The organism is Micromonospora sp. NPDC004336 (assembly GCF_053602615.1).
Genome location: NZ_JBSGDY010000027.1, coordinates 1 through 47985, shown reverse-complemented (window position 1 = coordinate 47985; position 47985 = coordinate 1). Strand labels below are relative to the sequence as shown.

46 protein-coding genes and 1 tRNA gene are annotated in these 47985 nt (G+C 74.6%); 14 read left to right on the top strand and 33 right to left on the bottom strand.

Annotated features, from left to right (window positions below):
• Nucleotides 1-30 precede the first annotated feature (30 nt).
• The 5 genes from ACWENR_RS09075 to ACWENR_RS09055 form a co-directional block, all read right to left on the bottom strand.
• Nucleotides 31-1383, bottom strand: a complete 1353-nt coding sequence (locus ACWENR_RS09075) for a carbohydrate-binding protein (RefSeq protein WP_452276486.1) — start codon at nt 1381-1383, stop codon at nt 31-33.
• Nucleotides 1384-1458: 75 nt separating this feature from the next.
• Complete coding sequence (locus tag ACWENR_RS09070; protein ID WP_452276485.1) at nt 1459-2778, bottom strand: cytochrome P450; 1320 nt, start codon at nt 2776-2778, stop codon at nt 1459-1461.
• Nucleotides 2775-3551 carry an alpha/beta fold hydrolase gene (locus tag ACWENR_RS09065; RefSeq protein WP_452276484.1) on the bottom strand — a complete coding sequence of 259 codons (777 nt, stop codon included), beginning with the start codon at nt 3549-3551 and terminating at the stop codon, nt 2775-2777. The genes ACWENR_RS09070 and ACWENR_RS09065 overlap by 4 nt, the downstream gene beginning before the upstream one ends.
• A gap of 234 nt (nt 3552-3785) precedes the next feature.
• The gene (locus ACWENR_RS09060; RefSeq protein ID WP_452276483.1) at nt 3786-5060 is read right to left on the bottom strand and encodes an MFS transporter; all 1275 of its coding nucleotides are present in this window, start codon (nt 5058-5060) and stop codon (nt 3786-3788) included.
• A 55-nt stretch (nt 5061-5115) separates the two neighbouring features.
• A complete protein-coding gene (locus ACWENR_RS09055) occupies nt 5116-5538 on the bottom strand; it encodes an acyl-CoA thioesterase (RefSeq protein ID WP_452276482.1) in 423 nt (140 codons plus the stop codon).
• Between the two features lie 108 nt (nt 5539-5646).
• Here ACWENR_RS09055 and ACWENR_RS09050 point away from each other — a divergent pair, with 108 nt between their 5' ends.
• Nucleotides 5647-6234: an adenylate kinase gene (locus tag ACWENR_RS09050; RefSeq protein ID WP_452276481.1), complete on the top strand. Its 588-nt coding sequence runs from the start codon at nt 5647-5649 to the stop codon at nt 6232-6234.
• Here ACWENR_RS09050 and ACWENR_RS09045 read toward each other — a convergent pair.
• From ACWENR_RS09045 to bla, 3 genes are all read right to left on the bottom strand, one after another.
• Nucleotides 6203-7831 carry an isovaleryl-CoA dehydrogenase gene (locus tag ACWENR_RS09045; protein WP_452276480.1) on the bottom strand — a complete coding sequence of 543 codons (1629 nt, stop codon included), beginning with the start codon at nt 7829-7831 and terminating at the stop codon, nt 6203-6205. The two genes, ACWENR_RS09050 and ACWENR_RS09045, sit on opposite strands and share 32 nt — an antisense overlap.
• The gene (locus ACWENR_RS09040) at nt 7828-8427 is read right to left on the bottom strand and encodes a TetR/AcrR family transcriptional regulator (protein ID WP_452276479.1); all 600 of its coding nucleotides are present in this window, start codon (nt 8425-8427) and stop codon (nt 7828-7830) included. The genes ACWENR_RS09045 and ACWENR_RS09040 overlap by 4 nt, the downstream gene beginning before the upstream one ends.
• 81 nt (nt 8428-8508) lie before the next feature.
• Nucleotides 8509-9459, bottom strand: a complete 951-nt coding sequence (gene bla / locus ACWENR_RS09035; protein WP_452276478.1) for a class A beta-lactamase — start codon at nt 9457-9459, stop codon at nt 8509-8511.
• 392 nt (nt 9460-9851) lie between these two features.
• Between bla and ACWENR_RS09030 the strand changes: the two genes are divergently transcribed.
• A complete protein-coding gene (locus tag ACWENR_RS09030; RefSeq protein ID WP_452276477.1) occupies nt 9852-10475 on the top strand; it encodes an STAS domain-containing protein in 624 nt (207 codons plus the stop codon).
• Between the two features lie 6 nt (nt 10476-10481).
• Here the strand turns inward: ACWENR_RS09030 and ACWENR_RS09025 are convergent, their stop codons facing one another.
• Both ACWENR_RS09025 and ACWENR_RS09020 read right to left on the bottom strand, forming a co-directional pair.
• Nucleotides 10482-11381, bottom strand: a complete 900-nt coding sequence (locus ACWENR_RS09025; RefSeq protein WP_452276476.1) for a hypothetical protein — start codon at nt 11379-11381, stop codon at nt 10482-10484.
• A gap of 162 nt (nt 11382-11543) precedes the next feature.
• Nucleotides 11544-11885, bottom strand: a complete 342-nt coding sequence (locus tag ACWENR_RS09020; RefSeq protein WP_452276475.1) for an MmcQ/YjbR family DNA-binding protein — start codon at nt 11883-11885, stop codon at nt 11544-11546.
• A 79-nt stretch (nt 11886-11964) separates the two neighbouring features.
• Between ACWENR_RS09020 and ACWENR_RS09015 the strand changes: the two genes are divergently transcribed.
• The 5 genes from ACWENR_RS09015 to ACWENR_RS08995 all read left to right on the top strand — a co-directional run bounded on the left by ACWENR_RS09015 (nt 11965) and on the right by ACWENR_RS08995 (nt 14718).
• Complete coding sequence (locus ACWENR_RS09015) at nt 11965-12705, top strand: YqjF family protein (RefSeq protein WP_452276474.1); 741 nt, start codon at nt 11965-11967, stop codon at nt 12703-12705.
• Nucleotides 12706-12807: 102 nt separating this feature from the next.
• Entirely contained in the window at nt 12808-13266 is a 459-nt protein-coding gene (locus tag ACWENR_RS09010; protein ID WP_452276473.1) for a DUF2975 domain-containing protein, read from the top strand.
• Entirely contained in the window at nt 13266-13472 is a 207-nt protein-coding gene (locus ACWENR_RS09005; protein ID WP_091094605.1) for a helix-turn-helix domain-containing protein, read from the top strand. Before ACWENR_RS09010 ends, ACWENR_RS09005 begins: the two co-directional genes overlap by 1 nt.
• 94 nt (nt 13473-13566) lie before the next feature.
• Nucleotides 13567-13731: a hypothetical protein gene (locus tag ACWENR_RS09000; RefSeq protein ID WP_452276472.1), complete on the top strand. Its 165-nt coding sequence runs from the start codon at nt 13567-13569 to the stop codon at nt 13729-13731.
• A 57-nt stretch (nt 13732-13788) separates the two neighbouring features.
• Complete coding sequence (locus tag ACWENR_RS08995) at nt 13789-14718, top strand: diacylglycerol/lipid kinase family protein (protein WP_452276471.1); 930 nt, start codon at nt 13789-13791, stop codon at nt 14716-14718.
• On the opposite strand, the gene ACWENR_RS08990 is transcribed toward ACWENR_RS08995, so the two are convergent.
• Nucleotides 14715-15134 (bottom strand): winged helix-turn-helix transcriptional regulator, encoded by a 420-nt coding sequence (locus ACWENR_RS08990; protein WP_452276470.1) that lies wholly within the window; start codon nt 15132-15134, stop codon nt 14715-14717. The two genes, ACWENR_RS08995 and ACWENR_RS08990, sit on opposite strands and share 4 nt — an antisense overlap.
• Before the next feature lie 76 nt (nt 15135-15210).
• Here ACWENR_RS08990 and ACWENR_RS08985 point away from each other — a divergent pair, with 76 nt between their 5' ends.
• On the top strand, nt 15211-16086 hold the full coding sequence (locus ACWENR_RS08985; RefSeq protein WP_452276469.1) for an SDR family NAD(P)-dependent oxidoreductase: 876 nt from the start codon (nt 15211-15213) through the stop codon (nt 16084-16086).
• 92 nt (nt 16087-16178) lie between these two features.
• Here the strand turns inward: ACWENR_RS08985 and ACWENR_RS08980 are convergent, their stop codons facing one another.
• The 3 genes from ACWENR_RS08980 to ACWENR_RS08970 all read right to left on the bottom strand — a co-directional run bounded on the left by ACWENR_RS08980 (nt 16179) and on the right by ACWENR_RS08970 (nt 17534).
• The gene (locus ACWENR_RS08980; protein ID WP_452276468.1) at nt 16179-16586 is read right to left on the bottom strand and encodes an SRPBCC family protein; all 408 of its coding nucleotides are present in this window, start codon (nt 16584-16586) and stop codon (nt 16179-16181) included.
• On the bottom strand, nt 16583-16894 hold the full coding sequence (locus ACWENR_RS08975; protein WP_452276467.1) for an ArsR/SmtB family transcription factor: 312 nt from the start codon (nt 16892-16894) through the stop codon (nt 16583-16585). Before ACWENR_RS08975 ends, ACWENR_RS08980 begins: the two co-directional genes overlap by 4 nt.
• A gap of 94 nt (nt 16895-16988) precedes the next feature.
• Nucleotides 16989-17534: a winged helix-turn-helix domain-containing protein gene (locus ACWENR_RS08970; protein ID WP_452276466.1), complete on the bottom strand. Its 546-nt coding sequence runs from the start codon at nt 17532-17534 to the stop codon at nt 16989-16991.
• A 209-nt stretch (nt 17535-17743) separates the two neighbouring features.
• Here ACWENR_RS08970 and ACWENR_RS08965 point away from each other — a divergent pair, with 209 nt between their 5' ends.
• Complete coding sequence (locus tag ACWENR_RS08965) at nt 17744-22117, top strand: S8 family serine peptidase (RefSeq protein WP_452276465.1); 4374 nt, start codon at nt 17744-17746, stop codon at nt 22115-22117.
• Nucleotides 22118-22209: 92 nt separating this feature from the next.
• On the opposite strand, the gene ACWENR_RS08960 is transcribed toward ACWENR_RS08965, so the two are convergent.
• From ACWENR_RS08960 to ACWENR_RS08920, 9 genes are all read right to left on the bottom strand, one after another.
• A complete protein-coding gene (locus tag ACWENR_RS08960; protein WP_452276464.1) occupies nt 22210-22545 on the bottom strand; it encodes a winged helix-turn-helix domain-containing protein in 336 nt (111 codons plus the stop codon).
• Nucleotides 22542-22772 (bottom strand): hypothetical protein, encoded by a 231-nt coding sequence (locus tag ACWENR_RS08955; RefSeq protein ID WP_452276463.1) that lies wholly within the window; start codon nt 22770-22772, stop codon nt 22542-22544. Before ACWENR_RS08955 ends, ACWENR_RS08960 begins: the two co-directional genes overlap by 4 nt.
• A gap of 220 nt (nt 22773-22992) precedes the next feature.
• Nucleotides 22993-23328: a YnfA family protein gene (locus ACWENR_RS08950; protein ID WP_452276462.1), complete on the bottom strand. Its 336-nt coding sequence runs from the start codon at nt 23326-23328 to the stop codon at nt 22993-22995.
• A 134-nt stretch (nt 23329-23462) separates the two neighbouring features.
• Complete coding sequence (locus ACWENR_RS08945; protein WP_452276461.1) at nt 23463-25433, bottom strand: cytochrome c oxidase assembly protein; 1971 nt, start codon at nt 25431-25433, stop codon at nt 23463-23465.
• 409 nt (nt 25434-25842) lie between these two features.
• The gene (locus ACWENR_RS08940; RefSeq protein ID WP_452276460.1) at nt 25843-26547 is read right to left on the bottom strand and encodes a copper resistance CopC family protein; all 705 of its coding nucleotides are present in this window, start codon (nt 26545-26547) and stop codon (nt 25843-25845) included.
• A 28-nt stretch (nt 26548-26575) separates the two neighbouring features.
• Entirely contained in the window at nt 26576-27805 is a 1230-nt protein-coding gene (locus ACWENR_RS08935; RefSeq protein WP_452276459.1) for a Dyp-type peroxidase, read from the bottom strand.
• Nucleotides 27802-28425, bottom strand: a complete 624-nt coding sequence (locus tag ACWENR_RS08930) for a copper chaperone PCu(A)C (RefSeq protein ID WP_452276458.1) — start codon at nt 28423-28425, stop codon at nt 27802-27804. Before ACWENR_RS08930 ends, ACWENR_RS08935 begins: the two co-directional genes overlap by 4 nt.
• Before the next feature lie 96 nt (nt 28426-28521).
• Nucleotides 28522-29298, bottom strand: a complete 777-nt coding sequence (locus ACWENR_RS08925; RefSeq protein WP_452276457.1) for a zf-HC2 domain-containing protein — start codon at nt 29296-29298, stop codon at nt 28522-28524.
• Between the two features lie 86 nt (nt 29299-29384).
• Entirely contained in the window at nt 29385-29954 is a 570-nt protein-coding gene (locus tag ACWENR_RS08920) for a sigma-70 family RNA polymerase sigma factor (RefSeq protein WP_452276456.1), read from the bottom strand.
• 383 nt (nt 29955-30337) lie between these two features.
• Between ACWENR_RS08920 and ACWENR_RS08915 the strand changes: the two genes are divergently transcribed.
• Complete coding sequence (locus ACWENR_RS08915) at nt 30338-31108, top strand: Stf0 family sulfotransferase (RefSeq protein ID WP_452276455.1); 771 nt, start codon at nt 30338-30340, stop codon at nt 31106-31108.
• A 148-nt stretch (nt 31109-31256) separates the two neighbouring features.
• Here ACWENR_RS08915 and ACWENR_RS08910 read toward each other — a convergent pair whose 3' ends face one another.
• The gene (locus tag ACWENR_RS08910; RefSeq protein WP_452276454.1) at nt 31257-32798 is read right to left on the bottom strand and encodes a TROVE domain-containing protein; all 1542 of its coding nucleotides are present in this window, start codon (nt 32796-32798) and stop codon (nt 31257-31259) included.
• A 691-nt stretch (nt 32799-33489) separates the two neighbouring features.
• Nucleotides 33490-33558 (bottom strand) — tRNA-OTHER (locus ACWENR_RS08905).
• A 46-nt stretch (nt 33559-33604) separates the two neighbouring features.
• Between ACWENR_RS08905 and ACWENR_RS08900 the strand changes: the two genes are divergently transcribed.
• Genes ACWENR_RS08900 through ACWENR_RS08890 form a run of 3 tightly spaced genes read left to right on the top strand, consistent with a single transcriptional unit; the run spans nt 33605 to nt 35086 of the window.
• Nucleotides 33605-33910 (top strand): TSUP family transporter, encoded by a 306-nt coding sequence (locus ACWENR_RS08900; RefSeq protein WP_452276487.1) that lies wholly within the window; start codon nt 33605-33607, stop codon nt 33908-33910.
• A gap of 41 nt (nt 33911-33951) precedes the next feature.
• Nucleotides 33952-34617 (top strand): SMI1/KNR4 family protein, encoded by a 666-nt coding sequence (locus ACWENR_RS08895; protein WP_452276453.1) that lies wholly within the window; start codon nt 33952-33954, stop codon nt 34615-34617.
• Between the two features lie 49 nt (nt 34618-34666).
• Complete coding sequence (locus tag ACWENR_RS08890; protein WP_452276452.1) at nt 34667-35086, top strand: MmcQ/YjbR family DNA-binding protein; 420 nt, start codon at nt 34667-34669, stop codon at nt 35084-35086.
• 143 nt (nt 35087-35229) lie between these two features.
• On the opposite strand, the gene ACWENR_RS08885 is transcribed toward ACWENR_RS08890, so the two are convergent.
• Nucleotides 35230-35565, bottom strand: coding sequence for a hypothetical protein (locus ACWENR_RS08885; protein ID WP_452276451.1), 336 nt, complete (start codon nt 35563-35565; stop codon nt 35230-35232).
• A gap of 391 nt (nt 35566-35956) precedes the next feature.
• On the opposite strand from ACWENR_RS08885, the gene ACWENR_RS08880 reads away from it, so the two are divergent.
• Nucleotides 35957-38392 (top strand): M14 family metallopeptidase, encoded by a 2436-nt coding sequence (locus ACWENR_RS08880; protein WP_452276450.1) that lies wholly within the window; start codon nt 35957-35959, stop codon nt 38390-38392.
• Between the two features lie 176 nt (nt 38393-38568).
• On the opposite strand, the gene dinB is transcribed toward ACWENR_RS08880, so the two are convergent.
• The 7 genes from dinB to ACWENR_RS08845 all read right to left on the bottom strand — a co-directional run bounded on the left by dinB (nt 38569) and on the right by ACWENR_RS08845 (nt 47744).
• Nucleotides 38569-39753, bottom strand: a complete 1185-nt coding sequence (gene dinB, locus ACWENR_RS08875; RefSeq protein WP_452276449.1) for a DNA polymerase IV — start codon at nt 39751-39753, stop codon at nt 38569-38571.
• A gap of 151 nt (nt 39754-39904) precedes the next feature.
• Nucleotides 39905-40429, bottom strand: coding sequence for a GNAT family N-acetyltransferase (locus tag ACWENR_RS08870; RefSeq protein WP_452276448.1), 525 nt, complete (start codon nt 40427-40429; stop codon nt 39905-39907).
• A gap of 254 nt (nt 40430-40683) precedes the next feature.
• A complete protein-coding gene (locus ACWENR_RS08865; RefSeq protein ID WP_452276447.1) occupies nt 40684-42258 on the bottom strand; it encodes a glutamate synthase-related protein in 1575 nt (524 codons plus the stop codon).
• A gap of 185 nt (nt 42259-42443) precedes the next feature.
• A complete protein-coding gene (locus ACWENR_RS08860; RefSeq protein ID WP_452276446.1) occupies nt 42444-43664 on the bottom strand; it encodes a PP2C family protein-serine/threonine phosphatase in 1221 nt (406 codons plus the stop codon).
• A gap of 66 nt (nt 43665-43730) precedes the next feature.
• Complete coding sequence (locus ACWENR_RS08855) at nt 43731-45881, bottom strand: amylo-alpha-1,6-glucosidase (protein WP_452276445.1); 2151 nt, start codon at nt 45879-45881, stop codon at nt 43731-43733.
• A 202-nt stretch (nt 45882-46083) separates the two neighbouring features.
• Nucleotides 46084-46494 (bottom strand): VOC family protein, encoded by a 411-nt coding sequence (locus ACWENR_RS08850; RefSeq protein ID WP_452276444.1) that lies wholly within the window; start codon nt 46492-46494, stop codon nt 46084-46086.
• A gap of 119 nt (nt 46495-46613) precedes the next feature.
• Complete coding sequence (locus ACWENR_RS08845; protein WP_452276443.1) at nt 46614-47744, bottom strand: peptidoglycan recognition protein family protein; 1131 nt, start codon at nt 47742-47744, stop codon at nt 46614-46616.
• Between the last annotated feature and the right edge of the window lie 241 nt (nt 47745-47985).

Sequence of the window (47985 nt, the reverse complement as noted above, 5' to 3'; positions counted from 1 at the left end):
GGGCGGGGACCCGGCATCCGCCCGGACGCCTCAGCGGCCCTGGAGGCCCCTGACGTTGTCGCCGAAGGTCCAGCCCTTGGATCCGTCCCAGTTGATCGACCAGGTCATCAGCCCCTTGAGGCGGCCGCCGTAGTTCTGCCACGCCTGGGCCACCGTGGCGGGTGCCATGTGGCCGCCCCCGGCGCCGGGCTGCGCCGGCAGGCCGGGGACCTGCTTGTCGTACGGGACGCGGATGGTGGTGCCCTGCACGACCAGCCCGGCGTCGAGGCAGTCGGTCTGCTTGGTGAAGCCCTGCACCGTGCCGGCCGGGTAGGAGTCGCCGGAGCAGCCGTACATGCTGCCGTTGTAGTACTGCATGTTCAGCCACCAGAGCCGGCCGTTGTCGGCGTACCGCTTGATGATCGGCAGGTACGCGCCCCAGATCGAGCCGTAGGTGACGCTGCCGCCGGTGACGTACGCGGTCTCCGGCGCCATGGTGAGGCCGAACGTCGGGGGCATCTGCGCGAGCACCCCGTCGATGATGCGGATCAGGTTCGCCTGCGACGGGGAGAGCTGGGAGATGTTCCCGCTGCCGGTGAGCCCGGTCTCGATGTCGATGTCGATGCCGTCGAAGTTGTACCGCTTGAGGATCGGCACGACGGTCGCGACGAACCGGTCGGCCACCGCGGCCGAGTTCAGGTCGATCCCGGCGGCGGCGCCGCCGATCGACATCAGGATGGTCAGCCCGGCCGCCTTGGCCCGGCACATCTCGGCGGGGGTCGGCACCCGGACCGTGCTGTCCATGCCGTCCTCCCACAGCACGGTGCCGTCGGCGCGGATCACCGGGAACGCCGCGTTGACCACGTTGTAGCCGTGGGCGGTGATCCGCGGGTCGGTGATCGGGATCCAGCCCAGCGGCGGATGGACCCCGTTGGCCGCGCCGTCCCAGTTCTCCCAGTAGCCCTGGAGCACCTTGCCGGCGGGCTTCGGCTTGCCGGCGCACGTCTCGGGGCCGGGCGGAGTGGACGTGGGCGTCGGGCTGGGGGAGGAGGTGGCGGTCGGCGTCGGGGTGGGGGAGGGGGACGCGGTGCCGGTGGGCGTGGGCGACGGTGTGCCGTCGCACGCGCCCAGGTCGGTCCAGAGCGAGGGTGTGGCGGCCGGGTTCCAGCCGGCGCCGGGCGGCGGGGTGTGCGTCACCAGCGCCTGGTAGGACCGGCCGGCGTAGCTGACCCGGCTGCCGGCGGGATAGGTGGTGCCCTCGGCCCAGGCCGGGGCCGTGCAGGCGGCCAGCGTGCTGCTCGGGCCGCTCGCCGTCGCCGCGACGCCGCCCACGGTCGGCAGTACGGCGGCGGCTACCAGCGTGACTCCGGCCAGCAGGGCGGGCATCGTCCGTCGAAGTCGCATGACATTCCTCCTCGTCGATGTGGACGGGAGGCTATCAGTAAACCTTGTTAAAAGTAACCGTCGGGGCGAGCCCGGTCACCGGCGGCGCCATCGGATCGGCAGGCGCTTCACGCCCCGCTGGAAGTTCGAGCGCAGGTATTCGGGCGGACCGGCGTACGCGATGTCGGCGGTGCGTTCGAGCAGCGCCTCGAACAGCGCCCGCACCTGGCACCGCGCCAGGTGCGCGCCGAGGCAGAAGTGCGGCCCGTGCCCGAAGACGAGGTGCGGGTTCGGGCGGCGGGCGAGGTCGAGCCGGTCGGGGTCGGCGAAGACGCGTTCGTCGCGGTTGGCCGACGCGAACGAGACGACCACCTTGTCCCCGGCCCGCACGGGCACGCCGCCGATCGTGGTGTCCGACGTGGCGGTGCGCCGGAACACCATCACCGGTGTCCACCAGCGCAGCAGCTCGTCGACGGCGGTGTCGAACAGGGCCGGCTCCCGCCGCAGCCGCTTGAGCTGCGCCGGGTGCTCCAGCAGGGCGATCATCGCGCCGGGCAGCCCGTTGCGGATCGTCTCGTTGCCGGCCACGGCGAACAGCCAGAACATGTTCTCGAACTCGTCCACCGAGAGCCGGTCGTCCCCGTGCCGCGCCAGCAGGACGGACATCACGTCGTGCCCCGGGCTGCTCCGCTTCGACCCGGCCAGCAGCTGGGCGTACGCGTACAGGTCGGCCATCCCGGCCCGGGTGCGCGGATCCGGCATCCGGCCGTCGGGGCCGGGCGCGGGCCGGTGCCGCAGCGCCTCGCGGGCCGCGTCGGTGCCGCCCCGCGCGTCGAACGCCGCCGACACCGCGTGGTCCGGATCCTGGAAGCCGATCACCCGGTTCGACCAGTCGTAGAGCAGCCAGCGGTCGGGCTCCGGCACCCCGAGCACGTCCGCGAGCGTGAGCAGCGGCAGGTCGGCGGCGAGATCGCGGGCGAAGTCGCAGCCGCCCTCGTCGGCGTCGCCGAGCGCGCGCTCGACGAGCGCCGTCGCGTTCGCGCGGATCGACGCCTCCAGCGCGGCGACCGCGCGCGGGGTGAACGAGCGGGCGACGGGTCGGCGTAGCCGGCCGTGCTCCGGCGGGTCTATGTTGAGCATCATCCGGCGCACGTAGTCCAGGTCCCCGGGCGTGGCCGGGTCACGGATCTGGGTGGCGCCGAGCCAGGACGAGAAGAGCCGCGGCTGCCGGAGCACGTCCGTCACCTCGGCGTGCCGGAGCACCAGCCAGAACCCCGGCCCGCCGGGCAGCCCGAGCAGCGGTGGCTCCTCGACCCACACCACCGGGCCGGCCGCCCGCAGCGCCGCGAGCAGGTCGTACGGTACGCCCTCGACGAAGGTGCGGGGATCGACGAGGGGCGCGGGATCGACGCTCACCGCCCGAGGAACTCCTCCAGCACCGTGACCAGCCGCACCGGCGTCTCGAACATCGCGTAGTGGCCCGCGTTGGCGAGCACCTCGAGCCGGGCGTTCGGATAGTGGCGTAGCCAGGTCTCGCGCATCGTGTCGGCGCCCAGGGCCGGATCGTGCTCGCCGACGACCGCCAGCGCCGGCACCGGGTTGCCCTTCACCTCGTCGGTGAAGTCGGTGCGCGCCCAGGCGGTGAGGTAGGCGCCGAACGCCTCCCGGGTGCAGTTGTCGAGGGAGAACCGCACCATCTCGTCCAGCCAGTGGCCGGACAGCCGGTTGCCGGTGGTGAGGTCGATGATGGCGCGCCGGTTGGCCGGGTTGTCGGCCGCGCCGTCGAACAGCGCCCAGCTTCGCAGGTCGAAGGGCACCCCGCCGGCCGGGACGGGGCTGATGCCGACGAGGCGCTCCACCCGGCCGGGCGCGTCGGCGAGCACCCGCTGCGCGGCGCTGCCGCCCATCGAGTGCCCGACCACCGAGAAGGTGTCCCAGCCGAGGGAGTCGGCGAGGTGCAGGGCGTCGCCGGCGACCTCGGCGATGGTGTGCTCGCCCGCGACCCCCGTCCGCGCGCCGTACCCGCGACAGTCCAGGAACGCCCAGGTGAAGCGGTCGGTGTCGATCAGATCCGGCAGCGGGCCCCAGCCCCGCGCCGACCCGAACCAGCCGTGCAGGGCCAGTACCCGGCGCGGCCCGTGGCCCACGCTGACCGGGCCGGCGTCGGTGCCGGGGTGGTTGTTCGTCATGACGGCGGCTCCTCGAATGCGGCGCCGAGTCCTCCGGTGGACGGCCCCGGAGCCGGCGAGGCGGACGCTGCGGTGTGCCCGCGACCGTAGTCGGCGAGCGGACCGAATGGAAGAGCGGCGAGGTGCGTCGCGGCGGCCTCCGTCGCGGCGGCCTCCGTCGCGCCGGCCTCCGTCGCGGCGGCCTCCGTCGCGGCGGCCTCCGTCGCGCCGGCCGTGTGCGCGGGCGGCGGTGGGTCAGGCGGTGGCCCGCTCGGGCTCCGGCTCGCGGACGACCGGCTCCGACCCGGCCCGTCTGATCGGCGTGACCGCCCCGCCGACCGCGACCAGCAGGCACCCGGCGCCGGCGACGAGCGTGACCGCGGTGACGCCGTACCGGCCGGCGGCCCAGGTCAGCACGGCGGCGCCGGCGGGCCCGAGGGAGTAGTGCGTGCTCCAGAAGGCCGACGTGACCCGCCCGAGCAGGTGGTCGGGCGTGATCTCCTGGCGCAGCGACATGGAGCAGATCCCCCCGACGCTGACCCCGCACAGGTAGACGGCGGTCAGCGCCGTGACGCCGGGCACGGTGCCGGCCACGCCGATGCCGGCGACGGCGAGACCGGACACCGCGACGGCGCCGATCCAGGTGGCGCCGAAGCCGCGCCGGCGGCGCAGCGGCGCCACCAGCAGCGCCCCGGCTACCGTGCCCACCGCCGCCAGGCCGAGCACCGTGCCGATCGTGCGGTCGGAGCCGCCGAGGTCGTGCTTGACGTGGTAGATGAGCACGTCGGTGAGGCCGTACGTCAGGAAGATGAAGATCGACAGCAGGACGGTCAGCGCGCGGAGCACGGGCTGCCGCCGCAGGAACCGCGCGCCGGCCAGCAGCTCGGCCAGCCGGCTCTCCCGTCCCACCCCGTCGGGCCGTTCGTCCCCGGCGGACCGTCGGAGCCGGACCAGCCAGAGGCCGGCGGCCGACAGGGCGAAGCTGGCCGCGTTGACGGCGACGGCCACCGTCGGACCGAACCGGGCGGAGGCGACCCCGGCGAGCAGCGGCCCCGCCACGGCCGCCGTGGCGTACGTCGCCTGCAGGCGGCCGTTGGCCTCGGTGATCCGGTCCCGGTCGACGAGGTTGCGCACCGCGGTCACCGCGGCGACCTGGAACACCATGCCGACGGCCTCGCAGATCGGCAGCACGACGAAGAGCAGCCAGACCTGCGGGCCGGCGAGCCAGGCCAGGGGAATGAGACCGTAGAGCACCAACCGGGCCACGTCGGCGGCGATCATCAGGCTCCGCCGGTCGTAGCGGTCGACCAGGACGCCGCCGAAGATCCCCGCGCCGACGGACGCGGCGCCGGCCACGGCCGTGAGCAGACCCATCTGGGCCACCGACCCGGTCGCGTGCAGCACGAGCAGCGGCACCGCGATGTAGGCGAACGAGTCGCCGACGGAGGAGAGCGACTGCGCGGCCCAGTACGCGCCGAAGTCGCGGTCGCGCCACAGCGGACGTCTCACCGGCCCGACGCGTGCACGCACACCGGCGAGGGTATCGGCCCGCCGCCCCGCCGGCCGCCCCCGGCGCGGCCGCCGCTCAGAGGCTCATCGGCTCGGGATCGGTCGCCAGCGCCCGGAACCGCCCCCGGGGGTCGGGCACCAGCCGCCGGGCGGACAGGTCGAGCACGCCGCCCACGCCGGTCAGCGTCGCGACCCGGACGCCGTCGGCGCGGACGTAGTCCTGCTCGATCTCGAAGGTCTTGCCCTCGCCCCAGCGGAACGCGCAGGACACGTCCACCTCGTCACCGCCGCGCAGCTCCCTGAGGTATCGCAGGGTGACCTCCAGGGCGACCGGCCCCACCCCGGCGGCCAGGAGCCGCGCCTGCGTGATGCCGGCCGCCCGCAGGCACTCCCACCGGGCGTGCTCGCCGTACTGCAGGTAGACGGCCTGGTTCAGGTGGCCCTGGGTGTCGAGCTCGTAGCCACGGACGGTGACGCGCACCCGGAACGGATCTGCCATGCGGCAAAGCCTACGGACGGGTACGACAGTAACGGGCGGGACGCCGCGCGGGCGCCGCCAGGGCCGGCGCGACGGGCCCCGCGGGCGCCACCGGCGTACGCTGCGGTGGTGAGCGCCCCGTCCCGCATCCTGGTCTACGGGGTGTACGGGGCCGGCAAGTCCACCCTGGCGGCGCGGCTCTCCGAGCGCCTGGGCCTGCCGTGGCACCCGGTCGACGACCTGCTCTGGGAGCCCGGCTGGGTGGAGGTGCCAATCGCGGTGCAGCGCAGCCGGATCGAGGCGCTCTGCCGGCGCGACCGCTGGATCCTCGACGGGGCGTACCACGGCTGGCGCGACGTGGTGCTCGCGCGCGCCGACCTGGTCGTCGGCCTGGACTATCCGCGCTGGCTCTCCTTCTGGCGGCTGCTGCGCCGCACCCTCCGCCGGCTGCTGACCGGGGAGGAGATCTGCAACGGCAACCGGGAGTCGCTGGGCAGCGTGCTGTCCCACGACTCGATCCTGGTCTGGCACGTCACGGCGTTCGGCCGGGCCCGGCGGCGGATGCGGGCCTGGCAGGCCGATCCGACCGGGCCGCCGGTCCTGCTGTTCCGCTCCCCGGCGGCCCTGGACCGCTGGCTGGCCGGCCTGCCCGTCCCGCCGGCCAGGCCGTCGGCGCCGGAGGCCCTCAGGCCACCTTCGGCACGGCGCGGTCGATGATCGCGGCGAAGTCCACGCCGGCCGGCAGGGTGCCGTACGCCTGGCCGTGGTCGCCGCCGAGCCGGGAGGCGCAGAAGGCGTCGGCGACGGCCGGGTGGCCGTGCCGCACCAGCAGCGAGCCCTGGAGGACCAGGGCGAGTCGCTCCACGACGCGACGGGCCCGCAGTTCGAGGTCGTCGCGGTCGGACAGTTCGGCCCGCACCTGCCGCACCGCGGCGTCGAGCCGCGCGTCGGCGCCGGCGGCGGCGCACACCTCGGCCTGGAACGCCTCCATGACCTGAGGTTCCCGGCCGATGGCGCGCAGCACGTCCAGCGCCGCGACGTTGCCGGAGCCCTCCCAGATCGAGTTCAGCGGCGACTCGCGGAACAGCCGGGGCAGCCCGGACTCCTCGACGTAGCCGTTACCGCCCAGGCATTCGAGGGCCTCGGCGGCGTGCGCCGGCCAACGCTTGCAGACCCAGTACTTGCCGACGGCGAGGGCGAGCCGTTTGAAGGCGGTCTCGCCGGCGTCGCCGCGCGCGGACCGGTCGGTCGCTCCGGCGAGCCGCGTCATGAGCACGGTGGCGGCCTCGGACTCGACGGCGAGGTCGGCGAGCACGTTGCGCATCAGCGGCTGGTCGACCAGGTAGCGGCCGAAGGCCCGCCGGTGGGTGGCGTGGTGGGCGGCGGTGAGCAGGCCCTGCCGCATCCCGGCGGCCGCCCCGACGACGCAGTCGAGGCGGGTCAGGTTGACCATGTCGATGATGGTGCGTACGCCCCGGCCCTCGTCCCCGACGCGCCAGGCGACGGCGTGCTCGTACTCGACCTCGGCGGAGGCGTTGGACCGGTTGCCGAGCTTGTCCTTGAGGCGCATCAGCCGCATCGGGTTGCGCGTGCCGTCCGGCAGGACGCGGGGGACGAGGAAGCAGGTGAGCCCGCCGGGCGCCTGGGCGAGGGTGAGGAACAGGTCGCACATCGGCGCCGACGTGAACCACTTGTGCCCGACGAGCCGGTAGGTGCCGTCCGGCTCGGGGTGGGCGGTGGTGGCGTTGGCGCGTACGTCCGAGCCGCCCTGCTTCTCCGTCATCGACATGCCGGCCAGCAGCCCCCGCTTCGCCAGCGGCGGGCGCAGCCCGAAGTCGTACGTGCGGGCGGTGAGCAGCGGCTCGTACCGGGCGGCCAGCTCCGGGGCGTGCCGCAGCGCGGGCACCGCCGCGTACGTCATCGAGATCGGGCAGCCGTGCCCGGCGTCGGGACGCCAGACGTAGAACTTGGCCGCCCGCGCCACGTGGGCGCCCGGCCGGTCGTCCGCCCACGGGGCGGCGTGCAGGCCGTGCGTGACCGCGGTGCGCATCAGTTCGTGCCAGGCGGGATGGAACTCCACCTCGTCGATCCGGTGGCCGTAGCGGTCGTGGGTGCGCAGGACGGGCGGGTGGTCGTTCGCCAGCCGCCCCTGCTCGGCCGCCTCCTCGGCGCCGCCGATCCGGCCGAGCTCGTGCAGCTCGGCGGCGGCCCAGCCGGCGCCCTCCCGCGCGAGACCGTCGAGCAGCGCCGGATCGTCGGCCGTGTCGTGGCCGACCATCGGAGGGACCTGGTTGAAGACCTCGTGCGTCGTCACGGCGACACTCCCAACGCGCGGTGGATGAAGGTGATCAGGCCGGGGACGGTGCCCGGGCCGGCGACGCCGGCCGCGAGCGGGCCGACCATGGCCTCGGCCAGGGCGCCGACCAGCGCGGCCGCGGTCAGCTCCGGGTCCTGCGCGGGCAGTTCGCCGCCCGCGACGCCCGCCGCGACGTAGCCGGCGATCAGTTCGGCGTACGCGCGGCGGAAGACCAGCCGCTCGGCGTCGACCGCGGGATCGACCGGCTCGGCCAGCAGGGCGTACGCCAGCCGCGGCGACTTCAGCGCGCGACCGCAGAACGTCTCGACGACGGCGGCGACCTGCTCGGCGGCGGTCGACTCCAGCGCGGCGGCCCGCGCCACCGCCTCCACCTCGCGTCGGGAGGCGGTGCGGAACACCTCGGCGAACAGGTCGGCCTTGGCGGGGAAGTGCCGGTAGACGGTGCCGGTCGCCACGCCGGCCCGCTCGGCCACGGCGGCGACGGAGCAGCCGGCGTAACCGGCCCCGGCCATGATCTCCAGCGCGGCGGCGATGATCCGCTCCCGCGACGCGTTCAGCCGAGCCCTGACCCGCTCGGTGCTCCGGTAGACCACGCAAGGATTGAACCATCATTCAAACCTTGGCCACAAGACGCGGCGACCGTCGGGGCCGTGCCCCGGGTGGCCCGGCGCGGGTCAGGTGAGCGTCGCCACCACGTGGGCGGCCGCCTCGGCGAGGAGCGCCTGGTCGTACCGGGCGTCCCGGGTGTCCTTGCTGGACATGATCGAGACGACGAGGGGGGCGGCCCGCGGGGGCCACACGACGGCGATGTCGTTGACGGTGCCGTAGTCGCCCGTCCCGGTCTTGTCCGCCACCGTCCAGTCCTTCGGCACGCCCGCCCGGATACGCCGGGCGCCCGCCCCGGTGGCGTTGCGTTCCAGCAGGCCGCGCAGGAAGGCGCGCTTGTCCGGCGGCAGGGCGTCGCCCAGCACGATCCTCTGGTAGTCGGTGCCGATGGCCCGGGGCGAGGTGGTGTCGCGCGGGTCGCCCGGGACGGCCGACACGATGTGCGGCTCGAAGCGGTCCATCCGCGTGACGGTGTCGCCGAGGCCGCGGACGTACGCCGTGAGCTCGGCGGGACCACCCAGGTCGCGGAGCAGCAGGTTGCCGGCCGTGCCGTCGCTGAAGCGGACCGCGGCGTCGCAGACCTGCCGGATCGTCATCCCCGTGGCCACGTGCCGGCGGGTGATGGCGGAGCTCTTCATCAGGTCGCGCTCGGCGTACCTGACGACCGTGTCCAGGTGCGACAGCGGGTTGCGGTGCAGCACCGCCGCTGCCGCCAGCCCCTTGAACGTGGAGCAGAAGGCGAACCGCTCGTCGGCCCGGTGGGCGACGGTGGCGCCGGTGCCGGTCGCGAGGGCGTACACCCCGAGGCGGGCGCCGTACTTCCGCTCCAGCTCGGTCAGGCGGGGGTCGCGGCCGTCCGGCGCGGCGGTGGGGGAGGGGGACGCGGCGGACGAGGAGCTGGGGGTGGGGGCGGCGGCGGGCGTCCCGTCCTTGGCGCAGCCGGCCAGTGGCAGTGCCGCCGCCATTCCCAGCAGGGCGCGGCGGCTGACGGTCGGTGGCGTCGAGGCGTGACGGATCATGAGCACTCCAGTTTCGCGGGCGCGGGGAGCCGGGCGGGCCCGCGCGGTGTCCCGCAGTCGGCAGGGGCAGGAACGACGAGGTCGAGCGGTCGACCCGGGCGGCTCCGCAAGATCCCGTCCTGGGTTACACGCACGGTCACCCCACGGCGGTTGCCGGGCCCCGCCGTCGATCTCGTTCATCCCGGCAGGGCCAGGTTGTCACGCAACTGACACACGTTCGCACGGTCGCCGCCAACCCGGCCCGGCACGTTTGGCTGCCGGCGGGCTCGCCACGGCCGGCGCGGCGACGCGTGGGCAGGGGCAGCGAGCGGGCACCGAGCTCCGCCACCGCGACCGGCTCTTGGCGGTGGCCACGACGCCAGCGCGCTCCACCAGACAGGAAGGACACCAGGATGACCGTCGTCCCGGAGCAGCACCGGATGACACTGATCTGCGACACCTGCGGCGACACCGTCGCCGCGACCGCGGACGTCCTGACCGACGCCGACGTCGTCTGGGCCCTGGTCGCCGAGCACGGCTGGAGCGGCTCGCCGTTCGCGGCCGGCCCGCACCGCTGCCCCCACTGCGGTCTGCTGCCCGCCTCCGGGGGCGGGCCCGCGCCGTGCGGGGACCACGGCCCGGGCGGCATCCTCGGCATCGACCACCTCGGCGACGCCACCGTCGTCTCGGCCACCGGCGACATCGACCTCGACAGCGGCGACACGCTCCGGGCCGCCCTGCGGCACGCCGCCGACATGGGCGGACACGTCGTGGTCGACCTCAGCCGGGTGCACGTCATCGACTCCACCGGGCTGGGCGTGCTCGTGCGCGCCCATCGCGACGCCCGCGACCGCGGCGTCACGCTCTGCCTGGTCGCGCCGCCCGGGTTCGTCCGCACGGTGCTGCGCACCATGCGCCTGGACGCGGCCCTGCCCGTCCTCGACAGCCGCGACGAGGCCCTCGCCCGGCTGACCGGGGCCCGGCCGGCTCCGCCGGGTGTCGGCACCGGTGCTCCGGCTCCCGCCCGGCCGCGCTGACCGGGCCTACGCCCGTACGGTCGTCGCCCACCCGCCGGTCGCGTCGGCGGCCTGCCGCTCCCACGCCGGTGCGCCACCCCGGACGGGCCAGGCCCGCGTCCTGCCCTCCGTCGGCTGGGCGGCGCACGCCTCGGCGAACCGGCGGGCGAGCGCGTCCGCCGCCCGGAGCGGGTCGGCGCCGCTGCGGGCGGCTTGCGCGGTCACCCGATCCGCCAGCGCGACGTGGGCGGCGACCTCGCCGTCGCCCACGACCTCGGGATCCGCCAGGAGCGACAACGCCAGGACCGCCGGATCGACCTCCTCGGCGAGGGCCGCGACCAGACGGCAGTGGCCGTCCAGCAGCAGGTAGCCGTCGAACGCGCTCACCCACCACAGCAGGATCGGCGGCAGCACCCGCTCGCGGGCCTGCCTGCGGTACGCCTTGACGCGGGCGGCGTCGACGTCGGGCAGCCGCCGCAGGGGAAGCACGCCGTTCCAGCCCACGCCCAGCCAGTCGAGGTAGGCGGCCGGATGGTCCCGGACGAGGTCGCCGCGCAGGCAGTACGGCGGCAGCCGACGGGGGCCGAGGGCCCACCGCCCGTCGTGCAGCGGCCCGGTGTCGGCGTCGTACAGCCAGGACGCGAACCGGTGCGCCCAGCGGCCGTGCCACGGCGCGCCACCGCACGGGCCGGTCCGCCGCGCGTCGTCGGCGCGCAGGGGAGGCAGCGGCGAGACGTACTCCCCGGTCCGGTACACGTGCATGCCGTGGTTCCCGGGGTGTGCCCTGCCGAACAGGACCGGGCGGTGCCGCTGGCGCAGCAGCAGGCGTCGGCCCGACGCTACCTCCGGGCGCAGGTCGGGCGATCGCCGACCGGTGACACCCAGCCCGAGGGCACCGTCGAGCGTGTACAGGTTCGTCCGACGCACGGGTCGAGCCTAGGCGAGCGACGCACGGGTCGAGCCTGGGCGAGCCGACCGGGCGGCGGCGGAGCCGCGTCGGCGTCCGCCGGTACGGCGGCGGAACCGAGCCCGGCGTGCTCGGCGGAGAGAGGTTCCGAGAAGCTGGCGGTGAGGTCGGTCGCGCGGCTGTCAGTGGCCGAGGCGCTGCCGGGCGAGGAACTTGGGCACCACCATCCGCCAGGCCTCCGTCACCAGCTCGGTCATCTGGTCGTGGTCGAGCCGGGCGAGACGGCAGCACACCCAGTTGAACCGCAGGTCGGCGGCGCCGGGCAGGAAGAACAGGTCCGGCTCGGCGGCGACGAGGCCGTCCCGCTGCTCCTTCGGGTAGCCGAAGCCCATCGTCTGCTCGTCGCGGGAGAACGCCACGTAGACGATCGAGCCGACCCGGAACTTCACCCGGTCGCGGACGAGGTGCTCGCTGCTGCGCGGCAGCGTCCGGGCCAGCGCGCGGACGTCGTCGACGGTCACCACGGGTACGACCGTAGCGGCGGGCACCGACAGTTCGCCGGCGTGGTCGGCCGCCCGCCGTGCGCCGGGGCACGATGGACGCGTGCACATCGAGCCGGTGGACTGCGCACCCGAGCAGGCGTTCCCGCGAGCCGTGCTGCGGCAGCGCTGGGAGGACCTCACCTTCCTGCACTGGGCGGTCGCGCCCGAACGCGTCGCGCCGCTGCTGCCGGCCGGCACCCGGCCGGACACCCTCGACGGGCTGACCTACGTCGGCCTGATCGGCTTCCGCATGGTGGGGCTGGGCCTCGGCCGGGGGCCGGGAGTGCCGTACTTCGGCACCTTCTGGGAGACCAACGTCCGGCTCTACTCGGTCGACGCCAGCGGGCGGCGGGCCGTGGTGTTCCGCTCGCTCGACGCGTCCCGGCTGGTCCCGGTGCTGGTCGCGCGCGCGACCCTGCGGCTGCCGTACCTGTGGTCGGCGATGCGGCTGGAGCGCGACGGCGACCGGCGCACGTACCGGTGCCGGCGTCGCTGGCCCGGTCCCGCCGGGGCGACGAGCCGGATGGAGGTCAGGGTGGGCCGAGCGATCGCCGACCCCAGCCCGCTGGAGCACTTCGTCACCGCCCGCTGGGGCCTGCACACCCGGGCGTACGGTCGCACGCTGCACCTGCCGAACTGGCACCCCCGCTGGCCGCTGCACCGCGCCGAGCTGCTGCACCTGGACGACGAGCTGGTCGCGGCCGCCGGGCTGCCCGCGCCGACGGGGCCGCCGGCCAGCGTGCTGTATTCGCCCGGCGTGCCGGTCCGGTTCGGCCCGCCCGCCCGCAGCGACGTCCCGTAGTCCGCGCCCCGCCCGTGCCCGGACCGGCCGGGAAACGGCAAACCTATTGACTTTCGATAGGTAGCGAGTGATAGTCGATGTATGTTTGCTGAGCATCGAGCGGTGGCGCCGCTCAGAGTCTTCCTCGTGCTGCTGTTCGGGATCCTGGTCATGCTGCAGACCTTCTCGCTGCCCGGGCAGTTCGCGCACATGGCCGAGGAGTCGCCGGACCAGGCGTACCTGAGGTGGCCGATGACGGCGGTGGCGGTGTTCTGGGTGCTGTGCGTCCAGGTGGTCATCGTGGCGACCTGGAAGCTGCTCACGCTGGTCAGGAACGACCGCATCTTCAGCGACGCCTCGCTGCGCTGGGTGGACGCGATCGTGTGGGCGATCGTCGCCGCCTGGGTGGTGCTGCTGGGCGTGTTCCTCTTCGTGGGCTTCCGCGCGTCGGATCCCGGGCTGCCGCTCCTGCTGTTCCTGCTGCTGGTGGGCGTGGCGGCGCTGGGGCTGCTCATGGTGGTGATGCGCGCGCTGCTGCGGCAGGCCACGACGCTGCGCACCGACATGGAAGCGGTGATCTGATGCCCATCGTCGTGCGGATCGACGTCGAGCTGGCCAAGCGCAAGATGAGCGTCGGCGAGTTCGCCGAGCGGGTCGGGCTCACGCCGGCGAACGTGGCGGTGCTGAAGAACGGCCGGGCCAAGGCGGTGCGGTTCAGCACGCTGGAGGCCATGTGCCGGGTGCTCGACTGCCAGCCCGGCGACCTGCTCGAGTGGGTCGAGGAATGACCCGCCACGACGCTCCCCGCGCCGGGGACGTCGACCCCGTCGGCCCGCGCACCGGCCCGGCCGGCGGCGCGGCCGACCCGTGGAAGGAGACCCCATGAAGTATCTGCTCGCCCTCGTCGCCGTCCTCGCCGTCGCGGTCGGCGTCGCCGGGGTCGTGTACGGGGAGGCCGACGACTCGCCGGGCCTGCAGCTCCTGGGCGTCGTGCTCGTCGTCGCCGCGATCGCGTTCGGCGTGCGGATCGTCCGGCGCGGCAGGTAGCGCGGCGCGCTCCGACCGGGCGCGGTCGCGGGCCCGCCGGCGCTAGGGTCGGGCCCTATGCGGACGAAGCAGGAGCTGAGTGCTGCCATCCGGCGGGAGCGTCGCGCGGCGCTCGTCGTCAACGCCCACTCCCGCCGGGGCCGCCAGCTCTACGAGGAGACCCGGTCGCGGCTGGTGGCCGCCGGCTTCACCCTGCTCGCCACGTGCCCGGTCGACCGCCCCGCCGAGCTGGAGCGCAGCCTCGCCGCCGCCGTCGACCTCGGGCCGGACCTCCTGGTCGCCGCCGGCGGCGACGGCACGATCGGCACCGCCGCGCGCCTGCTCGCCCACCGCGACGTCGCGCTCGGCCTGCTGCCGCTGGGCACCACCAACAACTTCGCCCGCACGCTGGGGATCCCGCTCGACCTGGACGCGGCGGTCGCCGTCCTCACCGACGGCAAGGTGATCGACGTCGACCTCGGCCTCGTGGGCAGCATGCGGTTCACCAACCACGTCGGCATCGGCCTCTCCGCCGACGTGATGCTGAGCACGCCGCCCCGGCTCAAGCGGGTGGCCGGCCGGCTCGCGTACCCGGCGACGGCCCTGGCGCTGCTGGCCCGGCACCGGCCGCTGCGCGCCGCCGTGCGCGCGCAGGGGCGGGAGCACGAGTTCGTCACCCATCAGCTGTACGTCGCCAACGGCGGCTTCCACGCCGGCCGGGTGATCACCGCCGACGCGAACGCCGACGACCGGCTGCTGGTGGCGTACCCGGTGGGTGGCCCCACCCGGCGCGGGCTGCTGCGCGACACGGCCCGCAACGCGGCCACCGGCCATCGCCGCACCCTCGGCGACGAGCCGTTCCTCGCCGTACGGGAGCTGTGGCTGGAGACCGACCGGCCGGCGCCGGTGGAGGTCGACGGGGAGCCGTACGGCGAGACCCCGGTCCGGATCGGCCTGGACCCCAACGCGCTGCGCGTCATGGCCGCCGCCGACAGCCCGGACCGCTAGCCGCTGTGGGCCGAAGGATCGTTGCCGAGCCGGTTGGCCGCGATGGCGGGCTGGTTCGCCACGGCCCACCCGGCGAGGGTCGACAGCGGCTCCAGTAGCGACCTGCCGAGAGGCGTGAGGCTGTACTCCACGCTGGGCGGGTTGGTCGCGAACACCTCGCGGCGAACCAGCCCGTCGCCCTCCAGGCCGCGCAGCGTGCGGGTGAGCATGCGCTGGCTGATGGCTTCGATGCTCCGGTGGAGTTCGTTGAACCGGTGCGGTCGTCGGCCGAGCAGCACCACGACGAGCACCGTCCACTTGTCACCGATCCGACGCAGGACATCGGTCACCGGGCACCGTTCGTGCTCGTCGCCGGGGACCGGGTTCGGCAGCGCCGTGTCGAGCGGGGCGGGCACACCGCTGTTCGTTGCTGACATCAAAATGCCTTCTTCCGTGATCCCGGCCGACTACGAACGATAGGGGCTACCTACCAGAGGTAACCAGGGAGAACCGATGGTCAACCAGCACGACGACGTGGTCCTTGAGCGAGGAGCCCGGGCCGTGGTCGTCACCGGCGGCAGCGACGGCATGGGACGTGCGCTCGTCCTCGGTCGAGCTGCGCGCGGCGACCGCGTCCTCGCCGTCGGAAGCAACCCGAGCAAGGGCGAGCGACTGATCGCCGACGCCAGGAAGGCGGGTCTTCACGGCCGGATCGAGTTCCTGGCGGCCGATCTCAGCACGATCGCGGGTAACCGGGCGGTGATCGATCACGTCGCGGCCGGGTACGAGAGCGTCGACGGTCTGGTGCTGGTGGCGAATCGTCAGTCACCGAAGCGCGTGGAGACGACCGACGGATTCGAGTCGACCTTCGCCCTCTACTACCTCAGCCGGCATCTGCTCGGCCACGGGCTCATGCCGCTGCTGTCCGCCGGCTCGCGCCCGGTGATCGTCAACATCGCCGGTGTCGGAACCAGGTCGGGGCGGGTCCACTGGGACGACCTTCAACTGCGGCACCGCTACCGCACCGTCACCGCGCAGCTCCAGGCGGCGCGCGCGAACGACCTGCTGGGAGTGGCGATGGCAGAACAGTTCGGCGACCGGGTCCCCTACGTTCTCTATCATCCCGGTTTCACCCGCAGTGGCGACTCCGCGATGGAGCAGCTCAACCGCCTGACCCGCGCGGTCGTCAAGTCCCTCGCCGCAGTCGCCGCCCGACCCGTCGAGCGGGCGGTCGCACCGGTGCACGGCTTCCTCGACTCGCCTCCCGGGGCGCCCCTGACCGCGATGGACCGCGGTGACCCGGTGCCGCTGGATCTGGCGACCCTCGACCCGGCCGCAGCGCGACGCCTCGCCGACACGACGGCCCGGCTGCTCCGTAACCTGTCCTGATTCCGCACCGCCGACGCCCGGACCGGCGGCGACGGTGCGGCGAAGTCGGCCCGCGACGTCGGTCGTCGACCCGGCGCGCGGCGGGTCGGAGCTCAGCCGGCGGTCTGGGCGGCGGTGCGGGCGAGTTGCGGCAGCACCTTGTCGCGCCAGCCGGGGCCCATCCGGTCGAAGGCGTCGCGTTCGGACTTCCGGCCGAAGTCGAATCCGCTGTGCTCGAAGAACAGTCGGGTGCCGTGGCCCTCCGCCACCAGTCGCCAGGTCAGCGTCCACGTCTCGTTGAACGTGTAGACCAGCCGCTGCTCCGGGACCACCTCGAGCACCTCGCAGGGCACCGCGCCCCAGCCGGGCATCTGGAGGTGGAAGCGGTGGCCGACGCTGGCGGCGATGTCGCCGGGGACCCACCAGCGGGCGTGCAGTTCGGGGTCGGTGAGCGTGCGCCAGACCCTGCTCGGCGGGGCGTCGACGAACTGGTCGACGGTGATGGTGTCGGTGGCGGTCACCGGTCCTCCTCGGCGGCGTCGGCGAGCGAGCGCAGCCGCTCGCGCCAGAAACGTTCGAACGGGTGCAGCCAGTCGCCGACCTGGGCGAGCGGCTCCGGGGTCAGGTGGTAGTGCCGTTGCCGGCCCCTCGGCTCGTCGTGCACCAGCGCCGCGCGCCGCAGCACCTGCAGGTGCTCGGCGACGGCCGGCCGGCTCAGGTCGAACTGGTCGGCGAGGTCGCCGGCCGTCCGGGGCCCCTCGGCGAGCAGTCGCAGCAGCCTGCGCCGAACCGGGTTGGCCAGGGCGAGGAACACGTCGTCGTCGGGCACCCCTCGAAAATATGTCGGAGGTTGCCGACATGTCAAGGATTTCCGACGCGTCGGTGCCGGCGCGGGCGACGCGGGCTGCCCAAGTCAGGCAGCCTCACGAGCCGCCGACCCTCGGCTGTCGATGGTCGGTCAGCCGGAACCCGACACCCCGCACCGCGTCGATGGTCACGCCGGTGCCGAGCCCGGTGAGCTTGCGCCGCAGCCGCTTCACCAGGGACTGCACGTCGGATCTGCGCCGCAGCCCCTCGTCCCGCCAGACCGACCGGTGCAGCTCGGCGTAGCTCCAGACCCGGATCGGCTCGGCGGTCAGGCAGGCCAGCAGGTCGTGCTCGAGCCGGGTCAGGTTGACCTCCCGGCCCCGGCTGCGGGCGGTCGACCGGGCCGAGTCGATCAGCAGGGTGCCGTCGGTGGCCTCGGACGCGGCCACGGGCGCCGGGTCGGACGACGCCGGGGGGAGTCGCTGCGGGGCCGCGATCAGCCTGCGCAGCTCGTCGAGGTCGGAGACCAGGAGCAGCGGCGCGACGCCGTCGAGGCGTTCCGCGAGCCGGATCCGCTCGGCCGGCGACGGCGTCACCGCGATCACAAGCGGGAACGGCCCCTCCCCGGCGGCCGGGGCAACTATTAGCGACAGATTGCTCACGTCGCGTTCTTGATCGTCCTTTCATGTCGATCATAGTGTCCAGACGGGCAGCCGGCGTGACCCGCGCGGTGCCTTGGGGGGCACAGAGGGGTCGGTTCCGGCACATCCACACGGGATGCGAGTCCCTGCACCCTCCACCATGGCTCGTTCCACTCTGGGTCGTTCTGGAGGAGGCACCACCGATGTTCAGACGTCTACCCACCAGGCGTATGGCCAGATCCCTGGTCAGCGCCGGCGCGGCGATGGTCCTCGCCGCGACAGGCCTGGCCGCGACCGGCACAGGCGCACAGGCAGGGGCGCAAGCGACCTCCCCGGCCGACAAGATCCGGCCGGAGCTCACCCGGCAACTCCAGGGCAAGACCGAGGGCGACTTCTGGATCCGCTTCCGGGACAGGGCGGACCTGGGCCGGGCCAGCGCGATCAAGGACTGGGACGAGCGGGGCACGGCGGTCGCCGCGGCGCTGAAGAAGACCGCCGCCGACAGCCAGACCAAGATCCGGGCCGAACTCGACGGCGCGGGCGCGAAGTACCAGACCTTCTGGGCGACCAACGCGATCAAGGTGAGCGGCGGATCGCTGGCGATGGCGCAGAGCTTCGCCGCCCACGCCGAGGTCGAGGGCCTGTACGCCCCGGTCGCCTACGCGGTCCCCGAGGTCACCAAGGGCACCGACGAGAAGACGGTGAACGCCCTCGAGTGGGGCATCGCCAACATCAACGCCGACGACGTCTGGTCCCAGTACGGCGTCAAGGGCGCCGGCATCACGGTGGCGAACATCGACACCGGCGTCCAGTTCGACCACCCGGCGCTGGTGAACTCCTACCGCGGCAACAACGGCGACGGCACGTTCGACCACAACTACAACTGGTTCAACGCCGCCGGCACCTGCGCCGCCGCGCCCTGCGACAGCAACGGCCACGGCACGCACACGATGGGCACGATGGCCGGCTCGGCCGGTGCGAACCAGATCGGCGTCGCCCCCGAGGTGAAGTGGATCGCGGCGAACGGCTGCTGCCCGAACGACGCGGCGCTGGTCACCTCCGGGCAGTGGATGCTCGAGCCGACGGACCTCAGCGGCCAGAACCCGGACGCCAGCAAGCGGCCGAACATCATCAACAACTCGTGGGGAACCACGATCCCGTCCAACGACCCGTTCATGGAGGACGTGACCCTCGCCTGGACCGCGTCGGGCATCTTCGGGATCTGGTCGAACGGCAACAGCGGCTCGGCGTGCCAGACCAGCGGCTCCCCGGGCAGCCTGGTGAGCAACTACTCGGCCGGCGCCTACGACGTCAACAACAACATCGCCGCCTTCTCGTCCCGTGGCGCCGGCCAGAACGGCGAGATCAAGCCGAACATCGCGGCGCCCGGCGTGAACGTCCGGTCGAGCATCCCGGGCAGCGGCTACGCCAGCTACAACGGCACCTCGATGGCCGCCCCGCACCTCGCGGGCACGGTCGCGCTGCTGTGGTCGGCGGCGCCGGCGCTGGTGGGCGACATCAACGCCACCCGCGCGCTGCTGGACAACTCCGCGGTCGACAAGGCCGACGCCCAGTGCGGCGGCACCGCCGACGACAACAACGTCTTCGGCGAGGGCCGGCTGGACGCGCTCGCCCTGCTCAACGCCGCTCCGATCGGCGACAGCGGCACCCTGGCCGGCAAGGTGACGGACGCGGCCAGCGGCGCCCCGGTCCCCGGCGCCACGGTGACCCTGACCGGCGCGGCGGAGCGCGAGCTGATCACCGCCGCCGACGGCACGTACTCGTCCCTGCTGCCGGCGGGCGACTACCAGGTCGCGGTGACGGCCTTCGGCTACCAGGGCAGGACGGTCCCGGCGACCGTCGCCAAGGACGCGACCACGACGGTCGACGTCGCGCTGACGGCGGTGCCCAGCGTCACCGTCAGCGGTTCGGTGACCGACGGCTCGGGCCACGGCTGGCCGCTCTACGCCAAGGTGACCGTCGAGGGCGCGTCGGGCGTGTCCGACTACACCACGCCCGCCAACGGCCGCTTCAGCTTCACGCTCCCGGCCTCGGCCACCTACAAGTTGAAGGTGGAGCCGCAGTACCCGGGCTACCAGACCGTCACCAAGGAGGTCGTGGTCCGCGGCGGCAACGTCACCGCCAACGTCGCCGTACCCGTGCAGGCCAACGCCTGCACCACGGCGCCCGGATACACCTACGGCTCGGACGGCGAGTTCGAGACCTTCGACGGCGCCACCGTGCCGGCCGGCTGGTCCGTGGCGGACCACGCGGGCAGCGGCCAGGTCTGGAAGTTCACCGACGAGGGCGGCCGCGGCAACCTCACCGGCGGCGCCGGCAGGTTCGCGATCATCGACAGCGACGAGTACGGCTCCGGTGGGCGGCAGGACACCTCGCTCGTCAGCCCCGTCGTCGACCTGACCGACGTCGCGGCGCCGGTGATCCGGTTCAACCAGGACTACAACTGGCTGGGCAGCGACCGCGCCGACGTCGACCTCAGCCTCGACGGCGGCACCACGTGGACGAACGTGCTCCGGCAGGCGGCCGACGTCCGCGGGCCGCGGGTGACCGAGATCCCGATCCCGCAGGCCGCCGGGCAGGCGCAGGCCCGGGTCCGGTTCCGCTACTACGACGCCTCCTACGAGTGGTGGTGGCAGGTCGACAACGTGCTGATCGGCAGCCAGGTGATCTGCGAGCCCACCAACGGTGGCCTGGTGCTCGGCCACGTCCGCGACAAGAACACCGGCGGCTACGTCAACGGCGCCACCGTCACCAGCGGCGACCGGCCGGCGGAGAAGGCCACCACCGTGGCGACCCCGGACGACCCCGAGCTGGCGGACGGCTTCTACTGGATGTTCTCCTCGCTGACGGGCACGCACCCGTTCACCGCCAAGGCGGCCAACTACGTCGACCAGCGCAAGCAGGTCGACGTCCAGGTCGACTGGGCGACCGCCACGAACTTCCAGCTGGCGGCCGGCCGCCTGTCGATCAAGCCGGCGCAGGTGAGCGGCACGGTCCAGATGCCCACCGGCAAGGTCAGCAAGGCGTTCACGGTCACCAACACCGGCGGGGCCCCGGTCGCCGTCGAGTTCGGTGAGCGCGACGGCGGGTTCACGCTCCTGCGGGCCGACGGGTCCAGGATGAGCAGGCAGGAGGTGCTCGGGTCCACCGGCGCGCCGGAGCAGCGGCTCGACACGCCCACGTCGTTCGCCGCGACGGCCTCCGGCAAGTCCACGACGGCGGCGTCGGCCGCGGTCGGCCCGCAGGCCGAGCCCTGGACCGACATCGCCGACTACCCGGCGAACGTCATGGACAACCGGGTGGTGAACCTCGACGGCAAGGTGTATTCGATCGCCGGCGGCAACGGATCGGCTTCCTCGGCGAAGAACTACGCCTACGACCCGGTCGCGCAGAGCTGGGCCCCGATCGCCGACCTTCCCGGCGCGCGTACCGCCATGACGGTGGGCGTCGTCGACGGCAGGATCATCGCGACGGGCGGCTGGGCGGCGGCCGGACCCGACGGCACCACCTGGTCGTACGACCCGGCGGCCAACACCTGGACGGAGAAGGCCGACAACCCGGCGCCGCGCTCCGCCGCCGGCCAGGCGGTGGCCGGTGGCAAGCTGTACGCCGTCGGCGGCTGCACCACCTCGTCCTGCACTCCGATGTCGAACGACGTCGTCCGGTACGACCCGGGCAGCGACAGCTGGGAGACGCTGCCCGACTACCCGAAGGCGGTGGCGTTCCTGTCCTGCGGCGGGATCGACGGCGTCGTCTACTGCACCGGGGGCAACGACGGCTCCGCCGCGCAGAAGTCCAGCTACGCGTTCGACCCCGGCGCCAACGCCTGGACCGCCGTCGCCGACGCGCCCGCCGACAACTGGGCCAGCTCCTTCGCGGTCGCGGGCGGCAAGCTGCTCGTCGTCGGCGGCTCGCAGGGCGGGGCGATCACCAACGCCGGGTTCGCCTACGACCCGGCCACGGACTCCTGGTCCGGCCTGCCGAACGCCAACACGGCGCGGTACCGCGGCGGCGCGGCGTGCGGCTTCTACAAGATCGGCGGCTCGTCCGGCAGCTTCACGGCCACACCCGACAGCGAGGCGCTGCCCGGGCTCGAGGAGTGCGCCGAGGGAGCGGCCGACGTCAGCTGGATGACGATCGACAGGACGGCGGCCACGCTGGCGCCGGGCGAGCAGGTCACCGTCACCGTCGGGATGACGGCGAACGTCGACCAGCCGGGCACCTACTCCGGTTCGGTCGCCATCAAGGAGAACACGCCGTACACGGTGCCGCCGGTGGCGGTGACGATGAACGTGCGGCCGCCGAGCACGTGGGGCAAGCTGATGGGCACGGTCACGGGGACGAGCTGCCAGGGCGCCGGCGCGCCGCTGCCCGGCGCGGTCGTCCAGATCGACTCGTGGGCGATGTCGTGGACGTTCGCCACCGACGCCGAGGGCAAGTACGCCTACTGGATGGACCGACGGAACAACCCGATGACGATGATCGTCGCCAAGGACGGCTGGAAGCCCCAGACCCGTCAGACGAAGATCAACACCACCACCCCGACGGTGGAGGACTTCGCGCTGTCGCCCATCCGCTGCTGACCCTGCCTGACGCTCCGGCCCGCCTGGTCACCGACCGGGCGGGCCGGACCCGTTCCGTGGACCGACTCGACGCCCCGCCGTGCCCCGCGCGGTCAGGTCGGCGTGAGGCGGAAGCCGACCCCCCGGACGGCGTGGATCGTCGCCGAGGCGTTCAGCCGGGCGAGCTTGCCCCGCACCCGCCGGACCACCGAGTGCATGTCGGAGCCGCGACCGAGGTGCGCGTTCCCCCAGACCTCGAGGTGCAGCCGCTCGTAGGTCCAGACCTGCCCGGGCGCGCCGACCAGGCACAGCAGGAGGTCGTGCTCCAGCCGGGTCAGCGCGACCTCGCGGTCCCGCCACCGCAGCACCCGACGGTCGGAGTCGACGCTCAGGTCGAGCCGTGGCGGCGCGACGGCGACCGCCGTGGCCTCGGCGGGCGCCGTGGTCACGGCCTGGACGGGCGCCGTGGCCTCGGCCTCGGCGGCGCCCGGTCGGACGGGGTCGCCGCCGTGGGGGAGCGGGGCCGGTCGGTCACGTCGAGGAACTCCCGTGCCTGGTCGACGCTGGAGACGATCAGGAACGCCTCGCTGCCGCCGAGCAGCCGGGCGAGCTGTCTGCGTTCGGCCGGCGAGGAGGCGATTCCGATGACCAAGGACGCGGCCGGGATCCCCCTCACGCCCCACCCCTTCCGGCTCCCCACCCGTTCCCGGGACAGTCACGGCACGATGACGATCGATCGATGCCGTGACTCTAGTAGGGTGTCATCTCGCTCGGGTGAACAGTGGTTACAGTTCGGTATCCATGAATGGCTGTGCGGTGCGTGCCCGCGCCGGGGCGCGGAGCGCCGTGCGCCGCGAGGTGGCCCGGGGCCGCCGGGCCGGCGCGGATCGTGGGGGTCAGCCGGCACGCGGGGCGTACATGATGACCGCGACCCCGACCAGGCAGATGGCCGCGCCGACGACGTCGTAACGGTCGGGGCGGAAACCGTCGACGACCATGCCCCACAGCAGGGAACCGGCGACGAAGACCCCACCGTAGGCGGCGAGGATGCGGCCGAAGTTCGGGTCGGGCTGGAACGTCGCGACGAAGCCGTAGCACCCGAGCGCGACGACTCCGGCCGCGATCCACCACAGCCCCCGGTGCTCCCGCCAGCCCTGCCACACCAGCCAGGCGCCGCCGATCTCGGCGAGCGCGGCGAGCAGGAACAGCAGGATCGAGCGGACGACCGTCATGCCCTCCGACCGTAGCGGGGGCCTGGTCGGCGGCCCCCGGCGCCTCCCTCGCCGCGACGTCGCCCGACCCCCTGCGGGGCCACGGGCCGAGCGACCCGGCTCCGGCCCCGATCCCGGCCCCAAGCTCGCGCCGCCTAGCGGGCCGGTCCGGACTCCGCGTCGCCGTCGCTCCGGCCGGCCTGCCGGGCGGCGGCGAGGAAGGCGTTGTACCGGGCGAGGTCGTCCTCCTCGCCCGTGGCCTCGGCCCGGTCGGCGGCCCGGTCGAGGCGGCCCTGCTCCCGCCGGTCGGCGCGGATCCACTGGCGGACCAGCAGGATCATGACGACCGTGGCGGGTATCTCGCCGAAGGCCCACGCGATGCCGGCGCCCAACCTCTGGTCGTCCAGCAGCGAGGACGCCCAGCCGGGGTGGACGGCGACGTACCAGTCCGGGGCGATGACGGTGGTGGTCTGCATCAGCACGAGGCCGAAGAAGCCGTGCGCCATCATCGCGGCCAGGTGGAGGAGCACCAGCAGGGGCGGAGCGAGCCTGCGCCGGCCGGGGTCGACCCCGATGAGCACCCAGAACATCAGGTACCCGGCGAGCACGTAGTGGGTCAGCATGGCCAGGTGGCCGACGTGGGACCGCATCAGCGTGCCCAGCAGATCGCTGAAGTACAGGCCGAAGAGGCTGCCCGCGTAGATCCCCAGCGCGACCACGGGATGGGTGAGCACCCGCGCGGGCCGGCTGTGCAGCGCGAGCAGCAGCCACTCCCGCGCGCCGCGCATCTGCGGGTCGGTGGGCCGGCGCAGCGCGCGCAGGGCGAGGGTGACCGGCGCGCCGCCGACGAGCAGGATCGGCACCAGCATCGACAGCACCATGTGCTGCACCATGTGGACGCTGAACAGCACGTGGGCGTAGCGGGCCACCCCCAGGTTGGTGATCGCGGCCAGCAGCAGCATGCCGGTCAGCCAACTGGCCGTCCGGGCGGCCGGCCAGCGGTGCCCCGCCCGGCGCAGCCGCCACACCCCGGTGAGGTAGCCGCCGACGCCCGCGACGGTCAGGGTCAGGAAGAACATGTCCGGCAACGGCTGCCCCACCAGCAGCCCCGGCGTCGGCGCGTCAGGCATCGGGAAGCCGAGCAACTCGGTGATCGGGTCGGCGTCGAGCGGGTCCTCCGCCGTCGGGGTGGGGCTGCGGGACAACGCCACCGCCAGCGCGACGGTGGCGGCGAAGACGACCAGCTCGCCGGCGGCCAGCCGCCCGAACGCGTCGCGTCGGCCCGCACGCAGCGCCGGCAGCGTCCGGGACCGGTGCACCGCGCCGAGGGCGCCGAGGACCACCAGCGCGCCGAGCTTGCCGAGGACCAGCCAGCCGTAGCGGGACTGCCACAGCTCCGCCGGGGTGCCCAGGCGCACGGCGGCGCTCGCCGCCCCGCTCACCGCGACGGCCGTGCAGCAGCCCAGGGCGAGGCGGCTGTACCGGCCCGCCGCGTCGGCGAGCTGCCGGCTGCGACGGACCATCAGCAGCGCCGCCAGCCCGCCGACCCACAGCGCGGCGGCCACCACGTGCAGGGCGAGGCTGGTCACCGCGATCTGGTGGTTGCCCGCCCCGGCGGCGTGCCCGGTGAACGCCGGCGGCAGCAGCGCGACAAGCGCGACCAGCGCCACCGCGGCGGCGAGGCCACGCGACACCCCCGCGCGGGCCAGCACCGCCGCCGCCAGCGCCAGCCCTGCCTGCAGCAGCAGCGCCTGCCCCTGCGAGATAGACGAGGCGAAGCTGACCACGGTCGCCGGGGTCAACTCGTCCACGGGCACGCCGAGCAGGTCCGAGACCGTCAGCACGATCAGCGCCGCCGCGGTCGCCGCCCAGGCGCCGGCCGCCGCGCTCGCGCGGCGCAGCAGCAGCCAGCCGTACGGGGACACGCTCCGACCGTCGCCGGGCAGCAGGAACGCCGCCGTCACCGCCATCCCCACCGCCAGGGTGGCCAGGCCGTCCGCGAGCAGCCGCAGCACGGGCAGCCCCCACGTCGTGACCGGCCCCGGGTCCGGCAGGCCGGGGATGGCGGTGGTGAGCGCCTCGCCGGCGCGCAGGCCGAGCAGGAGCACGGCGACCGCTGACGCCACGGCCGCCACCGGTACGAGCCACCCGGCCGGACCGCCCGCCCCGGGGCGGGATCCGGGACGGGCCGGCCCTGCCGTGCCGCCGGCCGTCGTCAACGCCTGAGGACCGGCGTCCGGGACGCGGGCGGGGCGAGCCGGGTGGGGGATGGTGTCAGGCACGTCGTTCCCTCTGATCAGGTGGGTGGGCGTGAAGCGCGCGGCCGCCGCTCCGGTGGCCTGGTCGGGCGGGCCCGCGGCCGGGCAGCGGTGGCGCGGCCGGGCAGTGGTGGCACGGCCGGGCAGCGGTGACACGGCCGGACGGGCATCGGGTGACGGCGGGGCGGGGCGTCGGCCGCGTGGGGCGCGGCGGTCGGCGCCGCCGCGAGCGTCTCCCGTCCGGTGGTCGACTCCGGCAGCTCGGTCGGGTGTGCGGTCAGGTGGCGGTGCGGCGCCGGCGCAGCAGGATCGCGGCCCCGCCGGCGACGACGGCGGCCAGGATCCCGGCGGCCGCCACCAGCGCGACGGCGCCCGGCCCGCCGCCCCGGGTCCCGCTCGCGGCGGCGGGACCGGCCGACGTGGCGGCCGGGGCGGGCGCCGACGAGGCGCTGTCCGGTGCGCCCGCCGCCGGTGCGGCGCTGTCCGGTGCGCCCGCCGCCGGTGCGGCGCTGTCCGGCGCGCCCGGCGCCGGTGCGGCGCTGGCCGGCGTGGCGCTGCGCTGCGCGTCCGCCGCCGGGCCGGCGTCCCCGGCGGGGTCCGCGACGGTGAACCGGTACGAGCCCTGCACGGGGTGGCCGTCGGCGGAGACGACCCGGTAGGCGACGGTGTAGGCGCCGTTGGCCAGCGGCCGGTCGATCGTCACCGTGCCGGTCGTGCCGGTGACGACCGGCTCGCCGGTGGGGACCCTCTCCCGGGCGGCGTCGGTGAGCGCGATGGTGGTGAAGGCCGGGTCGAGCCGCTGCATGAACGTGAGCGTGACCTGCGTCGGCGCCGCCGTCAGCCGGGACTCCGCGGCGGGGCTGGCGGAACGCAGCGTGTTGTGCGCGGCGGCGGGCGCGGCCGGCACGAGCAGCAGCGCGACGACGGCCAGCGCGGCGGCCACGAGACCCGCGGCGGTCGGGCGGCGGAACCGGGTGTGCATGGTCGGTGCCTCTCCTGGTTGGTGACGCTCAGCCGAGCAGTTGTTGGCCGATCCAGCCGCCGTCGGGGCAGCCGGGCGGAATGGCGAAGACGGCCGAGCCGATCGGCGTGGTCCACTCGTTGAGCAGGTCCCGCTCGGCGAGGCGCCGCTGGATCGGCAGGAACTGCCGGGCGACGTCGGCCTGGTAGGAGGCGAAGATCAGCCCGCTGTCGGCGCCGCCGTCGGCGGTGGGTACCCCGTCGTAGTTGTAGGGGCGGCGCAGGATCTTCAGCCGGTCCTCGCCGACGCGGGCGCGCGTCAGGTGGGAGAAGTCCGGGATGACGGCGAGCCCGTCGGGGCCGGTGGCGGCGAAGTCGGGCTCGTCGTGCTCGGCGACGCCGGTCAGCGGGGCGCCCGTGTCGAGGCGGCGGCCGACGGCGAGTTCGCGGTCGGTGCGGCCGAGCAGGTCCCAGCTCTCCAGGTTCATGCTGATGCGCCGGAGCACCAGGGTGGTGCCGTCGCGTAGCCACGCCGGCCCGTCGGGAACCCAGACGGCGGTCTCCAGCGGTCCGCCCGGCCTCGGGTTGGCGGTGCCGTCGAGTTGGCCGAAGAGGTTGCGCTGGGTGTACCCGGGCTCGACGCCGGCGCCACGCCGGAATCCCTGCTGCACCCACCGCACCGTGGCGAACGGCCGGCTGTCCTTGACCAGGACCCGCTGGGCGTGGGCGACGGTGACCGGGTCGTCGGCGCAGATCTGCAGCAGCAGGTCGCCGCCCGACCAGCGGGGCTGGAGCCGGTCGACGCGGAACGCCGGCAGGGGAGCCACCGAGGCCGGGCGCCGGTCGTCGAGGCCGGCGGCGGCGTAGAGGCCGGGGCCGAAGCCGAACGTGACGGTCAACCGGGCCGGCAGCAGCCCCAGTTCCGGTTCGGTGTCGGCCAACGCGGGCCGGCCCTGGGTGAGGCGGGCCGCGTCGTCGCTGAGCAGCCGCAGCATCCGGCCCAGCGCCGCCCGGTCGGTGCCGGCCCGCAACGTGAGCGCCACGAACGACGCGTGCGCCTGCGGCTCGGTGGCGACACCGGCCTGCCGGGGGCCGTGGAACGGCTCGACCGCGCCGCCGATCTCGGCCACCGGCGCGACGGGGCGTACGCCCGGGGCGCCGGAACGGGCGGCGGTGACGGCGGCGGCGCCGGCCAGGGATCCGCCCGCGGCCAGGGCGCCGCCGGTGAGCAGGCCGCGCCGGCTCACCGGGCGGCGGGCGGTGGTGGGCGGCGCGGTCATGACGCCGGGCTCGCGGTGGTCCCCGGCGTACCCCTCGTGCCCGGCGTGCCGCTCGCGCCCGGGGCGGGCGCGTCGTGGCCGGGGGCGTAGCTCTCCTGCGCGCCGGTGAACGGCTTGGCCACCGCGGTGAAGGTCTGGGTCCGCCCATCGGCGAAGGTCAGCGCGATGCGCACCTGGTCACCCGCGCGGACCGGCTGCGTCAGGCCCATCAGCATCAGATGGTCGCCGCCGGGCTCCAGCGCGTACGTGCTCCTCGCCCGGACCACGAGGCCGCCCTGCTTGGCCCGCATGACCGGCTGGCCGTCCCGCACCGCCGTCTCGTGCAACTCCACGGGCGAGACGTCGGTGGCCGCCCCGCTGATCGTGACGTCCGCGTCGCCGTCGTTGACGAGGGTGCCGAACGCCGCGGTCATCCCCGTGTCGGCGGCCTTGACCCACGCGTCGCGTACGCCGAGCACGCCCGCCGCCGGGGCGTCCGCCGTGGCCGACGACGCCGGGCCCGGCGTGCCGGCCGACGGCTCCCGCGAAGATCCGCAGCCCGCGCCGCCGAGCAGCAGGGTGGCGGTGGCGAGGAGCGCGGCCGTCCGCCGACGCGATCCGGCGGGCATGGTGGAGGGCATCGGGCGAGGTCCCTTCGAGCGGTGACGCGACGTCCGGTTGGTCGGCCGACCGGCCGGGAAAGTTCCCGTCGACAGCCGATTTCTGTCCGGAAATGATCAGGCGGCCCGACGGTCGGACACGTGGGCGGAACCGGGGTACGGCGGCAGGACGCGCAGCCCCGGCCGCCCGGGCTGCTCCTCCGCCGGCAGGCGCCAGCGCGGCTCGCCCGGGCGGCCACGCTGTGCCGGGCCGTCAGGGCGCAGCCCGGGGCGCGACAGCGCGACGACGATGGCGTAGCCCACGAGCAGGAAGCCGTGACTGACCAGGCGGGCGGTGTCCACCCGGCCGGTGGCCAGGTCGTTGACCGACAGCAGCACCAACGTGCCGACGAACGCGCTCAACATCGGCACCAGCCCGGTCGGGCGGGTACGCCGGGCGGCGACGAACAGGAAGCCCGCGCCGACCGCGACGTTCCAGGCGGCCGACTCGTGCCACAGGTGCCCCGCAGCGAGGGCGTCGCCGGCCGGATGCACGTGCGGGGCGGCGACGCCGCGCCCGATCTGCGTGAGACCCAGCACGAGCTGCAGCGCCCCGATCAGCCCCAACGCCGCCCGCAGGCTCAGCGCCGCCCGGCCCCGCAGGCTCGCCACGGCGCGCGCCCACCGGCGGGGCGGGGGCGCCTCGGACAGCGCGTCGAGCACGGCGCCGGTGAGGTCGTCGCCGGGAACCAGGACCGACAGCCGGGCCCGCCGGGTCACCGCCGTCGCCCGGTCCCACCACGTCCGGCAGTCGCCGCATCCGGCGAGGTGCGCCTCGACCGCCACCCGCTCGGCGGGAGACTCCTCCCCGTCGAGCTGCGCCGACAGCACCTCACGCCACTGCTCACACCCCATGTACGGGTAGTCGGTCCGGCCCCGCCGCCGGTTCCCGGCGATTTTCGCCGGCCCTCGTCGGGCCCCTGCTCAGCGGGGCCGACGGGTCAGCCGGCCGCGCTGCCGCCGCGCCGCGGAACCGACCCGGGTCGGCCGTCCGCCGCGGCCACGAGGTCCTCGCGGGCGCGGGCCACGCGGGAGCGGATGGTGCCGATCGGGCAGCCGCACACCTCGGCCGCCTCGGCGTAGGACAGGCCGAGGAGCTGGGTGGCCACGAACGCCTCGCGCCGCTCCGCCGGCAGCGCCGCGACCAGCTGTTCCAGCACCACCTGCCGGTCGAAGGCGCTCCGCGCGGCGTCGGCGGCGTCGTGGCCGTCGGTCAGCGGCACGGTCCGGGGACGTGACGTGGCGGTGCGGAGGTGGTCGGCGGCGACCCGGCGGGCGATCGCGAGCAGCCACGTCCGCCCCGAGGACCGCCCGGCGAAGGACCGCACCGACCGCACGGCCCGCAGGAACGTCTCCTGGGCGAGGTCGTCCGCCTCGGCGGGGGAGACCAGCGCGGCCAGGAAGCGGCGGACCTGCTGCTGCGTCGCCCGGACGAAGCGGGCGGCGGCGTCCCGGTCGCCGCGGCCGGCGGCGAGCGCCCACGCGGTGATCTCCGCGTCGTCCTCGGTCACCTGGCACCTCCCGTCAGCCCGCCCGGGGACGGGCCCCCGGCGGTCACGACAAGTCGTAGTAGTAACCGGACCGTACCCTATCGCCGGGGGCGGCCCGCACCCCTCCGGCGGTACGGCCGGCAGACCGGATCGGATCAGCGCGCCGCAGGCTCCGCAACCCCGCACGCCGGCCGCACGCCGGCCGCAGGCCCCGCACCCACCGCTCGCCCCGCTCGCCCCGCACGCCCCGCTCGCCCGGTCGCGCCGGCCCGAGCCGGTCGCGGCCGGCACGGCGGCCACGGCCACGTCGGGGCCGGACGACGACGGGTCGTCGGGCGGCGGCGCGCCGCCGCCCGGCCGAAACCCAGTTGCCCATCACTTGCGGGCCGCGGTTACCTGAGGCTGTGCCCGGAGACAGAGTCGACTCGTACTTCGTCTGCGCCACGCCCCGCACCGGCAGTTCGCTGCTGCTCGGGTTGCTGGAGTCGACCGGCGTCGCCGGCCGGCCGCAGGCATACTTCCGCGCGCCCGACGAGCTGCTCTGGGCCGACCGGTGGCGGTTGCCGCGCACGGCCGACGGCGGCGTCGACCCCGCCGACTTCGTGCGGGCCGCGCTCGCCGCGGGGCGGACCGGCAACGGCGTGTTCGGCGCGAAGCTCATGTGGGGCGCGCAGGACGAGTTGACCGCCCGGCTCGCGGCGATCCACCCCGACCTCGCCGGCGACGACGTCGCGCTGCTGGGCCGGGAGTTCGGCCGTAGCCGCTTCGTCTTCCTCCGGCGCGACGACGTGCTGGCGCAGGCGGTGTCGTGGCTGCGTGCCGAGCAGACCGGGGCCTGGTTCGTCGGCGGCAACGGCGAGATCAGCGGCGCCGCCGCCACCGGACGGGCGCCCCGTTTCGACGCGGACGCGATCGGCCGTCTCGTCGAGACGATCACCGAGCACAACGCGGCCTGGGAGGCGTGGTTCGCCGCGCGGGGGATCCGGCCGCACGCCGTACGCTATGCGGAACTCGCCGCCGACATGGTCGCCACCACCCGCGGCATCCTCGACTTCCTCGGGCTGGACGTGCCGGCCGGGGCCGCCCACCGGATCGTGGCCCGGCACGCACGCCAGTCCGACGACCTCAACCGGCAGTGGATCAGGCGGTACCGAGCGGAGTCGGCCCGGGGCTGATCCGCCGCCGCGCCGACTCGACCGGCTGCGGCGCGGGCACCGGCCCGCACCCGGCCGTCCTCCCTCCGGCGCGGCCGGTGCCGCCGCACTCGCCGGTCACCCGCGCGCGCGGCGTCGACCTCCGGGAAGGTCGACGCCGCGGCGCGGATCAGAAGGGCCACCGCTCCCGGGACCCCGCCTCGATGAGCGGGATCATGGCGAACGCCGCGTCGGAGAGGCCACCGAACGTGTGCCGGTTCCCGGCCGTCGGCGCGTGCCCGGCCCGGTAGCCGGCGAGGTTCCAGGTGTACACCGGCACCCGCGCCGGCACCGCCGCCGTCACGTCCGCCGAGCCGTGCCAGTGGGCCTGCTCGTCGGTGAGGATGACCACCCGGTCGTGCCCGGCGTAGTGCTCGCGTACCGCCTTCTCCGTCTCGGTCCCCTGGCCGTAGAAGTAGCCGTCCTGCTTGAACCGGCGCACCGCCGCCAGCACCGACTCGCCGGCGACGGGCGGAAACACCGCGCTGGTGTGGGAGAAGGACACCACCGTCGCCTCCCGCGCGCGGGCCGCCAGCGCCAGGCCGAACACCGTGGCCGCGTCCCAGCAGCGCAGCGTGCCGTCCTTGCTGAACGCGTTGGTCATCGACCCCGACGTGTCGATCAGGATCAGGGTCCGCCCGTCCAGGGCGGGCACGTTCGTCAGGGCGTGCTGCAACGCCTTCTCCAGCGGGTACGCCCACCGCAGGCTCGGCGCGGCGTTGTACGCCGACAGGAAGCGCATCGGCAGCACCCGCGACCTGGCGACCTCACCCGGGTCGGACAGCTTGGCCGCCACGGTCTCCGCGACGGCGTCGCTGACGCCGGCCTCGTCGAAGTTGCGCAGGTTGCGCAGCAGCGCCAGGTAGCCCATCGACGGGATGATCGCCTCCCACGCCGGGGCGTCCATCGCCGTCTGCCGCCAGCCCGCGAGGGCCTCCCACGTCATTCCGGCCGCGTCCAGCACCGCCGGGTCGGTGATCTCCCGACGCCGCTCGACGGGCAACGCCATGAGTTCGGCCCGAGCGGCCAGCGTCGTCAGCGACGCCGGCAGCGGATTGTCCCGCTGGTGCCGGCGGTCCAGCGCGTGCCGGAACAGGTCACCCTGCCGCTCGTCCCTCGCCACCGGGTGGGTCAGGTCGACCACGTCGCCGAACCGGACCGCGTTGCGGTCGGAGTCGTACTTGAGCAGGCTCCGCTCGTGGTAGAGCCGCACCGCCGCGTCGGCGATGCCGCGCTTGACCGGCTTCGGCAGGGCACGGCCGTGGCGACCGAGCCAGTACGCGAGCGCCTCGCCCGGCTCGTCCGCGCGCTGCAACGCCGAGTTGACGATCGCGCGCGACCCGGGGATGCCGGCCGCGACCTGCGCCCGGGCGCCCTCCAGCGCGGCCACCACGGCCGCCGAACGCAGCATGGCTCCGGTACGCAGCCACGGCACGAAGCGGGCGAACCAGTCCGGGTCGGCGACCGCGACGGTGGCGACCAGCTCACGGAACCGGGCGTCCCGGTCTGCGGCGCCCTCGTAGAAGGTCTCCTCGCCGACCATGTTCGACACGCCGAGCAGGAACAGTTCCGTGCGGGTCTCGCGCGCGAAGCCCGGCGCGCCCTCGGCGGTGACGAGCCCGCCGTCGGCGCCCCGCCCGTTCCGGCGCAGCCTGAGGTTGAACTTGGCCATCACGCCCCCACGTTCCGTACGGGGAAGCGCCACCGCACGCACACCCGAGACCAGGGTCGGCGACGGGCTGTGTCCGCTGCTCTGTCCATTGAGCTACGGGCCCGAAGGCAGCCGGGGGGACTCGAACCCCCAACCGCGGATCCTGAAGTAGCCGTCGCCTGCGCACCGGGTGTGCGTGTGGTCGCGCCTCCCGAGATCAGAGCCGGCGACGGACGGAACCCTTCGCCGGGGCGTGAGCCCCTCCAGATGTAACCGTCACCTTCGCACCGGGAGGTGCGGGCCTGACGGTAGCGGTGGCTCCGGCGGGCGGGCAAGGCGGTTTCGGCGGCCGGGCAACGACCTGCGGGGCAAGGCGATGAGGTGCGGCGTAAGACGATGAGGTGCGGCGCAAGGCGATGAGGTGCGGCGCAAGACGATGAGGTGCGGCGCAAGGCGATGAGGTGCGGCGCAAGACGGCGAGGTTCGACGGCATGGCGTCGCGCCGCCGGCGGGGGGCAGGCCGCCCACCCGAGATCGAGGTCGGCGGCGGCGTGTGCGGGTTCGAACCGCACGGCCCCATGGGGGCCGCCACCAGAAGTAACCGTCGCCATCGCACCGGGTGGGCGGCGTGCACACCTCCCGAGACCAGGGGCGGCAACGGAGACCGGCCCTTGCGGGCCAAGGCGACCTGGGCCACTGGTCGACACCGTGTCACCGGCGGCGGGATTCGAACCCGCGTCTCCCCGTGGGAAGCGGAAGTAGCCGTTGCCTGCGCACCGGGAGGTGCCCCACCACGGTAGGGGACGCCGCGCGCGCCGGCCAACCACATTCGCCGGCCGGCACGCCGCGACGGGGCCCTGCCTCTACGGACCCCGCCTCTACAGGGCCCGCCTCTACGGCCCCGCCTCGACCGGCCCGCGAACGCGGGCGGGCCGTGCGGCGTCGCGGCTCAGCCCTCCGTCTTCGGCGACATCGACTGGCGGGGCGCGGCGATCCTGGTCCCGGCGACCGTCCTCGGTGGCTACGCCGGGGCGCGGCTGCTGCGCAGGCTCCCCGGCCGCCTGCTCAGGCTGGTGGTCGTCACGTTCGGGACGGTCTTCGGCCTGGTCCTGTTGTGGCGCAACCTGCTGTAGGTCGCGGTCCGCCGTCGGTGCCCGCCGGTATGGTGCCGGCCGTGACGCACACCGACTGGTCCGACGTACGCGAGCGGCTCGCCCGGCTCTCCGCCCATCCCGACGCCGGCAAGGTGTTCGGCGCCAGTGCGCACAGGTGGGCGCTGGAGCCGGCACTGTCCGCCGGGGAGCTGGCCGAGTTGGAGGGGGAACTGCGGGTCGAGTTGCCCGAGGAGTACCGCTCGTTCCTGCTCACCGCCGGCCGGGGCGGCGCCGGGCCGGCCTACGGCCTGTTCCCGCTGCGCAGGGTGGACGGGCGCTGGGCCTGGGAGGGCGACGGCGCCGACCTCACCGACCGGGACACGCTGCACCAGCCGTTCCCGCACACCGAGGCGTTCAACCCGGCCGACGAGCTGCCCGAGCCGCCCGACGAGGAGGACTACGACACCGTCGAGGCGTTCAACGAGGCCGAGGACGCCTACTGGCGACTGCACGACAGGATGGTCTACGTCCCCGACCACTCGATCGGGCTGCTCTACCTGTGCCACCTCGGCTGCGCGATGCGCGAGGCGCTGGTGGTCACCGGCCCGGCACGCGGCCAGATGTGGGCCGACGACACCGCCGACGGCACCGGCTTCCGGCCGCTGCACGACTCCGACGGCACGCCGCTGGGCTTCGCCCGTTGGTACCGACGCTGGCTCGACGAGGCCGACGCCACTCTCGCCTGACGGCCGTCGCGCGGGCGAGAGTGTCGGAGGGGGTGGCTACGGTCCGGGCATGACCGCCCCCGGAGACGTGCCGCCCGAGTTTCTCACCCGCCTGCGCGCGATCTGTCGCGAGCTGCCCGAGAGCTACGAGGAGCCGGCCTGGGTGGGCGTGCGCTGGCGGATCCGCAAGCGGACCATCGCGCACGTGTACACCGTCGACCCTGGGCACCGGGCGGCGCGTGCGCGGGCTGCGGGGACCGACGAGCCGACCTGCGTCGTGACCTTCCGGGCGTCCCTCGACGAGGTGCGGGCGCTCGTGGCCGGCGGCCACCCGTTCTTCAAGGCGGACTGGGGCGCCGACGTGCTGGGCCTGGTGCTCGACGAGGGCGTCGACTGGGCCGAGGTCGGCGAGCTGCTCACCGAGAGCTACTGCCTGCTCGCTCCGAAGAAGCTCGCGGCGCAGCTGACCGGGCCGGTCGGGCGGCCCTGAGGCCGGCTACGCCCCGAGGCCCGTGGCGGGGGAAGTTCGGCTACGCCCCGACGCACGCGGCGGGGGAAGTTCGGCTACGCCCCGACGCACGCGGCGGGGGAGGTTCGACTACGCCCCGACGCACGTGGCGGGGGGAAGGCCGGCTACGCCGCCGACGCCCGCGGCGGGACCGGCCGGTTGCGGCGGGCCGTCACCTCGGGCAGGCCGGCGCGTCCGCCGTGGCCGTCCGGCTGCCCGGCCGTGACGTCCGGGGACGGCCGCGTCGAGCCGGTCCGGGCCATCCGCAGCGCGAGCTGCGCGTTGTTCCACGGCGGACAGGGCCAGGCCTGGTCCGCGCAGAGCAGGTTGCGGCAGCCCCCGTCCCCGTCCGGCTCGTGGGCGTCGGCCACGCCCAGGGCGAGCTTCCACAGCAGCGGATCGGTCACCTCGTCGGGACGGTCGTCCTGACGATCGGGCCGGTCGGTGGTGGCGTCGGACACGAGTGATCCCCCTTGTCGCAGGTGCGACCCTCACCATTCTCCAGTTGGCGCACCGGTCAAACCTCGGGCCGACCGACCGTCCGGGGACCGGCCCGGCGCACGGCAGCGCCCGCCGGGGATTGACAGACAACTTTGTTCACACTGAGGATTGGCTCAGTCCACCGACCGTCACCGCAGCAGTCCGCCCGTCCACCAGTCCGACGACGCCGCCGCAGCTCGGCCACGCGGGCGGCGTCGGTCCACCGCAGCCGGACACCACCACCCTCCTTCAACCGGCTCGTGACGCCGCACGTCGTGGCGCGCGACCGACGGGGCCGGACCGCGCACCCCGAGCGGGGCCCCTCGGCCACCTCAATCGGTCACCCGCGTCGAGAAACAGAAGGGCCGACAGATGCGTGATTCCCTGGGTCCCCGGTGGCGCCGCCGCCTTCCTCTCCCCGCCGCGCTGGCCGGGGCCGTGGCCGTGGTGCTGCTGGTCAGCCCCGCCGCGGCCACCGCGCCGGCCGCCGCACCCGCCGTCGACCTGGTCCGGGTCGGCGACGAGGAGGCCGACGTCGTCGAGGTGCTGCTCGCCGACACCGCCCAACTGGACGCCCTCGTCGCGACCGGCGTCGACCTCGACCACCACGTCGCCCGCACCGAGGACGGGGTCGTCGCGCACGCCGTCGTCACGGCCAGCGAGCGCACGGCGCTGAGCGCCGCCGGTTTCCGGCTCGGCAAGGTGCTGCACCGGCCCGCCGACGCCCGGCAGCGGGTGGCGGAACGCGAGGCGACCATCGCGGGGCACGTCGCGCAGAACCGGCAGTTCGCCGCCGCCGCGACCGCCGACCCGACCACCCCGGGCGCGTCCGACGTGAAGATCATCCGGGCCGACTACTACACCTCGGGCACCAGCCAGATCCTCTCCGTCGAGGCGAAGTGGGCGCAGGGCCAGACGGCCACGACCGCCCTGACCGTCGAGCGGGACAGCGGCCCCGGCACCGACTTCGGCTCCGGCGGCACCCAGACCATCTCCCGCTTCGTCGACGCCGGCGTCTACCTCTACCACCGGGGCGCCGCGGCGGTCACCAGCCGCCCCGACCGGATCCGGATCACCAGCCCCACCGGTGACGTGGCGGTCGCCACGGTCAAGGAGTGGCTGCCGACACCGGGCGACGGCCCGGAGGGACCCGGCTACCAGAAGGACTTCGTCACCAGCTACCTGACGCCCACCGAGCTGTACGCGCGGATCCGCCAGCTGGCCGCCGAGTTCCCCCGGCTCGCCGAGATCGTCGAGCTGCCGTACCGGACCAACGGCTACCGGCGGCACGCGCAGGCGGTGTTCGGCGCCGCCGCCGACAGCCGGGTCGCGGTCGACTCCCTGGCGTGGGGTCACCAGGGCGGCAACGACCTCTCCGTCGAGATCGCCGACCCGGGCGCGGCGAACGCCCCGCTGTCGGTGACCGTCACCGGCACCGCGATCCGGGTCGCCCTCGCCACCGACGGCACCGGCGCCGTGACCAGCACCGCCGCCGAGGTCGTCGCGGCGCTCAACGACCGGGCCGCGGCGCTGGTCCGGGCGTACACCTATCGGGGCAGCCCCGGCGCCGGCGTGGTCGCGCCGGCCCCACGGACCGCGCTCACCGACGGGCTGAGCGCGCCGGCCAGCGTCTCCCGCGACCCGCACCCGGTGTACGCCATCCGGATCGGCAAGCACCGCGACGGGTCGAAGCTCGGGGTGCTCGCCTACGCCCAGGAACACGCCCGCGAGTGGGTGCCGCCGCTGGTCACCGTCGAGACCGCCGAGCGGCTGCTGCGCAACTACGCCCACGACGGGAAGACCAGGCAGCTGCTCGACAACCTCGACATCTGGATCGCCCCGTCGGTCAACCCCGACGGCGGCCACTACTCGTTCTACGACTTCAACTCCCAGCGCAAGAACATGACCAACCACTGCCCGACGAGCGGGGCGGCCGACTTCCTGGCCCGCAACTCCTGGGGCGTGGACAACAACCGCAACTACACCGAGTACAGCCTCTTCGACGGCTACTCGGGGGCGTCGGCGAGCTGCACCAGCGGCACGTACGCCGGCCCGGGCGAGCTGTCCGAGCCGGAGAACCGCAACCTCGACTGGCTGGCCGCCCGCCCCAACATCCGGTTCTCGATGAACCTGCACTCGTCGGGCAACTACTTCATGTGGTCGCCGGGCGCGTACGCGCTGCCCGACCGGATCTCCGCGCCGCGGCCCACGCTCGCCGAGGAGTCGGCCTTCTGGGGCGCCTCGTCGCGGATCCTGGCCGCCATCAAGCGGCACCGCAACATGGCGGTCACCCCGGCACGCACGGGCCCCATCTCCGACGTGCTCTACTCGGCGGCCGGCAACTCCGGTGACATGCTCTGGTACAGGTACGGCATCTACGCCTGGAACTTCGAGGTCGGCACCTCGTTCCAGCCCGAGTGGGACGAGGCGCACCACGAGACGATGGAGTTCGCCAACGGCCTGGTCGAGCTGATGCGGGTGGCCCGCGACTTCGCCAGGGACAGGGAACGGCCGCGCAGCACGCTGGCGGTCGCGCCGAGCGCGACGCCGGGCATGGTCGACGTGACCTTCTCCACCAGCGAGCCGGCCGCGGTCTTCTACACCCTCGACCGGGCCGCCCCGACGTACGCGTCGACCCTCTACGGCTCCGCCGGCATCCGCGAGGGCGGGGAGACGCTGACCGTCCCGGCGGGAACGACGGTCCACTGGTTCGCGGTGGACTCGGCCGGCAACGTCGAGAACAACTACCGCCCCGACGGCAACGGCCGGAACTACCGCAAGGGCACGGCCGCCCTGCCGACGGGCTGAACCCGGCACGACGCGCGGGAGGCCCGCCGGTCCACCGGCGGGCCTCCCGTGCGTGCCGGCGCACCGGGGTCCCCGCCGGCCACGCAGTCGACGTGCCCCGGCTCCACCACCGGCACGGCACCGTGCTCCGGTGCGGCACCGCGCTCCGGCACGGCACCGCGCTCCGGCGCTCGGTCTCAGTCCGGCAGGAGCGGCATCTCCAGGCCCGGCTCGCGGCCCAGCAGCACCGCCCGGGTGAGCGCCCCCGACCCGAACCGGTCGCGGACCGCGTCCACCGCGGCGTCCAGGTCCGCCCCCGGATCGCGGTCGAACGGCAGCGGCGGCTGCACGGGGGAGTCGTCCAGGTTGCCCACCGACACGCCGACCAGCGTGACGCCGCGCCGCTCGATCTCCGGCAGCGCCGCCCGCAGCAGCGCCCGGGCCGCGCCGAGCAGCGGGGTGGTGTCCGCGGTCGCCTTGGCCAGCGTGTGCGAGCGGGTCGCGCGGGTGTAGTCGCCGAACCGCAGCCGCAGCGTCACCGTCCGCCCGGACCTCGACGCCGCGCGCATCCGCCGGGTCACCCGGTCGACCAGCCCGGCGAGGACGGCCTCCAGCTCGGCGGGGGAGTGCCGGCCGCCGAGGGCGTGCTGCGCGCCCATCGAGCCGCGCCGGCGGCCCACCTGCACCGGCCGGGGATCGCGGTTGTGCGCCAGGGCGTGCAGGTGCCGGCCGGAACCCGCACCGAGCAGCGAGACCAGCGCCGCCTCGCCGAGGCGGGCGACCTGCCCGACGGTACGCACGCCCCGGTCCCGCAGCTTCGCCGCCGTCACCGGGCCGACGCCCCACAGCCGCTCGACCGGCAACGGGTGCAGGAAGCCCAGCTCCCCGTCGGGCGGGACGACCAGCAGGCCGTCGGGCTTGGCGACGCCGCTGGCCACCTTGGCGAGGAACTTCGTGCGGGCGACGCCCACGGTGATCGGCAGGCCGACCCGCGCGCGCACCTCCCGGCGCAACCGCGCGGCGATGTCGACGGGCGGCCCGACCAGCCGCCGCAGCCCGCCCACGTCGAGGAACGCCTCGTCGATGGAGAGCCCCTCGACGACCGGGGTCGTCTGCCGGAAGATCTCGAACACCGCGCGGCTGGCCGCCGTGTAGGCCGCCATCCTCGGCGGCACGACGACCGCCTCCGGGCAGAGCCGGCGGGCCTGCCGACCGCCCATCGCGCTGCGTACGCCCCGGGCCTTCGCCTCGTAGCTGCACGCGAGGACCACGCCGCCGCCGACGATCACCGGCCGGCCGCGCAGGCGCGCGTCGTCGCGCTGCTCGACCGAGGCGTAGAACGCGTCCAGGTCGGCGTGCAGGATGCGGGCCTCGCGCGACACGAACACATGTTCGCACGGAACCCCGCGCCGACCGCACTGACCTGCCCGAACGTCACGTCCAGGGGCGCGCTCGCTCCGGCGGCAGGGACCGTACGGCCGTCGACGGCCGTCGTACGGCTCAGGCGACGCGCGGGGAAGGGCCAGGCGTTCCCTACAGGTCCTCGAACGGCTTCGCGTAGGTGAACCCGCCCCGGATCGACGGCCGCCAGGCGCTCAGCGGGCGCGCCATGAAGTACTGCGGCCCCCACGGCTGCGGCGGGGTGACGCCGAGGTCGACGGCCGGGCGGAACCCGAAGCGGGGGTAGTACCCGGGGTGGCCGAGCAGCACCACCAGGGCCTCGTCGAGCGCGTCGGCCGCGCCGAGCACCGCGTGCATCAGCGCGGAGCCCGCGCCGCGCCGCTGCCACGCCGGCAGCACGGCGAGCGGGCCGAGCCCCAGCGCGACCGGTTCGCCGGCCACCCGGCCCCGGGTGCACACCACGTGCCCGACGACCTGCCCGTCGTCGTCGACGGCGACGAGGGAGAGGGCGGGCAGCCACCCGGCGTCCGCCCGCAGCGCGTCCACCAGCCCCGCCTCGACCGGTACGGCGTCGGGCCTGTCGGGGTCGGCGAAGGCGGCGAGGTGCACGGCCCGGACGGCGTCGATGTCGGCGGGGGTCTCGCGTCTGATCAGCACGGCGCCACCATAGGCGCGACGGGCCGGGGGCGCGCGCGAATATGGCCCGCGCCCGCGCCCGCGCCTCAGCGCCCGCCCTTAGCAGCGCCCGCGCCTTAGCGCCCGCGCCTCAGCGCCCGCCCTTAGCAGCGCCCGCGCCTTAGCGCCCGCGTCCGCGCCTTCGCGTCCGCGCCTTAGCGTCCGCGTCCGCGCCCGCGCCTTAGCGCCCGCGCCCGCGTCTTCGCCTTCGCGGGGGCGGCGGGCGGGCGGGGTGGTCAGGGCATCGCGGTCGGGGAGGGCGGGGCGCTGCCGCCCTGCGGCGCCTCGGCCGTCATCAGCCGGGCGATCTCCTCGCGGTCGGCGGCGGACGGCAGGCCCCAGTCGGGGCGGTAGCCGTACACCTCGTGCAGCGGACGGGAGGCCGTGCGACCGTCGAGGACCTCGATCGCGTCGGTGTCGATGAGGCCCGGGTGCTCGACGCCGCACGCCTCGGCCACCTTGACCAGGTCCCGGCGCAGGGTCCTGATGTAGTTGGCCGCGCGGACCGACTTCAGCGCCGGGTCCAGCCCCCGGGCGAGCCACGGGTTCTGCGTCGCGACGCCGGTGGGGCAGGTGTCGGTGTGGCACTTCTGGGCCTGGATGCAGCCGATCGCCAGCATCGCCTCCCGGCCGACGTTGACCATGTCGCAGCCGAGCGCGAACGCCACCACGGCGTTGTCGGGCAGCCCGAGCTTGCCGGCGCCGACGAAGACCACCTGCTCGTGCAGGTCGCGCTCGGCGAAGACCTTGTAGACCCGGGTGAAGCCCTGCTGGAACGGCAGCGACACCGAGTCGGTGAAGATCAGCGGCGCGGCGCCCGTGCCGCCCTCGCCCCCGTCCACGGTGACGAAGTCGACGCCGCGCCCGGTGTCGCGCATCAGCGTCGCCAGCTCCTCCCAGAAGCGCAGGTCGCCCACCGCCGACTTGATGCCCACCGGCAGGCCGGTCTCGGCGGCGAGCAGCTCCACCCAGTCGAGCAGGCTGTCGCAGTCGGAGAACTCGGCGTGCCGGGACGGGCTGACACAGTCCCGGCCCCGCGCGATGCCCCGGGTCGCGGCGATCTCGGCGGAGACCTTGGCGGCCGGCAGCAGGCCACCGAGGCTGGGCTTGGCGCCCTGGCTGAGCTTGACCTCCAGGGCCCGCACGGGCGCGCCGGCGACGAGGTCCTTGAGCCGGTCGAGGTCGAACCGGCCCTGCTCGTCCCGACAGCCGAAGTACGCCGTGCCGATCTGGAAGACCAGGCCCCCGCCCCTGCGGTGGTAGGGGGACAGCCCGCCCTCGCCGGTGTTCTGCAGGCAGCCGGCCAGCGCCGCGCCCCGGTTGAGCGCCTCGACGGCGTTGCCGGACAGCGACCCGAAGCTCATCCCGGAGATGTTGACCACCGACTCGGGCCGGAAGGCGCGGGCACGACCCCGGGCGGCGCCCAGCACCTTCGCGCACGGCAGCCGCACGTCGTGTCCGGCCTCCGGCGTGGACGGCGGAACGGCCCGGCCGAAGGTGCGGTGCTTGATCACCGGGTAGCCGGGGGTGAACTCGATGTCGTTGTCGGTGCCGAAGCCGAAGTAGTTGTTCTGCTGCTTCGCCGACGCGTACACCCAGCGGCGCTGGTCCCGGGTGAACGGGCGCTCCTCGTTGTTGCCCGCGACGATGTACTGCCGCAGCTCCGGCCCGATCGACTCGAGCAGGTAGCGGGCCCGCCCGAGGACCGGGAAGTTGCGCAGCAACGCGTGGTCACGCTGGATCAGGTCGCGCGCGGCGAGGGCGGCGACGGCGGCGACGGCGGCGGGTACGGCTCGGTTGGCCCACTTCATGCCCGCCACTCTTTCCGCGATCGTCGCCCGCCAAACAGGCGACGGGTACGCGTGTCCGACCGGTGGCCCACCGCCGCGTCCCGGAGGGTCGCACGAGTGCTTTCGAGCTGAATCGTCTGCGACATCGGGGCGGCTGCCCCGATCGTCGTTGCCCGGATCGGCTGGCACCCGCGTCGCCGTCAGGCTCAGCCCCGGGCCGGCCGGCGGCGGACGACCAGCATGGCGATGTCGTCCGTCGGCTGGTCGGTGCCCAGGGCCGCCATGACTGTCGCGCAGACCTGCTCGGCGGGCGCCGGCCGGACCATGTCGACGAGGTGTTCGAGGCCGACGTCGATGATCTCGCGGCGGCGCTCGACGAGCCCGTCGGTGAAGCAGACCAGGACGGCCCCCGGAGGCAGGTCGACGGTGCTCTGGCGCCGGGCGGGCGGGCGGGGACCCGTGCCCAGCGGCGGGTCGACGGGGACCGGGACCGGGGCGCCCCGGCGGCCCGGGACGGCGAGGACGGGCGGCAGGTGACCGGCCGCGGAGATCCGGACGGTGGTCCGGTCGGGGGAGATCATGGCGTAGATCGCCGTGGTCAGGCTGCCCGCCTCGAAGTGCGAGACCTTGCGGTCCAGCATCGCCAACGCCTCCGCCGGGTCGTCGCAGACCAGGGCGTAGGCGCGCAGGGCGCTGCGGATCCGTCCCATCACCACGGCGGACTGCAGGCCGTGCCCCGACACGTCGCCGATGACCAGCCCCAGCCAGCCCGACGGCAGGGTGAACACGTCGTACCAGTCACCGCCGACGCCGGTGACGTGACCGGGCACGTACCGGGCGGCGAGGTCCAGCCCGGGCACGTCGGGCAGCTGCGTGGGCAGCAGGCTGCGTTGCAGGGCGAGGGCGGCGGTGTGGTCCAGGTTGTTCGACCGCGCGGCGTTGGCGAGGCTGGCCCGGTCGGCGACCAACTCCAGCAGCCGGACGTCGTCGGCGGTGAAGTGGCGCGGGCGCAGCGTGCCGACGTGCAGCACGCCGATGAGCCGATCCTGGGCGAACATCGGCACGCCGAGCAGCGAACGCAGGCCCATCGTCAGCAGCACGGGGTTGACCACCGTGTCGGGGGTGACGTCCTCGATGACCACCGGCTTGCCGGTCAGGGCGATCCGGCCGGCGAACCCGCGCCCGACGGCGATCCGGAAGCCCTGCCGGACCTCCTCCTCGAGGCCCTTGGCGGCGGTGGCCACGAGCTGCTGCGTGGGCGCGTCGAGCAGGAGGATGGCCGCGGTGTCGACCTCGATCAGGTCCCGGACGCGGTCGAGCAGCTCGTCGAAGAGGTCGGCCGCGTCGAGGCGGGACAGCGCCGCGTCTGTCACCGCCTCGATGCGGCGTAACCGCTCGTCGTCCTGGATGAGCCCTGCGTCGGCCACGACAGGATCCTAGCCCCGTGAGCTGGTCTGTCCGCTGCGGCGACCGCCGGTGGCCGGCCGGGGCGGTCAGCTCCGGTGGCGTCGGACGGCCGCCGCCTGGAGCGTGGGCCGGCGCACCACTGCGATCCGGTCGCCGCGGGCGCGCAGCGACGTCCGCCCACCGCGCCCACGCCGGACGGTCAGGTCGATCGTGCGCCCGCCGATTTGCACGCCCTCCAGGACGAGGTCGGGCAGCCACTCGGGCAGGTGCGGGTCGACGAAGACGGTCCGCAGCGGGGCGGCCGGGCGCAGCGCCAGCAGCGCCTGGACCAGCGCCACGACCGCGCTGGCCGACCAGGCCTGCGGCGAGCAGGAGTTCGGGTAGACGCCGGGATGCGGGTGCGCGTCGTCCCGTGGCAGGCCGCTGAGCACCTCCGGCAGCCGGTGCTCGGCGAAGAGCGCCGCCGCCGCGAACGCACCCTCGGCGAGCCGGTGCAGGTGCTCCCAGCAGCCGTACCGGGCCAGCCCGAGCCCGATCGTGCCCGCCTCCACCGGCCAGACGCTGCCCCGGTGGTAGCTGAACGGGTTGTACGCCGGGTGCGCCGACGACAGGGTGCGCACCCCCCAGCCGCTGAACATGTCGGGGGCCAGCAGCCGGTCGGCGACCAGGGGCGCCAGCCGGGCCGGCACGATCCCGGTGGCGAGCAGGTGGCCGTCGTTGGAGTTGACCGAGCGCACCTGCCGCTTGTCCGGCCCCAGCGCCATGGCGTGACAGCCCCGCTCCGGCATCCAGAAGGCACGGTGGAACCGGCGACGCAGCGCGGCGGCCCGACGGACCAGCCGGGCGCCGAGCGCGGGATGCCCGGTCGCGGCGAACACCACGGCGGCGTGCCGCAGCGCCGCGTACCAGTAGGCCTGCAGTTCGCTGGAGGCGATCGGGTTGGGCACCACCTCGCCGCGCTCGTCGACTACGGCGGTGTCCGAGTCCTTCCACCCCTGGTTCTTCAGCCCCGCCCGGGACCGGCAGTGGTATTCGAGGAAGCCGTCCCGGTCGGGGTCGCCGTACCGGTCGATCCACCCGAGGGCGCGGCGCGCGGCCGGCAGCAGCTCCCGTACGGTGTCGAGGTCGCCGGTCCAGGCGAGGAACTGGCCGAGGAAGACCAGGAAGTCGGGCGCGGTCGACCAGTCGCCGTAGTAGCCGTCGAACGGGTCGAGCCCGAGCGCGGACACCGGGCCCCGACGGGCCTCGTGCAACGGCTTGCCGGGCTCCTCGTCGCGCCACTCGTCGACGCGTCGCCCCAGGTGGTGGGCGTTGAGCCGCAGGCTGTCCGCCAGCATCGTGGGCCCGGCGAGCAGGGCCTGCCACGAGGCGGTCATGGTGTCGCGGCCGAAGATCTCCTGGTAGATCGGCAGGCCGGCCATCGGCGCGGTCGGCCCGGCCGGCTCGCCGAGCGGCAGCACCGCGAGGTCGTCGACCGCGCGGCGCCAGGCCGCCGTGACGTCGAAGTTGCTGCTGCTCAGCCGGGCCAGCTCATGGGCGAGCCGGGCGCGGGCGAGCGAGGCGTCGTCGCCCGGCTCGGCGAACGTCGCCGGCGGCGCGGCCAGTCGCCGCCCGTCGAAGACCGGCTCGACGACGAGTTCCACCCGGCCCGATCCGCGCGGCGGCACGGCGACGTCGACCAGCACGGCGCCGTCGCCGTACCGGACGGGCGCGTCGGCGCGGACACCGATCGCCACCGCCCGGTCGAGGCCGTCGCACCGGTAGGTCAGCCGCAGCTCGCGGTCGTCGGCGTCCCAGCTCGTCTCGACCGGGCCGGACTGCACCCGGCGGCCGGTCTCGGCCTCGCCGGTGTCGGCGAAGTCGGCGGCGAGGTGGATCCGCACCGCCAGCTCCAGCGGCGCGGAAGCGTAGCTGACCACGGTCAGCCGGGTCCGCAGCCCCTCGCCGACGAAGCGCTCCACCAGCAGGTACGCCGCGCGGGACGGCAGCGTCTCGCCGTCGCCCAGCGCCGCGTACGAGAGCTGTGCGTGGCCGGCCACGTTGGCCGTGCTGAACGGCACCGGCTCGCGGCCGTCGACGGTGAGGCGTTCGACGCTGAGCACCCGGGTGTTGCGGGCGAAGAAGCCCTGCGGGTCGGCGCCGGTGATCCGGCCGCGCACGTCGGTGACCAGCGTGCTCCAGCCGCTCGCCACGTAGAGCAGGTCCGGGCGGACTCGCAGGTCCCGGACGCGGCTCATCGGCCCGACGGCGTCGACGGCATCGGTGCACCCCCTGACCGGCGGCTGCGGGGCCGGGCACGCCGGTGGGCGCGCCGCGGACCCGACGGACAGGGGTCGGTACCCGGTCGCACCGCCGGTACACCTCCGACCCGGTCGGCGCGTGGCCGGTGGCGTTCCCGCGCGGGTCGCCGTTCGCCGGGTGGCCGGCGGCGCTCCCGGGTCAGCCCTCGGGCTGGCCGATGTCCACCATCCAGGCGACGCCGAAGCGGTCGACGCACATCCCGAACTCGTCGCCCCACATCTGCTTCTGCAGCGGTATCCGCACCGTGCCCCCGTCGGACAGCCGCTCCCAGTATCCGCGCAGGTCGGCGTCGTCGCCGCTGAGGCTGACGGCGACGGTGTTGCCCGGCTCGTGCGTCATCCCCGGCGCGGTGTCCGACGCCATCAGGGTGTAGCCCCGGTCGGTCTCCAGCGTCGCGTGCATGATCTTGTCGGCCAGCGCGGGATCGTCGGAGCCGTACTCGCCGAAGGTGTTCATCGACAGCGAGCCGCCGAACACGCGCTGGTAGAACTCCATCGCCTCCCGCGCGTTGCCCGGGAAGCTCAGGTAAGGGTTGAGTCGAGACGCCACAGCATCCTCCTCCGGTCGTGACAGCGTCATCGTCGCAGATCGGCAGGGCGGGGAGGGGCAGGCGCGACCGCGTTTCGCGGCCCGTGGGCGCGTCCGGGCCGCCCACGGGCCGCGGGCGGTCAGTGCCGGAAGGAGTGGCGGACGACCCCGCCGACGAGGACGCACCAGGTGTTGGTGGTGAGCTTGCCGTTGCGCGGCAGGCCGTGCAGCGCCTGAAGATCCTGGACGGCCTTCTTGGTGGCGTGGTCGTACGTGCCGGTGACGGCGACGTCGGTCCAGCCCTTGAAGTTGAGCATGAACTGGGCGGCGCTGACCGGGATGCCGGTGGCGTCCTTGTCGAGCTCCGGTGCCAGCGTCTCCCAGGTCTGCGCGGTGAGGGTGGCGTCGATGTCGATCGAAAGGCCGTTGCGGTACTGCCAGTCTTGCACGGCGGTGACGGTGGTGCCGTCGAAGACGCTGTTGACGGGCACGACGTAGCCGCGGTGGGTCAGCAGATACTGCACCACCCGCACCGACGGCGAGCTGACGAAGCGCCACAGGTCCGGCCAGCGGCGGGCCGGCACGTCGGCGAGGTCGGTGTCGAGCGCCTCGAACACCCGGCGGCGCAGGTCGGGGAACTGCCGGTAGAAGGCGGCGCCGGGGCACTGCGTGGTGCGGAAGTCCCAGTGGCCGAAGATGTCGTGGGCGTGCAGCCCGTACTGTCGGCAGATGGTCGTGCAGAGTCGGACCAGCGAGTCGAGCAGCGCCTCCGGCGGCGTCTCGGTGACGTAGGTGCCCTCGTTCTCGATGCCGATCGCCCGGCCGTTCTCGCCCGGGCAGTGCGCCGCGGTCATCTGCCGGTCGCCGGCCCGCAGCCGCTCCAGGCTGCCCCGGCGTCCCTCCAGGACGTAGCCGCCCCGGCTGACGGTGAAGTGCTGGCCGGTGTCGGACCAGCCGTTGCCGTCCATGTGCAGGTCCTGGCAGTCGCGGGCGAGCTTGATCGCCTGCGCCTCGGAGTAGTCCGTGACGTTCGGGAACGCCATGTGGTGCACGATGATCTTGTTGGTGGGGATGGCGCTGACCGACAGCGGGCTCGACGGCGGCCGGGCGCCCCACTCGTCGCAGCCGTAGATCCAGTCGAGGTCGGCGCCGGGATCCGCCTGCGCGGCGGCCGGGAAGGCGAGCTCGGTTCCGACGACCGCCACCGTGGCGGCGCCGAGGCCGGCCCGCAGCAGGGTCCGGCGGTCCAGTTCGGAGTGGTCGAGGTGCATGGCGTCTCCTCTGCGGCGGCGGCCGGGGGAGTATGAAAAGGAACTCCATGGGCCGCGTGTGCAGTGGAGGATATTGCCGGGCCCGGCGACACGCCAGAGGGTAGCGGGGACCGTCGTCCCCGGGCCGTGCCGTCGTCGCGGGCGGACACGGCCAGGGCCGGCCGTCCTTCGCGGCCGTCCCGCCGGTGCGCCGGCGACGGAACGGGTACGCCCGTCGCTGAGGTCATCGCCGCTCTCCGCG

What these genes read in the sequence shown, in the direction of transcription:
- ACWENR_RS09075 (WP_452276486.1), bottom strand. Translation starts at nt 1,383, where the DNA reads ATGCGACTTCGACGGACGATGCCCGCCCTGCTGGCCGGAGTCACGCTG.
- ACWENR_RS09065 (WP_452276484.1), bottom strand. Translation starts at nt 3,551, where the DNA reads ATGACGAACAACCACCCCGGCACCGACGCCGGCCCGGTCAGCGTGGGC.
- ACWENR_RS09055 (WP_452276482.1), bottom strand. Translation starts at nt 5,538, where the DNA reads ATGGCAGATCCGTTCCGGGTGCGCGTCACCGTCCGTGGCTACGAGCTC.
- bla (WP_452276478.1), bottom strand. Translation starts at nt 9,459, where the DNA reads ATGATCCGTCACGCCTCGACGCCACCGACCGTCAGCCGCCGCGCCCTG.
- ACWENR_RS09030 (WP_452276477.1), top strand. Translation starts at nt 9,852, where the DNA reads ATGACCGTCGTCCCGGAGCAGCACCGGATGACACTGATCTGCGACACC.
- ACWENR_RS09005 (WP_091094605.1), top strand. Translation starts at nt 13,266, where the DNA reads ATGCCCATCGTCGTGCGGATCGACGTCGAGCTGGCCAAGCGCAAGATG.
- ACWENR_RS09000 (WP_452276472.1), top strand. Translation starts at nt 13,567, where the DNA reads ATGAAGTATCTGCTCGCCCTCGTCGCCGTCCTCGCCGTCGCGGTCGGC.
- ACWENR_RS08995 (WP_452276471.1), top strand. Translation starts at nt 13,789, where the DNA reads ATGCGGACGAAGCAGGAGCTGAGTGCTGCCATCCGGCGGGAGCGTCGC.
- ACWENR_RS08990 (WP_452276470.1), bottom strand. Translation starts at nt 15,134, where the DNA reads ATGTCAGCAACGAACAGCGGTGTGCCCGCCCCGCTCGACACGGCGCTG.
- ACWENR_RS08985 (WP_452276469.1), top strand. Translation starts at nt 15,211, where the DNA reads ATGGTCAACCAGCACGACGACGTGGTCCTTGAGCGAGGAGCCCGGGCC.
- ACWENR_RS08965 (WP_452276465.1), top strand. Translation starts at nt 17,744, where the DNA reads ATGGCCAGATCCCTGGTCAGCGCCGGCGCGGCGATGGTCCTCGCCGCG.
- ACWENR_RS08950 (WP_452276462.1), bottom strand. Translation starts at nt 23,328, where the DNA reads ATGACGGTCGTCCGCTCGATCCTGCTGTTCCTGCTCGCCGCGCTCGCC.
- ACWENR_RS08940 (WP_452276460.1), bottom strand. Translation starts at nt 26,547, where the DNA reads ATGCACACCCGGTTCCGCCGCCCGACCGCCGCGGGTCTCGTGGCCGCC.
- ACWENR_RS08935 (WP_452276459.1), bottom strand. Translation starts at nt 27,805, where the DNA reads ATGACCGCGCCGCCCACCACCGCCCGCCGCCCGGTGAGCCGGCGCGGC.
- ACWENR_RS08930 (WP_452276458.1), bottom strand. Translation starts at nt 28,425, where the DNA reads ATGCCCTCCACCATGCCCGCCGGATCGCGTCGGCGGACGGCCGCGCTC.
- ACWENR_RS08925 (WP_452276457.1), bottom strand. Translation starts at nt 29,298, where the DNA reads ATGGGGTGTGAGCAGTGGCGTGAGGTGCTGTCGGCGCAGCTCGACGGG.
- ACWENR_RS08910 (WP_452276454.1), bottom strand. Translation starts at nt 32,798, where the DNA reads ATGGCCAAGTTCAACCTCAGGCTGCGCCGGAACGGGCGGGGCGCCGAC.
- ACWENR_RS08890 (WP_452276452.1), top strand. Translation starts at nt 34,667, where the DNA reads ATGACCGCCCCCGGAGACGTGCCGCCCGAGTTTCTCACCCGCCTGCGC.
- ACWENR_RS08880 (WP_452276450.1), top strand. Translation starts at nt 35,957, where the DNA reads ATGCGTGATTCCCTGGGTCCCCGGTGGCGCCGCCGCCTTCCTCTCCCC.
- ACWENR_RS08865 (WP_452276447.1), bottom strand. Translation starts at nt 42,258, where the DNA reads ATGAAGTGGGCCAACCGAGCCGTACCCGCCGCCGTCGCCGCCGTCGCC.
- ACWENR_RS08855 (WP_452276445.1), bottom strand. Translation starts at nt 45,881, where the DNA reads ATGAGCCGCGTCCGGGACCTGCGAGTCCGCCCGGACCTGCTCTACGTG.
- ACWENR_RS08845 (WP_452276443.1), bottom strand. Translation starts at nt 47,744, where the DNA reads ATGCACCTCGACCACTCCGAACTGGACCGCCGGACCCTGCTGCGGGCC.